Here is a 55724-nt window from a genome sequence, read left to right as displayed (position 1 = left end):
TGGAGCGCGGCTGGCTCGCGGGCGGCAACATGGCCCGCAACACCACGATCATCCGGTCCAACTACCTGTGGGACGAGAGCGCGGGCATCTACGAGCACGCGCTGAAGCTGTGGGAGGGCCTGGAGGAGGACCTCGGCTATCCGCTGCTGTTCAGCCAGCGCGGCGTGCTCAACCTCGCCCACAGCCTGCAGGACGTGCGCGACAGCGTGCGCCGGGTCAACGCCAACCGGCTCAACGGCGTGGACGCCGAGTGGCTGACGCCGGAGCAGGTCAAGGAGGTCTGCCCGATCGTCGACATCTCGCCCGACGTGCGCTACCCGGTGCTCGGCGGCACCTACCAGCCCCGGGCGGGCATCGCCAAGCACGACTACGTCGCGTGGGGCTTCGCCAAGGCGGCGGCCGACCTCGGGGTCGACATGATCGAGCACTGCGAGGTGACCGGTCTCGACGTACGCGACGGCCGGGTGACCGGCGTGCGGACCACCCGCGGCCCGATCGCCGCCAAGAAGGTCGCGCTCGCCGCCGCCGGGCACTCCTCGGTCGTCGCCGGCTACGCCGGGGTGTCGCTGCCGCTGCAGAGCCACCCGCTGCAGGCGCTGGTGTCGGAGCTGCTCGAACCGGTGCATCCGACCGTGGTCATGTCCAACGCGGTGCACGTCTACGTGAGCCAGGCGCACAAGGGCGAGCTGGTCATGGGCGCGGGCATCGACGCGGCCAACTCCTACCGCCAGCGCGGCGCGTTCCACATCATCGAGCGGCAGATGTCGGCGGCGCTGGAGCTGTTCCCGGTCTTCGCCCGGGCGCACGTGCTGCGGACCTGGGGCGGTGTGGTCGACGTGACCCCCGACGCCTCGCCCGTCGTCGGCCTGACCCCCGTCGAGGACCTGTACGTCAACTGCGGCTGGGGCACCGGAGGGTTCAAGGCCACCCCGGGCGTCGGCTGGTGCTACGCCCACACCGTGGCCACCGGCGAGCCCCACCCGCTCAACGCACCCTTCTCGCTCGACCGGTTCACGACCGGCAAGCTCGTCGACGAGCACGGCGCCGCCGCCGTCGCGCACTAACACCGGAGACAGACAGAATGCTGCTGATTCCCTGCCCGTGGTGCGGGCCGCGGGACGAGGCCGAGTTCCACTACGGGGGGCAGGCCCACGTCGCCTATCCGGAGGACCCGGCCGCCCTGTCCGACGAGGAGTGGGCCCGCTACCTGTTCTTCCGCGACAACCCCAAGGGCCTGTTCGCGGAGCGGTGGAGCCACACGGCCGGGTGCCGCCGCTGGTTCAACGCCGTACGCGACACCGCCACCAACGAGATCCACGCCGTCTACCGCGTGGGCGAGCCGCGGCCGGTGAGCGCATGAGCGAGCGAAGCGAGCAGACCAGCAGGGCCGGTCAGCCGTACCGTCGCGAGGGGGCGACGGGCACGACGTTGCGCTTCCGGTTCGACGGCCGCGACTACGAGGGCCTTGAGGGCGACACGCTGGCCTCGGCGCTGCTCGCCAACGGCGTGCGCGCGGTGGCGAGCAGCATCAAGCTCGGCCGTCCGCGCGGCGTCTACGCCGCGGGCTGCGAGGAGCCGAACGCGCTCGTCCAGATCGAGGAGCCCTTCCCCGAGCCGATGCTCACCGCCACGACCGTCGAGCTGTACGACGGCCTGGTCGCCTCCGGCCTGCCGGGACAGGGCAGGCTGGCCGACCGGCCCGACCCGGCGCGTTACGACGCGGTGCACGCCCACTGCGACGTGCTCGTGGTCGGCGCGGGACCGGCCGGCATCGCCGCCGCGAGCGTGGCGGCGCGGGCCGGTGCGCGGGTGATCCTCGCCGACGAGCGGCCCGAGCCGGGCGGCAGCCTCCTCGGCACGACCGAGACGCTCCACGGCGCGCCCGGCCGCGAGTGGGCGGCCGAGGAGGTCGCCGCGCTGGCCGCCCTGCCGGACGTACGCGTGCTGCGCCGCACCACGGTCGTCGGCCACTACGACGACAACTACGTCATCGCGGTGGAGCGCCGGACCAACCACCTGGGCGCGGCGGCCCCCGCCGACGTGGCGCGCGAGCGCGTCTGGCGCATCCGGGCCAGGCGTGTGGTGCTGGCCACCGGCGGCCACGAGCGGTTCGTCGCCTTCGCCGGGAACGACCTGCCCGGCGTGATGCTGGCCGGCGCGGCCCGCACCTACGCGAACCACTACCGCGTGCTTGCGGGGTCGCGGGCGGTCGTGTTCACCACCAACGACAGCGCGTACGCCGCGGCGCTCGACCTCGCCGACGCCGGTGTCGAGATCGCCGCGATCGCCGACGTACGGCAGGCTCCCGGCGAGACGTGGGCGGCCCGCTGCGCCGAGCGCGGCATCGAGCTGCTGACCGGCCACGTGGTCACCGCCGCCAAGGGTGAGGGCGAGGTCTCCTCGGTCCAGGTCGCCCCACGGGGTGACGGCGAGGCCCGCGAGATCGCCGCCGACCTGCTGCTCGTGTCCGGCGGCTGGACGCCGGTGGTGCACCTGTTCAGCCAGGCCGGGGGCACGCTGCGCTACGACGAGGAGCTGGGCGCGTTCACGCCCGGCGAGACCCGTCAGGCGGTGGAGGCCGCCGGGTTCGCCCGGGGGGTCCGCACGCTGCGGGAATGCCTGGAGGACGGCGCCGAGGCGGGCCGCCGCGCGCTGGCCGCCGCCGGCTTCGCCGTACCGGCCGAGATCGCTCTGCCGTCCGCGGAGGAGGAACCGGCCGCCGCGCCCGCCGAGCACCTGTGGCTTGTGGAAAGCGACGACTACGACGCCCACTTCGTGGACCTGCAGCGCGACGTCACCGTGGCGGAGGTGCTGCGCGCGACGGGCGCCGGGCTCACCTCGGTCGAGCACGTCAAGCGCTACACCACGGCGGGCACGGCCCACGACCAGGGCAAGACGTCCGGCCTGCTGACCAGCGGCGTCGTGGCGCACGCGCTCGGCGTGGACGTTTCCGAGCTGGGGACCACGACGTTCCGCGCGCCGTACACGCCGGTCTCGTTCGCCGCGCTGGCGGGCCGCGATCGGGGGCACCTGCACGACCCGGTGCGCGTCACCGCGATGCACGAGTGGCACGTCGCGCGCGGTGCGCTGTTCGAGAACGTCGGCCAGTGGAAGCGGCCCTGGTACTACCCGCAGGCGGGTGAGGACATGGAGTCCGCCGTGCTGCGCGAGTGCCGGGCGGCCCGCGAGGACGTGGCCGCGATGGACGCCTCCACGCTCGGCAAGATCGACGTGGTCGGCCCCGACGCCGCGGTGCTCCTCGACCGGCTCTACACGAACATGATGAGCACGCTCAAGGTCGGCTCCATCCGCTACGGCGTGATGTGCCGCCCCGACGGCATGGTCTTCGACGACGGCACCGTCATCCGCCTGGCCGACGACCGCTTCCTCGTCACCACGACCACCGGCAACGCGGCGGCGGTGCTCGACTGGATGGAGGAGTGGCTGCAGACCGAGTGGCCGGACCTTCGGGTGCACTGCACGTCGGTCACCGAGCAGTGGGCGACCGTGGCGCTCGTCGGGCCGCGCTCCCGCGAGGTGCTGGCGCGGCTCGCGCCCGGCCTGGCGGTGGACAACGACAGCTTCCCGTTCATGACCTGGCGGGACGCCGAGGTCGCCGGGATCGAGGCGCGCGTCTGCCGGATCAGCTTCTCCGGCGAGCTGGCCTACGAGATCAACGTCTCGTCCTGGTTCGGGCTCGCCCTGTGGGAGGCGGTCATGGCGTCCGGCGAGGTCACGCCGTACGGCACCGAGACCATGCACGTGCTGCGCGCCGAGAAGGGGTTCCCCATCGTCGGCCAGGACACCGACGGCACGGTCACCCCGCAGGACCTCGGCATGGAGTGGATCGTCTCGAAGAAGAAGGCCGACTTCGTCGGCAAGCGGTCCTTCGCCCGGGCGGACACCTCCCGGCCCGACCGCAAACACCTGGTCGGCCTGCTGCCCGAGGACCCCGGCGTGCTGCTGCCCGAGGGCGCCCACCTCGTGGCGACCTCGGCGCTGCCCGAGCCGCCGGTGCCGACGCTCGGCTTCGTCACCTCCAGCTACCGCAGCGCCGCGCTGGGCCGTACGTTCGCGCTCGCGCTGGTGAGCGGCGGGCGCGAGCGGATCGGCGAGCGGCTGTTCGCGCCGGTCGGGGCGGACCTGGTGCCCGTCACCGTGACCTCCCACGTTCTGTACGACCCGGAAGGAGCGCGCCGCGATGGCTGAGCCGACGGTTGTGCGCAGGAGTCCGGCCGCGGCGTTCGCGGCGAGGTTCGAGGCGGCGAGCGCGGGCGGCGGCCTGCGCCTGGCCGAGACGCCCTTCCTGACCCAGATCGATCTGCGGGTGGATCCCAAGAGCCCGGCGGCCGAGCGCATCGGCACCGCGATCGGCGTGCCGCTGCCGGTGGAGCCCGGCACGGTCGCGGGCGGCGGCGACCTCGAAGTGCTCTGGCTCGGGCCGGACGAGTGGGTGCTTCTCGCCCCGGACGGCGCCGCACCCGGCCTGGTGGCGCGTCTCACCGAGGCGGCAGGCGGCGAGCACGTCTCGGTCGTCGACGTGTCGGCCCAGCGCACCACCCTGGTGGTGGCCGGTGACCGGGCGCGGGACGTCCTGGCCCACGGCTGCACGCTGGACCTGCACCCCCGGGTCTTCGGCCCGGGCCGCTGCGCCCAGACCACGCTGGCCAGGGCCGGAGTCGTCCTGGTCGCCGGTGCGGACGGCTTCCGCCTGCTGGTCCGCTCGTCCTTCGCCGGATACGTCGCGGAATGGCTGCTCGACGCGTCGGTCGAATACGTCGGGCCCGCGGCCTGACACGGGCGCCGGAACGGCCCGGCCGCGGCGGTCATTGATCGCTGTAGCCGGGCCGCGGTCCTGCCGGTCAGGTGTGTGACATAGCATCGAGGGCGCTCATAAGGAGGGCAGTCCGCACCCCGGTGGGAGACCATGTTCCGCACGTTGATGAAGTCGAAGATCCACCGCGCGACCGTCACGCAGGCCGACCTGCACTACGTCGGCTCGGTGACGATCGACGCGGACCTGATGGCCGAGGCCGACCTCGTCGAGGGTGAGAAGGTCGACATCGTCGACATCGACAACGGCAACCGCCTGTCCACCTACGTCATCGAGGGCCCGGCGGGCTCGGGCGTCATCGGCATCAACGGCGCCGCCGCCCGGCTCATCTCCGTCGGCGACCTCGTGATCATCATCGCGTACGCGCTGGTCGCCGAGGACGAGGTCAAGGCGCTCAAGCCACGCGTCGTCTTCGTCGACAAGGACAACAAGCCGCTGCACGTCGGCTCCGACCCCGCCGCCGTCCCCGACGGCATGGGCCTCACCCCCGGCGACCTCACTCCACCCTCCACCACCTGACATGACCGCGCAGCCTGAGGACCCGTCCGCGATCTTCGAGGCGCTCCCGCCGTCCCACCGCGCCTGGTTCCGGGCGGAGTACGACGAGGCTTTGGACGCCGCACACGACTTGGCCCGCCTCAAGCAGGTGCAGGCGTTGTTGCGTCAGTGGCGGCTGCGCGCGATCGCTTACGCGCGCCCGGGTTACGAGGAGGCCGTCCAGGACGCGCTCCAGGACCGTACGGAGATGTTCACGCGCTACACCCCGCCCGAGTGGGAAGGCCGGGTGCGGAGGGCCGGGGTGCTCGCCGCACCCGAGCCGCCGGACCACGGTCTTCGTCGCTAGCGTCGCCGAGGTGCTCGACGGGCCCATAGAGCTGATCGCCCGCCGCTCCGCCGTCCCGCCGCGCTGGGGATACGTCAGGCGAGGCCGAGAAGCCGGGCGGCCGTTCCTCCGAGCACCCGGTCACGTAGCTCCCCGGGTGCGGTGACCCGCTCCACGGTCGCGCGGGCGAGGGCGGGGTCGCCGTACGGGGCGTCCGAGCCGAAGAGCGTGCGGTCGGGGATCTCCGCGATGGCCAGCCGTACGGCGAAGATCAGGTATGCCGTGGACAGCTCCAGGAACATGCTGGGCGTGTCCCGGACCAGCGCGATCGCGTCCATCCAATGGAGACCCCCGAGCTGGCTGATCACCAGGGGCACGGAGGGATAGGCGCGTGCCAGCTCCGCCAGCGTCCGCAGGTCGTCCGCCGTGGTCGGCGCGAAGCCGTGGACGACCACGGGCAGCCCGCCGTGGTCGGCCGCCCCGCGCAGCACGGGCTCGATCAGGCCGGCCTGCCCCGGCGGGGGCGTCAGCTCCCCGATCCCTCGCAGGCCACGCCCCGCCACCTCCCGGTCGATCCACTCGGCGACGTGCTCCGGCGGCAGATCCAGCGGCACGCTCAGGAAACCGATGAACCGGTCGGGGTGAGCGGCGAGCGCCGCGTCCAGCTCCCTGTAGGCGGCCTGGTATCGGCCGGGTCCGTTGGCGCGGCCCCCGATCGCCTCGTCGAGAGCGGCCATCTCCCCGCGCAGCGACTCCAGGTCGGTGGCCCGCTCCGGGTGCGTCCGCGTGGGGAACAGCACCGCGCGATCGACTCCGGCGTCGTCGAGCAGTGCGATGTGGTCCGCGACCGGGTCGTGGACATGGCTGTGCGCATCGATGATCACGTTGTCTCCTTAGAGCGGTCCGGAATGTGACCAGCGCGCTTCACTGTTGCGGTTGACACCGTTGGAAGGTCAAACCAGGAGGAGACGGACGCCATGCTGATCGGGGAGCTGGCACGCAGGACAGGGGTCAGCGAACGCCTTCTGCGCTATTACGAGCGCATCGGGCTGATCCGCTCGGAACGGCTCCCCAACGGCTACCGCGACTACGCCGACGCGACCGTCGAGACGGTGGGGCGGGTGCGGGCCCTGCTCGCCGCCGGCCTTCCCACGCGGGTCATCCGCCAGGTGCTCCCGTGCGCCGACGGCCGCACCGGTCTGCGCCCGTGTCCCGGCGTCCTCGACCTGCTGCGTGCCCAGCTCGACGTCCTCGACCGTCGTACGGCCGAGCTGGCCGACGCCCGCGACCTGCTGCGCCGCACGATCGCCGCCACCGAGAGCGCCGCCACCGAGAGCGCCGCCACCGAGAGCGCCGCCTCTCCCGCTCGATAGCTCGTGGGCCCGGTGCCAGGGTGTCAGAGGAGGGTCATCTGGCCGGAGCCGGCGAGGGGGTCGCGGTGCTTGCGCAGGTGCCGCCACTGAGGGAGGTCGTCGAGGTACGACCAGGAGAGCCGGTGGTGCGGGGTCGGCCCCGTCTCCGCCAGCGCCTGCTGGTGGACGGGGGAGGGGTAGCCCGCGTTGGCGGCGAAGCCGTACGCCGGGTGCTCCTCGCCGATCTCCGCCATCATGCGGTCGCGGTGCACCTTGGCCAGCACCGACGCGGCGGCCACCGACACCGAGCGCTGGTCGGCCTTGACCTCGCACCGCACCCGCCACGGCCGGCCGAGGAAGTCGTGCGCGCCGTCGAGGAGCACCACGTCGGGCCGCAGCGGCAGGGCCTCCAGCGCCCGGCACGCGGCCCGGCGCAGCGCCTCGGTCATGCCGGCCTCGTCGATCTCCTCGGGGCTCGACTCGCCGTACGCGTGACAGATGAGCCACTCCGGCAGGACCGCCGCGAACGCCTCCCGCTGGGCCGGGCCGAGCAGCTTGGAGTCGGTCAGCTTGATCGTGCGCTCCCCGCGTCCCGGTAGCTCGGGCGGCGGGCCGAAGGCGGTGACGGCCGCGCAGACCACCACCGGGCCCGCCCACGCGCCGCGGCCCACCTCGTCCACGCCCGCGATGTGGACCGCCCCCGCGGCACGCAGCTCGTCCTCGATCTCGTATCCGGCCACCCGCCTCGGGGACGCCACGGGCGTGGTGCGGGATTCGGAACCGGGCTCAAGCCCGGGCAAGGCGTCGGTCATCCCCGTATCATCCCAGGCACCCGCCGCCCCGTCGGCCGCTACGCGTGGTAAGACATGCGCACGCGGCCCGGCGCGTCCGCTGGACGGCCGGGCCGCTCGGGGTGGCTCAGGAGCAGGTGGTGCCGTTGAGGGTGAAGGCGGTGGGCGTGGGGTTCGATCCGGTGTAGGTGCCCTGGAAACCGATCTGGACGGACTCGCCGGGTTTGATGGTCTTGTTCCAGTCGAAGTTGGCGGCGGTGACGCTGTTTCCGGTCTGGGTCCAGGTGGCCGACCAGCCGGGCGGGCTGATCTTCTGGTTGCCGGCGAAGGTGAACGCCAGTGTCCAGCCGTTGATCGTGGTCGTGCCGGTGTTGTTGATCGTTATGTTCGTGGTGAACCCGGTGCCCCAGTCGTTGGCCGCGTACGTCACCTTGCACCGGATGCCGGACGAGGGAGACACCGAGGGGCTCGGCGAGGGGCTCGGCGAGGGGCTGAAGGTGGGCAGGCCCGACTGGGCGGTGGCGGTGAGCGTGTTGGAGGGTTCGCTGGTGTTGCCGGCGGCGTCTCTTGCCACCACGTAGAACGTGTAGCTGGTGCCGGCGACCAGCCCCTCCGCGATGTAGAGGGTACTGGTCGTCGAGCCGATCTTGACGAAGTCGGCGCCCTGCTTCATGTACACGTCATAGGCCGCGACCCCGGTGTCGTCGGTCGAGGCGGTCCAGCACATCGGCACCGCGTTCGTGAAGTCCGCTCCGCAGACCCACAGCCCGGTCGGCGCGCTCGGCGGCGTGGTGTCCGCCGACCCCGAAGCCGAAGGCGACGGCGACGGGCTGGGCGAGGAGGTTCCGTCGGGCGTCGCGACGGCGGTGTACGGCGCCGACGGGTTGCTCAGGTTGCCGGCGGCGTCGCGGGCGACGACCTGGAAGGTGTACGACTTGCCGCCTTCGAGGCCGACGACGATGTCGCGGGGAGTGGCGTTCTCGCCTTCGTAGGCGTAGCCGTGGTCGGTCCGCCGGAACAGGTCGTATTTCGGCGGGATGCGGCTGTCGTCGCTGACGGCGTTCCAGGTCAGGAAGATCCCGCCGGGGATGGGCATCCCGCTCGCGGCGGTCAGCCCGGTCGGGGTGCCGGGCGGGATGGTGTCCGTTCCGGTTCCGGGGCTCAGGCTGGGCGAGGGGGGCTCGACCATGGCACGCTGGCGGACCAGGTCGGAGGGTGCGCTGAGGTTGCCCGCGGCGTCCTTCGCCACCACGTAGAACAGGTAGTCGCGTCCGGGAGTGAGGTCGCCCACGATCGCGAGGACGCTGCCGTCGGGCCGGTCGGAGACCTGGGCCGGCACCTTACGGAAGGCGCCGTCGATCCAGGCGTACACGTCGTAGCCGGTGACCGCCACGTTGTCGGTCGAGCGGGTCCACGTCAGGCCGGCGGCGCCGTTGAGGTAGACGTTGTACGGCCCCAGCCCCTCCGGACGGGTCGGCGGGGTCCGGTCGATCGGCGTCGGGCTGGGCGGAGGACTGGTCGGCGGCGCGCCGCTGAGATAGTTCGCGGTCTGCGTCACCTCGTTGGACGGCGGGCCCGCGTTCCCCGCCGCGTCCCTGGCGATAACCCGGAACGTGTACGACTGCCCCAGGGTGAGGCCGCTGATGGGGAGACCCGTGCCGGTCGTGGTGCGAATGGTGGTGAAGGCGCCGTCCTGCTTCACCTGGATGTCGTAGCCGGTTACGCCGACGTCGTCGGTCGCGGCGCCCCAGCACAGCGAGACGCCGATGCCGAAATCGGCTCCGGGCGGGGCGGGCAGCGGGCAGTGATACAGCGTTCCTGGAGCGCTGGGCGGGGTGGTGTCCCCGGCCACTGCGGAGGCGGCCGCGAAGGCCGGCGGGAGGGTCGACGCGGCGAGGGCGAGGCCGGCCCCCAGGAGACCGGCTCCCAGGAGTCCGGCTCTTACGGCTCCGGCTTTGGGGAGTCCTCGGACGGACATGGAAGTGCACCTCTCTGTGAGAAGTGGTCCGGCGCACCGGGGTGCGCCGGACCACGGATCGGGGATCACGAGCAGGTGGTGCCGTTGAGGGTGAAGGCGGTGGGCGTGGGGTTCGATCCGGTGTATGTGCCCTGGAATCCGATCTCGACGGACTGGCCCGGGTTGATGGTCCTGTTCCAGTCGAGGTTGGTGGCGGTGACGTTCGCGCCGCTCTGCGTCCAGGTGGCCGACCAGCCGGGCGGGCTGATCTTCTGGTTGCCGGCGAAGGTGAACGCCAGTGTCCAGCCGTTGATCGTGGTCGTGCCGGTGTTGTTGATCGTTATGTTCGTGGTGAACCCGGTGCCCCAGTCGTTGGCCGCGTACGTCACCTTGCACCGGATGCCGGACGAGGGAGACACCGAGGGGCTCGGCGGGGCTGAAGGTGGGCAGGCCCGACTGGGCGGTGGCGGTGAGCGTGTTGGAGGGTTCGCTGGTGTTGCCGGCGGCGTCTCTTGCCACCACGTAGAACGTGTAGCTGGTGCCGGCGACCAGCCCCTCCGCGATGTAGAGGGTCCTGGTCGTCGAGCCGATCTTGACGAAGTCGGCGCCCTGCTTCATGTACACGTCATAGGCCGCGACCCCGGTGTCGTCGGTCGAGGCGGTCCAGCACATCGGCACCGCGTTCTGGAAGTCCGCTCCGCAGACCCACAGCCCGGTCGGCGCGCTCGGCGGCGTGGTGTCCGCCGACCCCGAAGCCGAAGGCGACGGCGACGGCGACGGCGAGGGGGACGGCGACGGCGTGCCGCCGGGCGGGGTGCCCCACACCAGCGTGTTCCCGTCGTACACCGGCACGTGCGACGCCGCCGACGCCGACCAGTCGTTGGACGGGTCCCAGGTCGCGCCGTTCGGCACCGAGATCCGCAGTTGCGTGCCGCGCTTGTAGAGCTGGGCGTCGCCGGGATAGATGGGCTTGCCCGTGCAGTCGACCTCGGCGTAGTAGGTGCGGTCCTGCGCGAGCGTCGGCCCGGTCACGGCACAGCCGTTGCTGTCCCCGCCGGTCACCTTCACCTGGGAGGCGGAGGTGGAGCCGTCGAGCGTGAAGTAGTAGCGCGCCTTGCCCGACTGGAGGACGCGCGGCGGCCAGTTCGACGTGTTGGTGATGGTGACGGTCATCGAGGTTCCGTCCACACCGGTGTAGACGTTGCCGGTCTCGGCGCGGATCTCGTCGTACTTCTCCTCCGGGGCGGGGAAGTTCGCCACCGGCGTCCCGCCGTACTCCTTGGCGAACCGCGCGAGCACGTTGGTGATGCCGGAGTTGTAGTCGATGGCCACCTCGTTGCGCACGTAGTCCGTACGGCTGTCGGTGTAGGCGTCGGTCTGGTCCGGGCCGCCGGCGAGTGCGCCGTACAGGACGTGCAGGTTCGGGCCGGTGGTGTCGCTCATGTAGCCGAGATACTGGCCGCTGGCCGCCCGGTGGTGGACGTGGGTCGGCGGGTTGGTCCCGAAACCGACCATGTAGCTGGAATGGTGGGGATTGTCCCCGAGGGCGTAGTCGACCTGCCGCTTGGCGAAGTCGTGATAGCGGGCGTAGAGCGGGTCGTCGGGCCCGAGGTGGTCGGCGTACACGAGGGCCACCCACGCGGTGTTCAACGCCATGCGCAGCGACGCCCAGTTGAAGATGTACGCCAGGCCGCCGGGGGTGACCGGCCCCTTCTTGCCCTTGTATCCGACCGTCCAGTAGTCGAGATAGCGCTGGACGTCGTCCTTGTACTGCTGGTCGCCCGTCAGGGTGGCCATCAGCGCGTAGACGCCGTATTCCTTGTCGTTCCAGCCGAGGCCGAAGGTGTAGGCGGGCACCGTGGTCCCGCCCGCGCCCTGGCCCACGTCTGGCTCGCTGCCCATCTTGGGATAGAACTCGCGGGCCTTGTCGAGATAGCTCCCGGTGCCGGTGGCCCGGTAGAGCCACACGGCCGCCCAGGCCAGCTCGTCCCAGTACATCTTGGTCGCGCCCGGGTGGTCGGCGCCGCCCTCCCAGGTCGAGTTGTAGTAGCCGGAGATGCCCGGCACGCAACTCGTGTACGCCGTGTCCTGGCCGTTGGAGCCCTTGGTCGTGTCGGCGAACGTGAACAGCTGCTTGGCGTGGGTGAGCAGCGTGTCGGCGTACGACGGGTCGGCCGGCCGGAAGGCCATCGAGGAGGCCGCCATGGCCGCAGCCGTCTCGGCGACGACGTCGGTGCCCTTGCACGTCGGCGTGATCTTGTAGACCGGCCGCGCCATGCCCTTGATGTCGATCACCTCGGGCGGGCCCCAGTAGGCGTGGTCCACACTGCCGTCGCCCACCTGGACGTACAGCGTCTCAGGTTCGGGATGGGCGGCGATCAGGTAGTCGGTGGCCCACTTGAGGTTGTTCAGCATGGGCGTGAGCTGGGTTCCGTAGCCGGTGCGGTTCTCGACCAGGCCCCAGGCCAGCATCGTGGTGGTGAACGCCATCGGGAAGCCGAACTTGACGTGGTCGCCCGCGTCGTACCAGCCGCCGGACAGGTCGACCCCGGCGGCCTTCCCGTCGTTCAGCGTGCGGTCGCCGCGCCACTCCACCCGGCTCCAGTCGGGCTTTCTGCCCGACTGCTGCGCCTCGTAGAAGTAGATCGACTTCTGCAGGGCCTCGGTGTAGTTGTACGTGCTCGCCGCTTGGGCGGGCGCCGGGCCCGGGACGAGCAGGGCGGCCAGAATAGCGGCCACCCCGCCCAGGGACAGGAGTCTCATGGATGGCCTCGTCTCAGGAGCAGGTGATGCCGTTGACGGTGAAGACGGCCGGGCTGACGTTGGATCCGGTGTAGGTGCCCTGGAAGCCGATCTGGATGGACTGCCCGGGGTTGATGGTCCTGTTCCAGTCGAGGTTGGCGGCGGTCACGTTCGCTCCGCTCTGGGTCCAGGTGGCCGACCAGCCCTGGGTGACCCGCTGGTTGCCGGGGAAGGTGAACCTCAGGGTCCAGCCGTCGAGCGGCGTCGTGCCGATGTTGGTGATCGTGACGGTCACGGTGAACCCGCCGCCCCAGTCGTTGGTCGTGTACGACACCCTGCACGCCCCCCCGGCCGAGGGAGACGGCGAGGGGGACGGCGACGGCGACGGGCTTGGCGAGGCGGACGGGCTGGGCGACGGCGACGGCGACGCGGAGGGGGACGCCGAGGGGGACGCGGAGGGGGACGCGGAGGGGGACGCCGACGGGGACGGAGACGGGGAGACCGACGGCGAGGCGGACGGCGACGGGCTGGGGGAGGGCTCGACGCCGGGCGCCGTGCCCCAGATGAGGCGGCCGTCGTTGCCGTACAGCGTCATGTGGTCCGCGCCTTTGGCCGACCAGTCGTTGGACGGGTCCCACGTCGCGCCGTCGGCCACGCTGATGCGGAGCTGCACCTCGCGGCGATACTCCGACTGGCCGCCGGGGAAGATGAGCGTGCCGGTGCAGTCGACCTCGGCGTAGTAGGTGCGTCCCTCAAGCAGGTGCGGCCCGGTGGGCTGCTTGCACTGGGTGTAGGACGTGCTCACCGTGACCTGGCTCGCCGTGGTCGAGCCGTCCAGGGTGAAGTAGTAGCGGAACTTCGCCTTGTCGAGCACGGTCGCCGGCCAGGCCGACTTGTTGATGACGAACGTCTTGGCCGCCGTCTCCCGGCTCGTGTGGGTGATGGTCGGCTCCAGGTAGAACTCCGGACCGTCGGGCGTCTCGGTGGGCAGCGTGGCCAGGGGCGTGCCGCCGTACTCGCCGTAGAGCACGGCGAGCGAGCTGGTGATGCCGGAGTTGAAGTCGAGCGCGACCTCGTTCTTCACGTAGTCGCCGCGGCTGTCGGTGTAGGCGTCGGCGCCGTCGGGGCCGCCGACCAGCGCGCCGTACAGGATGTGCCTGCTGACGGCGGGCTCGCCGTCGGGACCGGCGTTGGTCCAGGAGCCGTGCGCGCCGCGGTGGTGCGGGTTGCGCGGCGGGTTGGTCCCGAAGCCGATCATGTAGCTGGAGTGGCGCGGGTTGTCGCCCAGCGCGTAGTCGATCTGCCGCTTGCCGAAGTCGTGATAGCGGGAGTACAGCGGGTCGCCGGAGCCGAGGAAGTCGGCGTACTTCAGCGCGACGAAGGCCGTGTTGGCGGCCATGCGCAGCGAGGCCCAGTAGAAGATGTACGCCAGGCCGCCGGGCGTGATCGTGCCCTTCTTGCCCTTGTATCCGACCGTCCAGTAGTCGAGATAGCGCTGGACGTCGTCCTTGTACTTCTGCTCGCCGGTCAGCTCGGCCATCTGCTCGTAGACGGCGTACTGCTTGTCGTTCCAGCCGAAGCCGAAGTTGAAGACCGGCACCTGCTGCCCGTTGCTGCCCGGGTCCTCCTGGGTGCCCATCTTCGGGTAGAACTCACGCGCCCGGTCGAGGTAGCTCGTGGTGCCGGTGGCCCGGTAGAGCCAGACGGAGGCCCAGGCCAGCTCGTCCCAGTACATCTTCGTGGCGCCCTCGACCTGCCCGCCCTCGCCCGTGGAGTTGTAGAACCCCTGCGCGGCGCTGACGCAGTTCACGTACGCCGTGTCGCGGCCGTTCGTCCCCTTGGTCGTGTCGGCGAACGTGAACAACTGCTTGGCGTGGGTGAGCAGCGTGTCGGCGTACGAGGGGTCGGTGGGCCGGAAGACGATCGAGGAGGCGGCCATCGCGGCGGCGGTCTCGGCGGCGACGTCGGTGCCCGGGCACGACGCGGTGATCTTGTAGACCGGCCGCTTGTGGCCCTTGGCCTCGACGGTCTCGGGTGCGCCCCAGTAGGAGTGGTCCTCGCCGCCGTCGCCGACCTGGACGTACAGGACGTTCGGCTCGGGATGGGCGTTGATGAAGTAGTCGCCCGCCTGCCGGAGCGTGTTCAGCAGGTAGGGAAGCTGGCCCGAGCGCTCGTAGGCCGACCGGTAGTCCGCGCCGCCCCAGGCCAGCGTGGTGGTCATGGCCGCCATCGGGAAGCCGAACTTCACGTGGTCGCCCGCGTCGTAGAAGCCGCCGGACAGGTCCACCCCGGCGGACTTGCCGTCGTTGACGGTCGAGTCGGCCCGCCAGGTCACCCGGTTGGTGGAAGGGAGGTGCCCCGACTCCTGCGCCTCGTAGAACAGGAACGACTTCTGCAGCGCCTCACCGTAGTTGAAGGAGGCGGCGGCAACGGGGGTGGAAGTCGAGGTGACGGCCAGCAGGGCGCCGGCCAGTGCGGTCGCCGTGCTCGCGCTCAGCAGCCGTCGCGGTAGTCGCATCACGTGCCCCTCGGAAAAGGACGACGGGCCGGCCCCGCCGTGCGGGGCCGCCCCGGAGACGGGCGGGACGATCTCGGGAGAGCTCCCGCCCGGATGGTGCGTACGCGAAGTGGCGCGATCCAAGCACGCTCCGGTCACGGAGTGATATGTCCAGTTCAGGAGGGTCGCGGCAGGTCGCGGCGCTGAAAATTTCAGGCCCCGCGCCGCTTTTCGGCTCCGCCTCGCTCTCACCCGCCTCGCTCTCACCCGCCTCGCTTTCATTCGCGCTGTGCGTTCACAGCAGCAGCATGAGCACCCCCACGAGGAGGATCGCGGCGGCGACCAGGGTCACCACGAGCAACGCGGTGCTGCCGAACCGGCGGCGGATCAGTTTCGGGTCGTGTGCCATGGAGAGCGCCTTTCGCCTCGTCGGGTCAGTCTTCCGACGTGTGTGTCCGGAGTTCGCGGGCACGGTGCAGCAGCGCCGCCCGGCGGGCATGGGCGCGTACGGCCAGCACCAGAGCGGTCGCCACGAACAGGCCCCCGACCGACAGCACGGAGGCCAGGCCGGTGCCGCGCCGCACCGCCAGCGCGGCGAGTGCGGCGGTGGTGACCAGTGAGGCGGCCAGGGCGATCCACGCGGCGATCACCCGGTCGGTGGCGAACAGCGGCACCCGGCGCGTGAGCAGCCATCCGCCGTAGACCGCCCAGGCCAGGCATACGACGGTGAGAAGGGCGAACATCGCCTGCGTACGGCCGGGCAGCGGGCCGGGTTCGCCGCCCCACAGGACGGCCATGAAGACCGTGCCGGACAGCCCGGTCAGCAGCGCCGTCACCGCGCGGATGCGCCTGGCGGGGGACAACGCGGGTTCGAGTCGCTCGATCAGCTCCCGGGCCGACAGCCGCGGCTCCTCGGTCATGGCCGGTATCCCTTCTCCTCCAGGTGCGCGCGCAACAGGCGACGGGCGCGATTGAGCCGCGACTTGACCGTCCCGGCGGGGATCTCGCAGATCTGCGCGCAGTCCTCCACCGAGAGGTCCTGCAGGTAGAACAGGACGAGGATCTCCCGCTCCGGCATGGGCAGGCCCGACAGCAGGCTCACCAGCTCGGCGCGGTCCACCGCGGCGTCCACGGGGTCGTCGACGATCACGTCGCCGGCCGCCAGGGCCTCGTGCGCGTGCTCGTGTTCCCTGGCGTACTGGCCGCGCAGGCGGTCGGTGACCGACCGGCGCGCGATGGTGAACAGCCAGGGCGCGAACCGGGCGGGTTCCCGCAACCGGGGCAGGCCGCGGATCACGGCCAGCCAGATCTCCTGGGTCACGTCGTCGGCCCGCTCGGCGTCGAGCATGCGCCGCACGTAGGTCCACACGGGCATCCGCCAGCGGGCCACCAGCTCGGCCAGGGCCGCGCGCTCGCCCAGTTGGGCGCGCACCACCAGCAGCTCGTCGGTCATCTCGTCCTCCCGTCTTACTGCACAGTCGGACGAGAGGCCAGGCAGGTTCACGCCGTCGCGGCCGGACGCCTGCGTGACATCCGGCCGCGAGTGATCACGCACGCGGGTCGTGCCGGGACCCGGCGCGTCGAGTTCGCCCTACGGGCGGTGGCGCGAAGCGGCTACGCCTGGGCCTGCGCCGGTGCGGGGGCGTACGTCTCGGTCTCCTGGTGCCGCATCCGGTGGATCAGCGTGTCCAGCGCCCAGGCGCCGGGTCCGAAGATCACGATGAGGAAGAACGACCAGCAGAACATCGCCGCCGCCTCGCCGCCGTTCAGGATCGGGAACAGGCCCTGCGGCGCGTGGACGACGAAATACGCGTACGCCATCGAGCCGGAGCACAGCAGCGCGCTGACGCGGGTGAGCAGCCCGACGATGACGAGCGTCCCGAAGACCAGCTGGATCGCCGCCGCCCACCAGCCCGGCCACGTGCCGAACGCCAGGGCCTGACCGGTGCCGCGGTTGCCGCCCAGCACACCGAAGATCGTCGCCACGCCGTGGCAGACGAACAGCAGTCCCATCACGATGCGGAAAAGCGAGAGGACTGGTCCCCTGAACTGGTCCGTTTTCATCTGATCACCTTCTTGTCGTGTCGGCCGTACGGGCCGCGCCGCATGCGCGCGGACGTGATCCGGCCGGCCGACGGGAACGCGCCGGAAAACCGGGACCCGGCGAAAGGGAAAGGGGAAACTCCGGCCGCCGCCTATTCGCAGTCATGGCGAAGTAAATAGGCCGGTATTTCCTGCGTTCCGTGGCTCACATTGTCGGCGGATTGGACGTCCGGCAGCGCGAAGCCGCGCGGTTGTGCGAGCAAAGGACCCAGAACCGCTGGTAAAAAGGCCGAGATAAGCAGCGTCGTCGCTGACGGCTTCGGCGGTTCGCCCGTGGGCCACGTGGCCGCGCCACGCTTATTCAACGGCGAATACGCGCTGGCGGCGCAGTCCCAAGAATGCTGACCGGGATCTGACAAGTCAAGAGTTCAAGTAATCCTCTGTCAGGAAACGGCGACAGCATGTGGTCGAATCCGCGACGCCACCCCGGTCACCTGCCGGTTCTCCGGGCACGCGGACGGTCCGGCTGCGAGAGGCGGCATGAAACTTTCTCGCATCCGCCGGGAACCCGTCGGCGCTACCTCGTCCAGAGACACTCCTGCGCCGTGCGCACGAGTGCCATCAACCCGGCCGACAGCCGTTCGCCCCGCCACGCGAGCGCGTACGTCAGGCGCAGGTCGCCCGCGTCCAGAGGGACGAAGGCGACGTCGTCCCTGCGGACGGACGCCACGACCAGGGAGGGCGTGGGCAGCAGGCCGACGCCCGCCGCGACGAGGTCGAGCGCGGCGGCGAAGTCGTCGATCTCGTCGGCCACCACGTGCTGCCGGTGCGGTCCGATCCGGGCGGCGAGCCGCGCCCACATCCCGCCGGGCGGGCGTTCACGCGGCAGCAGGACGCGGTGGCGCGCGAGCCGTTCGGGCTGCAGGCGGGGCAGGCCGGCGAGCGGGTCCCCGGCCGGCACGGCCAGATGCCCGACGGGCACGTGGAAACGGGCGGCGGTGGTCAGCTCGCGCGGGAAGGGAGCGGCGATTATGGCCGCGGTCACCTCGCCGGCGGCGAGCGCGGCCAGGGCGGCGGCCCGGCCGGCCGGGCGCAGCTCCACCTCGGCCGGGGGATCATGGCGTGCCATCCGGCGGGCGATCCGCGCCGCGAGGCCGCCGGCCGGCGGGGGATAGGCCAGGCGGACGGCGGCGCCCTCCGGCGACGCGAGCCGCCTCGCCTCGGCCGAGAAGGCCGCAACCGACTCCAGCAGCGCCTCGGCGTACGGCAGCAGCGCCTTGCCGGCCGGTGACAGGCGGACCTCCCGGCTGGTCCGCTCGAACAGGCGGACCCCGAGCGCGCGTTCGAGACGGCCGACGGCCTGGCTCGCGGCGGGCTGGGAGACGCCCAGCTCGGCGGCGGCGCGGGAGAAGCTGAGATGCCGGGCGACGAGGGCGAAGCAGCCGATGTCGCGCAGCGGCGGGCCGGAGTCCACGCTCCAGTATGGGGAGATCAGGCGGTCTTGCGCAGACGCAGGTGGCAGCCCGTCTGACGGTAGAACGCCAGCTGGTCGTAGTAGATCCGCCCGCTGGCGAACAGGCCGTCGTCGTCGAGCGTGTAGGCGGCCGCCGCCTGGAGGATCACGCGGCGGCCGGTGCCCATGACCTCCGCGCCGCCCGGCAGTTGCAGCACCCCGGTGTGGGTGCCACTGAACGTCCACTCTGTGATGATGGTGTCGCCGAGGGCGGCCCGCGAGGTGGTCTCGTTGTGCGTGTCGGGGAACGCCGTGAAGAGCTGCTGGTAGTACCAGCCGATCTGCTCGTGCCCCTCCAGCACCCCCGCGGGCGTGACGAACACGGCCCCCGGGCTGTAGCAGCGAAGCACTCGCTCCTCGTCCTGGGAGCTGATCGCGTCGATGAGCGCGTCGAGCAGCGCGCTGATCTCGGTCATACGCCTCCCATTCCCGTCCTGGAACTCCTACCCGCGGGAACGGGTGGCGACGCAGGCCCACAGCGCACCGGGGCGGGGGCCGTACGCTGCCCTGACGCAACGGTTGCTCGGGGAAACACGGCCATCGGCACCATCAGGCCGTCCACCTGCGGGTGGACCTGGCCGCGGTGTACCTGTCCACAGGCCACCATCTGGAGGCCGCCGAGGAGGCGCTGCCGGGCCTGGACGACGACGCCGCGGACGGCTTCACCACCCTCGACGAGATCGACGCCGCCGAAGAGGCCGCCCGTCTGCACGCCGACATCAGGTCGGCGCTCGAAGGGAACTGAAGCGGCGGCACGAGCCCCGGACCGCGCCGGTCCGAGGCTCTGCCCCGTGCGCCTAGGGGGCGCCCTTGATGTGTCGGAGGAGGTCGTCCGGCAGGTCGCCGTCCAGCAGGTGGCGGAGGGTGACCTGCTCCAGCATCGATTCGAGGCTCCGCTGGAGGGCGACCCAGACGTCCCGCAGCGGTCGGGCGTCGCCGGTGTAGGCGAGGTCGCCGGGGGCGCCGCCCTGGACGGCCGCCAGCGGGCCCTCCACCGCCCGCATCACGTCGGCGACCGAGATCGACTCGGCGGGGCGCGCCAGCCAGTAGCCGCCCTCGCATCCGCGCTGGCTGTGGACGAGCCCTGCCTGGCGCAGCGAGCCGAGCAAGCCGTTGAGGAAGGTGAGCGGGATGTCCTGGGCCCTGGCGATCGTCTCGCACTTGGTCGGGGTGTCGCCCGTCCCCGCGAGGTGGATCGCGGCGCGGACGGCGTAGTCGGAACGGGCGGAGATATTCATGACGCTCGGACGCCACGCGCCCGACGCGGCGCGCTGGGGGCGCTGGGCGGGGGTGCTTCGCCCGCCCAGCGATTCGAGGAACAGGACGATGCGGGCCGCGACGCTGCGGTGGTCCTTGTCGTTCAGCACGTCGTGCGCGCCGCCCGGGGTGACCACCAGGGTCGCGGACGGGTGCCGCCGGACGAGCGCCTTCACGGGGCGGACGGGCGCGATCATGTCGGCCTCGCCGTGCAGCACCAGGGTCGGCAGCCGCGGGAGCCGCCACGCGGGCGGCGGCGGGTCGAGCGGTTCGTCCAGGGCGCCCCAGCGGAACCCCGGGTCGCGGGACAGCAGGGCGGTGTGCACCCCGCACGCGGTCCGGGCGGTGAGCTCGGCGTCCTGGTCGAGGGGCGGGCGGTCCGGCGGGCCGAGCGGGAGGCCCGCCAGGATGAGCCCGGCGATCGCGGCCGGGCGGTGCTCGGCGAGCCGCGCCGCCGCGAGGGCGCCGCTGTCGGAGCCAGCGAGGACGCGCGGGGCCGTGTCGTCCGGCCCGAACAGGGCGCTGAGGTCGGGCGGCCCCGCGTCCAGGGCGGGGGCGACGACGGTGTAGCCGTCGCCGCTCAGGCGCTTGCCGAGCCGGTCGTACAGCCGGGGGTGCTCGCCGCGGCCGTGCAGGAGGACGACGGTGCCCCGAGAGGGGCCGCCCGGCGCCCACCGCGCCGTTTCCGGCGCGGTGGCGCGCGGGGAGTCGTCGATGGTTCGTGACATGGTGCTCCTTGCGGATCTGGGCGGTCAGGACGCGGCGTGGGCGGGGACGTCCCGCCGGGCGGCGCCCCCGACGCGCGGCAGGACGAGCTCGCCCACGCGGTACGCCTCCTCCAGTGCCGGGTAGCCGTTGAGGATCAGGGTGTCGAGCCCGGCGTCGGCGTACTCCTCGATGCGCTCGGCAACCTGCGCGTGGCTGCCGAGCAGCGCCGTCCCGCCGCCGCCGCGCACGAGCCCGATCCCGGCCCACACGTTCGGGTGGACGAGTAGGTCCTCGACGGCGCCGTGCCTGCCGCCATGCAGGCCACGGACGCGCGCCTGGCCCACCGAGTCCATGGCCTTGAGGGCCCGCTGTGTCGCGGCGACCGCCTCCGGGGTCATGGTGGCGAGGTGGCGGGCGGCCTCCGCGTAGGCCTCCCGTTCCGTCTCCCGCGTGATGACGTGCATGAACACGCCGAACCTGAGAGTCCGGCCATATGCGGCGGCGCGCTCGCGCATCTCGTCCACGCGCGTGCGGATCGCTGGCGGCGGCTCCCCGTACATGAGGTACACGTCGGCGTGGCGTGCCGCGACGTCCTTCGCGACGTCGGAGGAGCCCGCGAAGTAGATCGGCGGGCGGAGGCCGAAGTCGGCGGGCTTCTCGACGGCGTTGCGGAAGTACGGGCCCTCGTGGACGAACGGCTCGCCGCGCCACAGCAGGTCGAGGACGGTGAGGAAGTCGTCAGTCCGCCGGTAGCGGTCGTCATGGTCGAGGAAGTCGCCGTACGCGCGCTGGTCGGCGGGGCTGCCGCCAGTGGTGATGTTCAGCCGGACGCGCCCGCGGGTGGCGCGCTGCAGCGTCCCGGTCATCTGCGCGGTGATTGCCGGCAGGGTCAGGCCGGCGCGGAACGCGACGATGAACTCCAGCGTGCGCGTCTCCTGGGCGACGCTCGCGGTGGTGACGAAGGTGTCCTCGCTGCTGAATCCCGTCGGTAGGAGGACGCCGGAGAAGCCGGCCTGCTCGGCCGCGCGGCCGAGCTGGACGAGGTAGTACGGGTCGGACTCGCGGACGCGCGCGTAGAGCCCTTCCTCGGCGGTCCGCCCGGAGCGGTCGGTGCTGACGATGTTGCGACCGTCCCCGTAGGTCGGCAGGAACCAGTGGAATTCCATCGGTCGCTCCTTTCAGGCGCGGGTGTCGGCGTGGTCGGGCCTGCCGGTGACGGCGGCCAGCGTGGGCGCGTTGTCCGGTTCGGCGCCCGGCCGAGGCTCGGCGCCGGTCCCGCCGGATAGGTCAACGCCGAGGCTCAGCAGGAGGCGGTACCGCAGCGCGGCGAACTCGGGGTCGCGTGGGTCGCGTGGGCGGGGGAGGCCGACGCGGATCTCGTCGGCGATCCGGCCGCCGTCGACCAGCAGCACCCGGTCGGCCAGCAGCAACGCCTCCTCGACGTCATGCGTGACCATCAGTGTGGTGATCTCGTGGCGCCGCCACAGCCCGGCGACCTGGCGCTGCATCTTCAGGCGCGTCAGGGCGTCCAGCGCGGCGAACGGCTCATCGAGCAGCAGCAGGTCGGGCGTGCGGACGAGGGCGCGGGCGAGCGCCACGAGCTGCGCGAACTGGACGAGTTGCTGGACCTTCAGCCCGAGCGGGCTGCGGGTGATGACCTCTCGGCGCAGCTCCTCCAGGAGGCCGGGGGCGGTGAAGCGGCCGTGCTCGGCGCTGAACGTCCACCGGTCCCGGACGGCGTCGGGGACGTGGCCGAACAACGTCAGATAGGTCTCCTCGTAGGCGCCGGTGTCGGGTCCAGTGGTCACCGGGAGCCGTCCTCGATCGCGATGGCGCCGCCGAGCGCCGTCGCGCCCAGCGTGACCTGCGCGGTCTCCTCTAGCGCGACCGCGAGCCTGCTCGCCCCGGCGGCGTCGGCGCCGGTCGCCAGCACGCCGTGGTTGGCCAGCAGGACGGCGCCGCTGCGCGGGTGCGCGGTGAACGTGTCGACGATGTTGGAGACAGCCCGGCCGCTGCCCCGGGCACCGTAGGGGGCGACGGGGACGTCCTCGGACTGCCCCGCGCGCAGCAGCGACTCGTACCGCGCCGGCAGCGCCCGTCCCGCGACGGCGTATGCGGTCGCGAACGGCGAGTGGGTGTGGATGACCGAGCCTGTGCCGGGCCGGGCCCGGTAGACCTCGGTGTGCATCCGGACGATCTCCTCATTCTCGGGGGCCAGCCACCCCGCGACGAGGTCTCCGTCCAGGGTGACCACGGCGAACTCCTCCGTCCCCAGGTCACGGAGCAGTCCGCGGGAGGTCAGCAGGATGTGGCCGGGGTCGCCCGGCAGGCGGACGCTCGCGTTCCCGTGCCCGCTCTTGGACATGACGTCGGAGGTGAAGAGGTTCCGCACCGCGCCGAGCAGTGCGTCCCGCGCCGCGGTGACGCCCGGGTCCGCGAGCGGGAGGGGATCGGTGGTCTGCAGTGCCTGTGACATCTGAAGCAATCTCCGGTGACTGTCAGCACGGACGTGGTGACGGATCGAGGGCAATGGACGGCAGCGGATCGACGATGATCGCAGCAGAAGACGGCCGTATCGGCGGTCAAGGGCGCTGTATTTCTATACTAAACCAGTAGAGAATATAGAGAGTCAAGGGTGCGGCGCCGCCCGCACCCGGGGCTCGGGGCATCAGAGGGCGTGATGCGGCGGGCGTCGTCGGACGGGACGAACGCGGCGGCGCAGCATCGGGTCGCGCACCGCCGCCAGCGCGGCGGCCAGGTCCTTGACGTCGCGCAGCGCGGCCACGCCCACCACGGACGCGGCCTCCTCGCATTCGGCGCGTCGCCGGCCGTACTCGCCGCCCGTCAGGGCTGCGAGGCGCGCGTGTCGACCACCAGGAGGCTCAGCCCGGCGGCGGTCGGGTCGAACGGCACCTGGGACGAGAGCCCGCCGCGGCAGTCGAGCATGAGCGCGTGCCTGGGCCGTGCACAGAGGGGGCCGGGTGCTGGTGGTCGAGGGCACGGTACGGGACACGGCCGCCCTAGCCGGTCTCGATCTCGGCATCAAGGCGCTCGGCGCCAACGCGCGCAGGAGCGCCAAGACCGGCCAGGGAGAGATCGACGTCCCCGTGAGCTTCGGCGACGTGACCTTCGTCCCGGGCGCGTGGCTCTACAGCGAGGACGGCATCGCTGGTCAGCGACCACCGCCTCGACGCCTGAGCTTCCCCGGGCGGCTATTCGCAACGCCACCCCGGACCTGCCTGTGCGTCGCCCCCTGTGCCTCCCGCGCCTGCAGTCCGACGCGACCTGTCTGCGCGGTGCCCGAGCCTGCCTGCGCGGTGCCTACCGTGCCTCCCGCCTCACTCCCGCAGCCGCCCGGGCCCTGTCCGCACGTCGGCCCACCTCTCCGTGCCCCCGCCTCACTCGCGCGGCCGCCTGCTCCCGATCCGGTGGTAGGTGAAGGCCCAGCGGTCGGTGCCTTCTTTGCGGCGAGTGTAGCGGTCGGGGTGCTGGTAGCGGTCGCGGTTGTGGAACTGGCAGGCCGGGCCGAGGAGCTTCAGGTCCGTCAGGCCGCCGGTGCTCCAGTTGTCGGCGTGGTCGATCTGGCACATGGTCGCCGGGAGGGGGCAGCCGTCGATCCAGCACGTGGCGTACCGGGCGAAGATGGCCCGGCGTTGGGCGGGGGTGGCCAGGCGGACCTTTCGGCCCAAGTCCAGCACCTGCCCGTCGGCGTTCATGACGATCCGCACCAACGTACTGGTGCGGGCGAGCCGGTGCACGCTGGAGACGGGCAGCACCTGCCCGGTCGCCAGCAACAACCCCGGCACCATCCCCAACGATGCCCCCAACGCTGGCCTCAGCGACGCCCCGGGCGGCATGCCTGCCGACGCTCCCGGAGCTGCACCCGGCGCCGCTCCTTGCGCCGCTTCTTGGGCCGTCCCCGGTGTCCCTCGCCCGGCTCCCGGTGCTGTTCCCGATGCCCTCCCGGGTGGTGTCTCCGGCTCCGGTCCCGGCCCGCCGGGCGCCGTTCCCGATGGCCCCGGTGCCCCCGGTGTCGGCGTCGCACGCGAGCAGCGCGCCTGGCCGTCGCACGGGCACGTGCCCTGGCCATGCCGGCAGTCCCCCGCAGGCCGAGGCCCGGCGTGGGTGTGGCGTGTGGAGGCGTCCTCAGGAGGAGGATCCGGCTGCGCCGCCTCCGAGGGTGCTATGTCGCAGTCGGCAGAGGCGGTGCTCGCGGTGTCGCGCGGCACGCACTCACCGGGCCGCCGCTCACCGGTCCCGCGCTTATCGATCCCGCAGCCGCGAGACTCCTCAACGGGAAGCCCGGCCGTGGCGTTGCCGGATCCAGGGGCAGGGGCAGGGGCAGGGGCAGGGGCGGTGGCGGGATTGGTGACAGGGTCGGCCTCGGCTTCGCGCACGTCACCGATGCCGGCGTCTGCGGTAGCGCAAGCGTCGTCGGCGGCTGCATCTTCATCGGCACCGGTGTCCGCAGCGCCGTCGGCAGCGGCATCGCTTCCTGCACCGGTATCCGCATCGGCAGCGTCAAGCTCGTCCAGGGCGTCGGAGTCGTCGGTGCCATCCGCAGTCTTGCTCAGGGTCTCGGCGCTTCCAGTGGCGTCGTGGGAGTAGTCGCTGGTGTCTTCGGCCTCGGCGGGCGCAGGGTCGCCGGTGTCATCGGTAATCTCCGCACCGGCATCTGCCCCGGCCTCGCTGTCAGCAGGGCCGTCGGCCTCGCCAGGAGCGGGGTCGCTCGCGTTGTCGGCGGCGGTGTCTTGGGTGGCCGGGTCGGCGGGGTATGGGTCGTCGGTGTTTTCGGGGTCTGCGGTGGTTTCGGGGTCGGTGGGGAGGGATTCGGCGCTGACCACGACGAGGAGCTCAGCGGCGATCTTCTGCTCCAGCAGGGCGATCAGCGCGTCGGCCTGGCGTACCGTCAGCGGGCGGTCATCCCCCTGTGCCCTCAGCTTGGCGTACGCCTGCAACAAGGCCATCAACCGGGCACCGGCCTCACGCGGCAGGTAGAACTCTCCTTCCACGCCGCCGCCCTTGCCCGGGCGGACCCGCAGGAACCGCCGCCCGTAATCGGCCCGCTCATCCCGCTCTTCCCCATCGGGGTCCAGCACCGCCCGCAGATGGCGGCCGGCCTTGGCGACCTCCGCCGCCCCCGCTTTGCCGGCCAGGTCCACCAGGATCGGCTCCGCCAGGGTGGCTTGCTCGTCGGTTAGTCCGGCCACAGCGGCGCAGATGGCTTCCACCACCCCCGCCGCCAGCTCACCCGTGGCGAACTTCTCCCGCACGACGGGGAGGCGGGGCAGTTCCGCGCCGAGGGTGAGCAGGCGGCCCGCACCGCCCACCGTCATCCCCCCACTGGTGCGCAACCAGCAGCGGGTGGAGGCATGGCCGTGCTGCCTGGCCTGACCTGCTCGGTGGACCCGGCCGACGCGGTCGGCCAGCGCGCTGGTGATCCGATCCCGGGCGAACAGCAGCTCCTCCGCCTCGGCCAGGCACACATCCACGTCATCGGGAAGCGGCGTCAGCGCCAGCTCTTGGGCCACCTCACGAACCGACCCCACCACCACCCACGACGACCGCACACGACCCCGACCGCGGCCACCCACACCGGAAGCACCCGCGTCAGCGGCATCACCACGGGCGCCATCCGCGCCAGAAGCATCCGCGCCAGAAGCATCCGCGTCAGCAGCGTCCGCGCCATCGGCAGCCCCACCATCGGCAGTCCCACGGGCGGCGTCCGCGCGAGCGCCGTCCGTGCCAGCGGCGTTCGCACCGATGGCAGCCCCACGCACGGCGTTCGCGTCGTCGCTGTCTGCGCTGTCGGTGTCGGTGCCTGGGACGTCCGTCCCTGGGGCGTCCGTGGTCTGGGTGCCGGGCGTGCCGGCGGGCTGCCGGGGCCCAAAGTTGATGATCGGGAAGGGCTCACGGGCGGACGAGCCGTCGGACGACCACAGCGGCGAATTGGCGATCAGACGGTCCCACCACTCGCCGTCATCATCGTTCGAACGGCGAAGGCGCTCAGGATCGATGTCGAACATATCCATCGCGCCTTCCTCACTTGATTCGAACTGATGTATGGATTCTCTCACACTCCGTGAATGAACAGCAACCGTCCGAAGCGAAGGGTTGGAGCCGCAGGTCAACCCGAAAACAGGGCGTGCCGGCCACCGAAGGGGCGGCCCAGAAAGGAAGCCAAGGAGCCGCTCAGAGAACGCGGAAAGCACTACCGCCAAGCGTCGAAGGCACTACCCAGCAAGCATCGAAAGCCCGGAAACCTGCGATGGCGCTACCAGAAAGTGGAACGCCGCCGCTCACAGAGTGGGGACGGCGCTGCCAGGAAGTGGTTCGGCGCTGCTCGGAAAGCGCCGAAGACCCAGAACGGCGAAGGCCCAGAACGGCGAAGGCCCAGAAAACGGTGACAGGGCTGCTCAGAAGGCGGCGACGGCGTGTTCGACCGCGCGCAGGGCGCGGTCGAGTTGAACGGCGCGGTCGGCGATCACGTCCGGTATGGGGCACCGGTGCGAACCCTGTCGATGCTGGTGAGGTACCAGCGCGAGAGGGCGCGCGCAGTGGACGGAGACGCAGTGGACGGAGACGCAGTGGACGGCGGCGCAGTGGACGGCGGCACGTTCGCCGGGGGAGGCGCAGCCCGTTGCGGGTGCTGGGCGGTGACGGTGGCGCCTCGGCGGGTCAGTCCTTGCGGGCCACCCCGCAGAGCGCGTCGACCTCGGGCGCCTCCCCGAACTGGCTGCGGTCTGGTCGCCACCGCGACACCGACACCACCCCCGGCTCCAGCAGGGTCAGGCCGTCGAAGAAGCGCGCGAACTGCTCGGGCGTACGCAGCCGGTAGGGGTCGCCGCCCTCGGCGCGGATGCGCTCCGCCTCGTCGGCCGCCTCGGGCAGGACGACCTTCGTGCCGTCCTCGAACACCAGGTGGCTGCCGGACGGCAGGGCGTCCATGAGCCGGCGCACGATCCCGTACGCCTCCTCGTCGTCGAGCACCTGGCCCATGATCCCCAGCAACATGAGGGCCACCGGCTCGCCGAAATCGAGCGTCTTCGACGCGGCGCTCAGGATCTCGTCCGGCCGGCGTACGTCGGCCTCGATGTAGTCGGTCGCGCCGGGCGGGCTGCTGATCAGCAGGGCGTTCGCGTGCACCAGCACGAGCGGGTCGTTGTCCACGTACACGACGCGGCACTCCGGGGCCACCCGCTGCGCCACCTGGTGGGTGTTGTCGGCGGTCGGCAGGCCGGTGCCGATGTCGAGGAACTGCCGGATGCCCACATCTCCGGCCAGGTGCCGTACGGCCCGGCCGAGGAAGCCCCGCGACTGGCGGGCGATGTCGACGATGCCGGGGTACGCCTGCCGGATCTGCTCGCCGAGCTCACGGTCGACGGTGAAGTGGTCCTTGCCGCCCAGGAAGTAGTTCCAGATGCGCGCCGAGTGCGGCACGCTGGTGTCGAGCTTGGGACGGTGCTCCTCGCCGGAGCCGTCCGCCGAGCCTTCGCTCATCCGGTCCTCCCGCCGTCACTGATCACTGCCCCACCTTAGAGATTTCCCGGCCTGCGGCATAGCGGTGCGAACCGCCCCTTGAGTCTCCAGCCGGTGGAGAGACCAGACTCGGCGTCATGGACGACGACGAGCTGTTCACCATCGGATGGCTCTCCCGCCGCACCGGGATGCCGGTGCGCACGATCCGATACTGGTCGGACGTCGGCGCACTGCCGCCTGTGGAGCGGAGCGAGGGAGGCTACCGGCTCTACGACGCCGGCGCCGTGGCCCGGCTCGAACTCATCAGGACCCTGCGGGATCTCGGGCTCGGCCTGGACGACGTACGGCGGGTGCTGGAGCGGAAGGTCACCCTGGCCGACGTCGCCGCCGTCCATGTGAACGCACTCGACGCGCAGATCCGCACCCTGCGGCTCCGGCGCGCGGTGCTCAGCACCGTCGCGAAGCGGCGGGCCGGAACAGAGGAGACGAAACTGTTGAACGAGCTGGCACGGCTGTCCGCCGAGGAGCGGCGGCGCATCATCGAGAACTTCGTGGACGAGGTCTTCGGCGGGCAGGACGCCGATCCGGAGCTCAGGAACCGGCTGGGGCACACCGAGATCGCCCTGCCCGACGACCCCACGCCGGAGCAGGTGGACGCCTGGGTGGAGCTCGCCGAGCTCGTGCGGGACCCGGGCTTCCGGCAGCGCATGCGCGACATGGTGGAGCACAACACGCGCAACCGCGCCGGGCAGGAGCCCGGGGCCTTCATGTGGTTCGCGAAGAAGGTCGCCTGGCAGGTGGGCGAGGCGCGGCAGAACGGGGTGAGCCCCGAATCACCCGAGGCCGTCGAGGTCGTCGACCGCCTGCTCGGCGACATGGACGCCGACGCCCGGGCGGCCGTCGCGCAGCGTCTTGAGGCCGGCCTGTTCGCCGAGGCCGACCGCTACCGGCACCTCATGGCCGTGATCAACGGCCGGGAGCCCAAGCCGTCCCACGCAGACGACTTCGCCTGGCTCCTCGCCGCCCTGCGCGCTCACCCGTAGCGCCGGTCATCAGTCATCAGTCACCGGCCATCGGTCATCGGGCGTCGGCGAGCGATGCGGGAGGGCCGATCCGGTCGAGCACGGCCTGCTGGAAGTGCGCGCAGCCGGTGATGTCGTCGTGGTCGCAGCCCAGCGCGCACTCGACCACCTCCAGGGCCGCCCGGGCCTGTTCGATGCGCCGCCCTGCTCGACGCGGGCTTCGAGGACGTCGCCGTCGAGGTCCGTACGGGTGTCTTCACGGACGGTTCGCTCCTGCCGATGGTCACCGGCGTGGCCGAGGGCGCGTACGCGGCGAGGGCGGTCACCCGGCGGCAGGCCGACGACTGGATCGCCGAGCAGACCGGCCGGGCGCGGCGGGGTCGGCTGTTCCTCGCTGTGCCCATGTTCCTGGCCGCTGCGCGGCGCCCATGAGCAGGCCCGTGAATGCTCGTCCCCGCCGGGGTTCCGGGCGGCACCCGCCCGGAACCCGTGCGGCGGGACCGGCCGGAATGTCGGTGGCCGGGGCTATGGTGCGTCCGTGACGATGTTCGATCTTTCATCGCCGAGAGCGGCGGGCGCCGTCCGCGCCGAGGACGGCGTCTGATGGTCACGGCCGACGACGTGCGGCGGGTCGCGCTGACACTGCCCCGCACCGAGGAAGCACTGGTGCGCGACTACGTGAAGTTCCGGGTCAGGGGCATCGTGTACGCCTCGATCTCCCCGGACGAGACCCTGATGGGCTTCGGGTTCCCCAAGGAGGAGCGGGCGGCGCTCGTGGCCTCCGAGCCGGAGAAGTTCCTCATGCCCGTTCCCTCGGACGAGCGCTACAACTGGGTCCGGGTCAGGATGGCGGCCATCGACGAGGCCGAGATGCGGGAGCTCGTCGTCGACGCCTGGCGCATGGTCGTGCCCAAACGCGTCGCCGCCGCCTACGACGCCACCTGACCCCGCCACCGGCCCGGCCCGGCCCGCCGAGTGGCGGTGCAAGGCGTCGGCAGGCGGCACGGCCGGAGCCTGATTTATAAGCGTGGTCGATGAATCCGGGCCGGCGGCCCGGGCCCTCGGGGCGGGGGAGCGCTGCACAGGGGTCAGACCCGGGCGCCGCCGTCGACGCGCAGGACGGCTCCGGTCACGAAGGATGCGCGGTCGCTCAGCAGCCAGGCGGCCGCCTCGGCGATCTCGGCAGGGTCGGCCCCGCGGCGCAGCGGTGTCACGGCCGTGAGTCGCTCCTGGAGACCCGGGGACTGCGCCTCCCAGGCGAGGATCATCTCGGTCAGCGTGTTGCCGGGAGCGATGGCGTTGACGCGGATGCCTTCGGGGCCGTAGGTGACGGCGGCCGACTCGGTGAGGCTGTTGACCGCCCGTTTCATCGCACCGTAGGCCGGCAGCTCCGGGTTGCCTCCCCAACTGCCGACGGACGAGTTGTTGACGATGGCGCCCGTGCCCGCGGTGCCCCGGATCACCTCCACCTCGGCGACCATGGCCAGCCAGACGCCCTTGAGGTTCACGGCGTAGACGCTGTCGAATTCGGCCTCGGGCATCCGGTCCAACGGGCCGGGCTGCTGGCCGATCGCCCCGTTGTTGAAGGCGACGTCGAGCCGGCCGTACAGGTCCGCGGCGCGGTTCACGGCGGCGCGCACGCTCGCCGCGTCGGCCAGGTCGCACACCACGTAGTCGGCGGTGCCGCCCGCCGCGCGGATCTCCTCGGTCACCGCCTTGAGCTGAGCCTCGGTCCGGGCCGCGAGCAGCACTTGTGCGCCCTCCCGGGCGAACAGCCGCGCCGCCGCGGCTCCGATGCCGCGTCCGGCGCCGCTGACGAAGGCGACCTTGCCGTCGAGCAGGCCGGAAGCGCCGGGTGTGGTGGGGGTGGTCGTGTCGATGTTCGGTGTGTTGTCCATGGCAGTGAGCCTGCGCCGGTGGGCGCGGGCCCATCCAGGCATCGGCGGTACCTGGCTCGGCCTGCGGCGTCGCGCGCACACTGGAGGCGTGGACCGACGAGAACTGGCCGACTTCCTGCGCAGCAGGCGCGAGCGGATCAGCCCTGCGGACGTGGGGCTGCCCGCCGGGCCCAGGCGTCGTACGCCGGGGTTGCGGCGTGAGGAGGCGGCGCAGCTCGCCTTCATTTCGACGGAGTACTACACGCGGCTGGAGCAGGCCCGCGGTCCGCGCCCGTCGCGTGAGGTGCTGGCCGGGCTGGCCCGGGCCCTGCGCCTGTCGGACGCCGAGCGCGCCCACCTCCACTACCTCGCCGGCGCCTCGCCCGCCCCGCCGCCGGGGCCCTCGCGGGAGGTCCGGCAGAGCATCCTCGACCTGCTGGCGAGGTTGCCGCAGGCCGCGGCGTTCGTGACGTCCGCCACGTTCGAGGTGCTCGCCTGGAACGAGCTGGCGGCGGCACTCATGGAGGACTTCTCGGCCCTGTCGCCGCGTGACCGCAACCTGGTGCGCCGCGTGTTCCTCGCCCCCCACCCCGAGAGACGGCCGTTGTACGGAATCAACATGGCCGACGCCGACGACTTCGCCCGGCACGCGGCCCGGCGGCTGCGCGCCGCCGCCGCCCGCTATCCCGACGCGCCCGAGGTGACCGGGCTGGTGGACGAGCTCCTCGCGAAGAGCCCGGAGTTCGCCCGGCTGTGGGCTTCCCACGACGTCACGGACCGGCCCACACTCTCCAAGACCTTCCACCACGCGATGGTCGGCCCGATCACCGTCAACTGCGACGTCCTCGACATCGCCGACCGCGATCAGCAGATGGTGATCTACACCGCCGTCCCCGGTTCACCGTCCGATCAGGCGCTGCGGCTGCTGTCGGTCATCGGCACGCAGCGCATGGACGCCCCCCGGTGACCGGCGGAGTGACCCGCCGAACTGATCCATAAGCGGGGTCAATAGATCCGCCACACCAGGACGGGACGAGGGGAGGATGCGGGGCGTCCCGTTCGACATCTGAGGAGTGGTGATGACGTCGTCCTTTCCCGCATCGACCGTGCTGGGCTATCCGCGGATCGGGCCGGATCGCGAGTTGAAGCGGGCGCTGGAGTCCTACTGGGAGGGGCGTTCCAGCCGTACGGACCTGGAGGAGACCGCGCGGCGGGTGCGGGAGGACACCTGGCGGCGGCTCGCCGCGCTCGGGCTGGAGGGCCTGCCGTCGAACACGTTCTCCTACTACGACCAGGTGCTCGACACGGCGGTGCTGCTGGGCGCGGTGCCGGGGCGTTACCGGCACGACGACGACCTGGCGACCTACTTCGCGATGGCCCGGGGCGCCGAGGGGATCGCCCCGCTGCGCATGACCAAGTGGTTCGACACCAACTATCACTACATCGTTCCCGAGATCGGCCCGGACACGGTCTTCTCGCTCGACGCCGCCAAGCCGCTGGGCGAGGTGCGCGAGGCCCGCGCGCTGGGGCTGGAGACCCGGCCCGTGCTGGTCGGGCCGGTGACGTTCCTGCTGCTGTCGCAGGCCGCCCCGGACAGCCCGGACGGCTTCGCCCCGCTCGACCGGCTGGACGACGTGGTCGAGGTGTACGCGCGTCTGCTGGCCGAGCTGGCCGCCGAGGGCGTCGGCTGGGTGCAACTGGACGAGCCCGCCCTGGTCGCCGACCGCACCACCGCCGAGCTGGCCGCGGTCGAGGCGGCGTACGACCGGCTGGGACGGCTGGAGCACCGGCCCGCGCTGCTGGTCGCCTCCTATTTCGGGGATCTCGGCGACGCGCTGCCCGTGCTGGCCGGAGCGCCGGTCGAGGCCGTCGCCCTCGACCTCGTCCGGGGCGCGGCCCAGGGCGTGGAGACGCTGGATGTGGAGGCGCTGCGCGGCAAGACGGTCGTCGCCGGCGTGGTCTCGGGACGCGACGTGTGGCGCACCGACCGGGACCGCGCGCTGGCCACGCTGCTCGCCGTACGGGAGCGTGCCGGGCGGGTCGCGGTGAGCACGTCGTGCTCGCTCCTCCACGTGCCCTACGACGTGGAGCGCGAGACCGGCCTCGACCTCGCGCTGCGGGAGCGGCTGGCGTTCGCGGAGCAGAAGGTCGCCGAGGTGGTCGACCTGGCGGCCCGGCTCGCGGCCACACCCGCGCGTGACCTGCCCGGACAGCCCGCCGCACCGGAGCGCCCACACGCGTTCCCGGCCCGTACGGAGCAGGGCCGCGCCCCCTACCCCGTACGGGCGGCGGTGCAGGCCGAGCACCTGAAGCTGCCGCTCCTGCCGGTCACCACGATCGGCTCCTTCCCCCAGACGGGTGAGCTGCGCCGCGCCCGGGCGGCCCTGGCGGCCGGGCAGATCGGCGAGGCGGCCTACGAGAGCATGGTCCGCGCGGAGATCGAGCAGGTCATCGCGCTGCAGGAGCGGCTGGGGCTGGACGTCCTCGTGCACGGCGAGCCCGAGCGCAACGACATGGTGCAGTATTTCGCCGAGCACCTCGACGGCTTCGCCGTCACCCGGCACGGCTGGGTCCAGTCGTACGGCTCGCGCTGCACCCGCCCGCCCATCCTGTACGGCGACGTGCGGCGGCCGGAGCCGATCACTGTGCGGTGGGCGCGGTATGCCCAGTCGCTGACGAGCAAGCCGGTCAAGGGCATGCTCACCGGCCCGGTGACGATCGTGGCCTGGTCGTTCGTCCGCGACGACCTGCCGCTGCGCGAGGTCGTGTTCCAGGTCGCCGACGCCGTGCGTGAGGAGGTGGGCGACCTGGAGGAGGCGGGCATCCGTGTCATCCAGGTCGACGAGCCCGCGCTGCGCGAGCTGGTGCCGCTGCGGCGCGCCGAGCAGGCCGCCTACCTGGAGTGGGCGGTCGCGGCCTACCGATGGGCCACCTCGGGAGCGAGCGAGCACACGCAGATCCACACGCATCTGTGCTATTCGGACGCCGACGAGATCCTCGCCGCGATCGACGCCCTTGACGCGGACGTCACGAGCATCGAGTCGGCGCGCTCGCGGGGACGGGTGCTCGGCGCGGTCGGCGCCTTCCCCCGGGGATTGGGGCCGGGCGTGTACGACATCCACTCGCCGCGCGTACCGGACGCCGACGAGGTGGAGCACCTGCTCGCGGAGGCGCTGCGGAGCGTGCCCGCCGAGCGGTTGTGGGTCAACCCCGACTGCGGGCTGAAGACCCGCACGTACGAGCAGGTCGAGGCGGCGCTCGCCAATGTGGTCGAGGCGGCGGCCCGCCTGCGCGAGCGCCTCTTCTGACCGCTTTCCTGGGGAACGGTTCAGCGGGGCCTGGCGGCACCCCGGGGGATCACCAGGCCGGACTCGTAGGCGAAGACGACGAGCTGGGCCCGGTCGCGCGCGCCGAGCTTGGTCATCGCCCTGCTCACGTGGGTCTTGGCGGTGAACGGGCTGATCACCATGTGAGCGGCGATCTCCTCGTTGGTGAGGCCGCGCGCGACCAGGGCGACGACCTCCCGTTCGCGGTTGGTGAGCTGCTCCAGGGCGGCAGTCGGCACGGCGTCCGGCGGGCGGGAGACGTACTCGCTGATGAGCGTCCGGGTGACCGCGGGCGACAGCAGGGCGTCGCCGCGCGCCGCGACCCTGATCGCCTGGACGAGCTCCGCCGGATCGGTGTCCTTGAGCAGGAAGCCGCTCGCGCCCGCCCGCAGCGCGTCGAACACGTAGCGGTCGAGCCCGTAGTTGGTCAGGATCACCACCCGGGTGGCGGCCAGGCGGGGATCGTCGGCGATGCGGCGGGTGGTCTCGATGCCGTCCATCACCGGCATCTGGATGTCCACGAGCGCGACGTCGGGCACGTGCCGTTCGGCCAGTGCCAGGCCCTGGCTGCCGTCGCCCGCCTCGCCGACCACCTCCACGTCGTCCTCGGCGTCGAGCAGCGCCTTGAATCCGGCCCGGATCAGCGCCTGGTCGTCCACCAGCAGCACCCTGATCACGCCGCTCCCTCCCGCACCGGGAGGGGCAGCTCGGCGTGCACGGTGAAGCCGCCGTCCGCGCCCGGACCGGTGTGGAGCCGCCCGCCGAGCGCGGACACCCGCTCGCGCATGCCGGTGAGCCCGACGCCCACATGAGAGGACTCGTTCGGTGTCGCGGTTCCTCTGCCGTCGTCCTCGACGCGTACGACGAGGGCGCCGGGCAGATAGCGGACCTGCACGGACGCCGAGGCGGGGCCCGCGTGCCGCGCCACGTTGGTGAGCGCCTCCTGCACGATGCGGTAGGCGGTCAGGTCGACCTCGGGCGGCAGGGCGCGGGGCGTGCCGCTGATCGACAGTGTGGCCGGCACGCCCGCCGACCGGGCCCGCTCGACCAGTTCGCCGATCCTGTCGGCCCGGGCCGCGCCGGGCGCGTCGTCGGGGCCGGGTTCGCGCAGCACCTCAAGCGTCGCGCGCAGCTCGCGCATGGCGTCCGCGCTCGCGTCCTGGATCGCCAGCAGCGCGGGCGGCACCTCGTCGCCCCGCTTGCGCGCCAGATGGACGGCCACCCCGGCCTGCACCTTGATGATCGAGATGCTGTGGGTGAGGGAGTCGTGCAGTTCCCTGGCGATGCGCAGCCGCTCCTCGCCGGCCCGGCGCAGCGCGACCTCCTCGCGGGTGCGCTCCGCCTCGACGGCCCGCTGCTCGGCCTGGCGCAGGTACGCCTGCCGCTGCCGGGAGACGACCCCCGCCACGTTGGCGGCGACGAACCAGCCGACGAGCAGGCCCACCCGGTCGACCACCTCGCGCGGGGTCCCGCCGCCGAGGTCCGACAGCTGCACCAGCAGGACACCGGTGAGATAGACGGCGCTGCCCGCGACCGCCCACACGCGACGGCCCGCGGCGGCCGCCGAGAACACCGTGATCAGGAGGGGGAACGCGGTCGCCGTCTCGGGCTGCACCCGCAGGGCGTAGACCAGCATGCAGGCCGCGGAGACGACGAGCGCCGTCACCGGCATCGCCCGCCGCACGGCCAGGGCGGCGGACCCGGCCACCAGGAGCAGGTAGCCCACCACCCCCAGTTGCGCGGGCCCGTTCGGCGAGCCGGGAAGCAGGGTGCCGCCCGCGAGCGCCACCGCTACGACCACCCCGAGCACGGCGTCCGACAGGTGGAACCGGGGGAGGGGGCGTCGCCCGGCCTCCGCCCCGTCGTCCGAGACGGCCGGTTCATCCGATCCCTCCGGTTCCTCCGGGAGGGCCGGCCCGTCCGACAGGACCGATCCCTTCGAGGCCGCCGGTTCATCTGCGCGGCCCGGGTTCTTCGGGAGAGCAGGGTCCTTCGGGAGAGCAGGCTCCGCGAGTGCCCGCGGCTCGGGCGGCGCGGGCATGTCCACGATCACCGGTGGCTGAGACTTCCGTGGGCTGGAGGAGGCCTGCCGTCCGCGATCGCCGTCCATGTCAGCAGAGTAGACCGAGGACGATTCGGCCCGCCTCCTCCCGGCGGACCGATCCCGCACTACTCCCCCCGGAGTACGGCCGCCGCCCCGCAGCCGCGCGGGGAGCGGCCGGAAACGCATTCCGCCGTACGACGACGTGGGCGACCGCGCTCGGCAGGATCGGCTCGCATGACAGCACCACCGATGAGGAGGCCGCGATGCCGACGCGCTACCGATATGTGACCCCGGTGCCCACGGAGGCGGCGGCCGGGCTGATCGCCCAGGTCTACGCGCAGATCACCCGTGATTTCGGCCTGGCCCGCATGCCGCTGTTCCTGACGTTGTCCCCGGCCCCCGAGGTGCTCGCCGCCACGTGGGCGATGCTGCGTGAGTCGCTGGTCGCCGGGCAGGCCCCGAGGGCGGCCAAGGAGGTCGTCGCAACCGGGGTCTCTCTCGCCAACAAGTGCCCGTTCTGCGTGGACGCGCACACCGTGCTCCTGCACGCGACCGGTGAGCACGAGCTGGCCGAGACCGTCGCGCGTGGGGAGAGGCCGTCCGATCCCGAACACGCCCGGCTGTTCGCCTGGGCGTTCGGCACGGCCACGTCCGGGAAGGCGCCGCCGTGTCCGGAGGATCACGCGGCCGAGCACATCGGCACGGCCCTCGCCTTCCATTTCATCAACCGGATGGTGTCGTCGTTGCTTACCGACGACCTTCTGCCGGCCGGCCTGCAACGCTCCCGGCTCGTACGCGGCCTGGGCGGCAGGGCCCTCGCAAAGACGGTGCGCCGCAGGCGGCCACAGGGTGAGGCGCTGCCCCTGCTGCACGGGCTGCCCTCGGGCCCGGCCCCGGCCTGGGCGGCGGGTGCCCCGGCCGGGGTGGCGTTCGCCGCGCTGCGGGCGGCGGCTGGGGAGGGCGGCCACCTGCTGGGCGACTCGGCCAGGGAGGCGGTCGTGGAGGCCGTCGCGGTCTGGGACGGCGGGCACCCGCCGCTGACCGGCTGGCCGTCCGGCCCGCTGGAGGACGTCGCGCCCGCACAGCGCCCGGCGGCCAAGCTCGCCCTGCTGGCGGCCCTCGCGCCTTATCGGGTGGCCGACGCGGACGTGGCCGCCTGGCGGGAGGCCGGGGGAGGACGGTCCGACGCCGACCTCGTGCGGCTGCTGGCGTTCGGGGCGATCACCGCCGTCCGCCGGATCGAGGCCGCTCTCGCGGTCCCCGCCTCCTGACACAGCGCCTCCGACCGCCGTTCCCGCCTCCTGAGGCCGCGAGCGTCCTGACGGCGCGCGCCCGCCCGCCGACATCGCACGCCGGCCGCCCACGAGGATTCCGCGCGGCCCTCCGTGTCCGGGGCGCGGTCGTCGGAGGTCAGACCTCCAGCTCGCCGGACCAGATGGTCACGGCGTGGCCGGCGAGCTCGACGCGGTCGCCGCGCAGGGTCGTGCGCACGGTTCCGCCGCGCCGCGACACCTGCTCGCCGACGAGCGCGTCCCGGCCGAGCCTGGCCGACCAGTGCGGCGCGAGCACGCAGTGGGCCGACCCGGTGACCGGGTCCTCGGGCACGCCCACCCGGGGGCCGAAGAACCGGGAGACGTAGTCGGCGGAGGTGCCCTCGCCGGACGCCGTCACGATGACGCCACGGGCCTCGACCTCGGCCAGCCGCGCCATGTCGGGCTCGGCGGCCCGGACCTCATCGGCCGAGCCGACCTCGACCAGCAGGTCGAACTCGCTGCGGCCGGTCCACACCGGCGTGACGCCGAGGGCCTCGACGAGGCCGTCCGGCGGCGGGCACTGCGCGGCCCGCTTCGCCGGGAAGTCCATCGCGATCAGCCCGCCGTCCGCCTGCTCGGTCGCGAGAATGCCGCTCTTCGTCTCGAACTCCAGCCGTCCGGACTCCCCGAGGGAGTAGAGGACGTGCGCGGTGGCCAGGGTGGCGTGCCCGCACAGCGCGACCTCGACCGCGGGGGTGAACCAGCGCAGCGAGCACGGCCCCTCACCCCGCCCGAGCACGAAGGCCGTCTCCGAATGGCGCATCTCGGCGGCCACCGCCTGCATCCACTCGTCCGGCACGGTCTCGTCGAGGAGGCAGACCGCGGCGGGATTGCCCCGGAACGGCCGGTCGGTGAAGGAGTCCACGGTGAAGATGCGCATGTCTGCGGATTCTACGGCCGCCCGTCTCGGCCACCGGGACGGCCGAGCGCGGCCAGGGTCTCCCGGGCGATCTGGAGCTCCTCGCGGGGCCGTACGACGAGGACCGGCACGCGGGCGCCCGGCGGACTGACGACAAGATCCCGGTCGGCGTCGGTCACGGCGGGCGGCTCCACGCCGAGCAGCGACAGCCTGGCGCACACCGCCTCGCGCACCTCCGGCTGGTCCCAGCCGATCTCGCCGGTGAACACGAGCGCGTCGAGCCGGTCGAGGGCGGCGGTGGCGGCGGCGATCTCCCGGCTCACCCGGTAGGCGAACACGTCGAGCGCCAGGGCGGCGGCCGCCTCCGGCGAGGCGACCAGGTCGCGGGTGTCGCCGGACAGGCCCCCGGAGAGCCCGAGCAGCCCGGAGCCGTGCTCCAGCCCGTCGCGCAGCTCGTCCAGCGTGAGGCGTGCGCCGGACAGCAGCCACAGGAGCATGCCGGGATCGACGCTGCCGGAACGCGTGCTCATGGGCACGCCCTCCAACGGAGTGAACCCCATCGAGGTGTCCACGCTCCGGCCGCCGCGCACGGCGCAGACCGAGCATCCGCCGCCGAGATGCGTGAGGACCAGGCTGACCTTCCCGGCCGGGCGTCCGAGCAGCTCGGCCGCCCGCCGGGCCGCCCACGCGTACGACAGCCCATGGAAGCCGTAGCGGCGCAGGCCCCAGCGCCGCCGCCACCCGGCGGGCAGGGCGTAGGTCGCGGCGACGGCCGGAAGCCCCGCGTGGAAGGCGGTGTCGGGGCACAGCACGTGTGGCACGGACGGCAGCACCCGCCGGGCCGCCTCGACCAGCGCGAGCGCGGGCGGCACGTGCAGCGGCGCGAGGTCCGCGTAACCGCGTGCGGCCTCTACCAGGTCGTCGTCGGCGACCATCGGAGCGCGTACGGCCTCGCCGCCGTGGACGATCCGGTGGCCGACGGCGGTCACCTCGGTGCCCGCCCCGGACAGGAAGTCCGACAGCGTACGCTCCGCCGTGGCGGGGTCCGGGCCGTGCTCGCTGTGCTCGGTGCGCAGCACGCGGCCGTCCCGCACCAGATGCAGTTGCAGGCTGCTGGAGCCCGCGTTCACGGTGAGCACGGTCGGTGTCATGGCCTCCGTCTTTCCGGCGGCCCGGCGGGCAAACCCCCGGCGGGCCGACGGAGAGGATGGCGCGGGCCGGGAGGATTACGGACGCACGGCGCAGAGCAGGCGGTTGTCGCCGCGCTGCCACAGCGTCCCGATCTCGGCGAAGCCCGCCGCCCGCAGGGCCTCGACATGGGTGGACAGATGGAGCGACTCCGAGCCGTGGTGTGCCGCGGTGGCCGGCCGGGGCGCCGCGACACCGGCGAGCTCGGGGTCGGCGGCGATCGCGTCCCACCACTGACGCCAGTCCTCGGGACGGCCGTCGGTGAAGCGCCGCCGCTCCTCGCTCTCGTGCACGGCCCGCTCCAGCCGCGCCAGCGTCGGCGAGGTGTCCTCGGAGCTGAAGTGGTCGCCGTTGAGGAACAGCCCGCCCGGCCGCAGCACGGTCGCGAGCTCGGCGTACACGGCTCGCAGATGGGGCTCGGCCAGCCAGTGCAACGCGGTCGTGCTCACCGCCGCGTCCGCCGGGCGGTCGAGGCCGAGCGCCTCACCCCATCCCGGCTCGCGCAGGTCCAGGTCGGCGAGGCGCAGGCCGTCACGGTCGCCGTACGCCGCCCGGGCGAGCGACAGCAGGAGAGGATCGGCGTCGACCGCGACGACCGTGGCGCGGGGAAGACGGTCGAGCAGGCGGGCCGAGAGCGAGCCGGGGCCGCAGCCGAGGTCGATCACCAGGGGGTCCGGACGGCCGGCGCCCGCCTCGACGGCGTCGATCAGCGCGGTGAAGCGCTCCTCCCGGTCGGGAAGGTAGCCCTCCTGCTGGCGGTCCCAACGGTCGATCCACCGGGTGGCCACGTCGGTTGTGATCATGCCGTCTCCTTGTAACTGGCGTGTATCATTTCGGCAGTTACAACGTAGAAGGCAAGGGCGTAACTGGTCAAGTGAACTTCAACAGTCACACTGATGCCGTGGTGGGCATCGCGGTCGGCCTCGTCAACGCGCTGACCGAGGGTGAGGCGCGGGGTCGGCCGTACGCGCTTCCGACGGGTGAGGCGCGGGCCGCCGCGGTCGGCGACGTGCTCGCGACCGGCGACAGGCGGGCGCCCGAGGTCTCCGAGGCGGAGGCGGACGCGCTCACGGAGATCGCGGGGCGGCTGCGTGGCGTGTTCGAGGCCGTGACGCGTGGCGACGTGGACGCGGCGGCGCTCGCCGTGAACGGACTGCTGGCCGAGACGGACGCCCGCCCGCACCTCGACCGGCACGACGGGGAGCCCTGGCACCTGCACTTCCACGGCGCGGGCGGCACCCTGGCCGGCAACTACGCGGCCGGTTGCGCGACCGGCCTGGCCGTGGTGCTCGGCAGCGAGCTGCACGACCGGCTCGGCGTGTGCACCGCGCCGCACTGCGACCGCGTGTATGTGGACACCTCCCGCAACGGCACCCGCCGCTTCTGCTCCACGGCCTGCCAGAACCGGGTCAAGACGGCCGCCTTCCGGGCGCGCGGCGCCTGACCGCTCCGCCGCCCTTTCCATCGCGCTGTCCGCCGCGCTGTACGCCGGGCTGGAGCGGGCGGAACGCGAGGTCCGATCGCCGCCGGACCTCCCGGCGGCGCCACCGCCATGCTCGATCCCATGAACGAGATGAACGACATGAACGGCAAGGCGGCCCTGGTCACCGGGGGTGGCAGGGGGATCGGCGCGGCGGTCGCACTCAGGCTGGCCGAGCGCGGCGCGGACGTGGCGCTGACCTACGAGCGAGACGAGGACAGCGCTGCCGCCGTGGCCGAGAAGGTGAAGGGGATGGGCAGGCGGACACTGGTCATCCGCGCCGACAACGGCGACGCGGCGGCGGTCACCGCGGCCGTGGACGAGGCCGCCGCGGAGTTCGGCCGGCTCGACGTCCTCGTGAACAACGCGGCGGTCTTCCACGTCGCGCCCATCGAGGACCTCGGACCGGAGGAGGTCGACCGTACGCTCGCAGCCAACGTGCGCGGGCCGTTCCTGGCCGCGCGGGCGGCGGCGGGGCACATGTCCGAGGGCGGCCGGATCATCACCATCGGCAGCAACGTGGCCGAGCGGGCCGTCTTCCCGGGCTTCGCCCTCTACGCGATGAGCAAGACGGCCATGACCGGAATGACCAAGGGGCTCGCCCGCGACCTCGGGCCGCGCGGCATCACGGTCAACCTCGTCAACCCCGGCCCGACCGACACCGCCTCGAACCCGGCGGACAGCCCCATGGCGGACACGATCCGGGGCCTGACGGTCCTCGGCCGCTACGCGGAGCCGGGCGACATCGCCGAGACCGTGGCCCATTTGGCGGGCGACGGCGGGCGCCACATCACCGGAGCGACGATCAACGTGGACGGCGGCTGGGCCGTCTGACCCCAGTCCGGGCCCTAGCGGCCCGGCCACGTGATCGGGCCGCGGGCAGCGGGCCGCGACTCGCATGATGGTCCTCACGTGTGAAGGTCTGCGCGCGGCATGCCTGCACGTACACCCCCGATCTCGATGAGGTCTGGCTGACCGAAAAACGCGCCGACGGCTCGGCCCGCCTCGGCGCGCTTGCCGACTTCGCCGGAGAGCGCGTGCGCAAGTCGCAGAACCTGGAGAACGCCTACCTCCACGGCAGGTTCGGTGCTCTCCCGCACGTGGATCAGACCCCCCTCCTGCGTGCGCTCGGGTTGATCGGCTGATGGCTCCCAACGGACGACGAAGAGAGGCGGAAGGCCGCTGAAGAGGACCGCCGGGAATCGCCCCGAGCTTCGCACGATCATGGTCTTCTGTGAGGGCCGGAGCTCGGAACCCGACTACATCAACGGCCTGAAGCGACTGCCGCACGTAGCAGGCAACACCGCGCTGAACATACAGATTCATCCCGGACAAGGCGTGCCGGTCACGCTGGTCAGGAAGGCCGTGGAATGCGCGAGCGATCCGGAGATCGATGAGTGCCGCTGCGGATGAATGCCGCCCGCTACGCGGAGCGCCTTGACGCGCGTCACGCCGAAAATGGCACGGTCTTTCCGCACGACAACCCATCGTCGGGCATGTACAAGTTTCTGCGGAATCTCGAAGGCGAACAGGTGCGCTCTCGCGGTGCGGGCGGATGAGATTTCAGGCGTCGGGGGCTTCGACGTCGGCGACGACGCAGGAGATGTTGTCGGGGCCGCCGCCCTCGTTGGCCAGCTCGATGAGCCGGGTGACCGTCTCCTGCGGATCGGCCACGGTGGTGAGCACGTGGTGCAGCGCCTCGGGTTCGAGCACGGAGGTGAGCCCGTCGGAGCACAGCAGGTAGCGGTCGCCCGGGTAGGCCTCGCGCAGCGACAGGTCGGGCTCGGCCAGGCCGCTGGTCTCCAGCGCCCGCAGCAGCAGGGAGCGGCGCGGATGGCGGGCGGCCTGGTCGGGGCTCATGCGCCCGTCGTCCACCAGCGACTGCACCAGCGTGTGGTCGCGCGTGATCTGGTAGAGCGCGCCGTCGCGCAGCATGTACGCCCGTGAGTCGCCCACGTGGGCCAGGGCGAACTTCCCGTGGCCGTCCCACAGCATCGCGGTGATCGTGGTGCCCATCCGCTCAAGCGCCGGGTCCTGCGCGGCGAGGTCGCCCAGGTGCTGCCCCGCCTCCCGTACGGCGTCCGCGAGGGCGGCGGCGACGTCGGCGGGAGCCGGACCGTCCTCCAGCTTGGCCAGTGTGGAGATGACGGCCGCGCTGGCGACCTCGCCGTGTCCGTGTCCGCCCATCCCGTCGGCGATGGCGAGCAGGCGCTCGCCGGCGTGCACCGAATCTTCGTTGTTGGCACGCGAGCGCCCGACGTCCGACCCCGCGGCGTACCGAATACGGTTGTGCGTCATGGTTTTGAGTAAACCATTGGTTGAGTCACTTCACAAGCACAGTGCTAGGCTCCTGTTCATGAGCCACGACGCCCAGGCGGACACCACGGCGGACACGACCGCGCGCCCGGCCGCCGCGAGCCCGCTCGAGGCCGCCGTCGAGGCGGCGGTCGAAGCGACCGTGAACGCGGGCGACATCGCCCGGCTCGCCGACGTCGGCAGGGCCGCGGTCAGCAACTGGCGCCGCCGCTACGAGGACTTCCCCCAGCCGGTCGGAGGTACCGCCTCCAGCCCGCTTTTCTCGCTTCCCGAGGTGGAGGCGTGGCTGCGCAGGAACGGCAAGTCGTTCGAGGTGTCGCAGGGCGACCGTGTCTGGCAGCGGCTGCGCGCGTCGGCCGACGACCTGCGCCTGGGCGAGGTGCTGGGGGAGGTCGGGGCGTTCCTGCTCTACACGCTCCGCGACCCCGACGGCTGGAAGCTGCTGTCCGCCGCCCCCGACCTCGCCGTACGGCTCCCGCGTGCGGTGGCGGAGGCGACCGCCGACCTGCCCCCGCGACCCGGGGACGTGTCGCAGGTCGAGCCCGGCCTGCTCCGGCTCGTCGCCGGGATGGCCGAGCGGAGCGGTGCGGCCGGCGCGTTCGAGTTCCTCTGCGAGCGGTACGCCGAGGCGCACAGCCGCAGGCTGGCGCTGACCCGTCCCGACGTGGCCGCACTGATGACCCGGCTGGCCTGCCCTGGGGCGCGCACGGTGCTCGACCCCGCGTGCGGCATGGGCACGCTCCTGCTGGCGGCCGGAGCCAACGGAGCCAACGAGACCGCCGGGGCCATCGGGGCAGCCGGGGCAGCCGGGGCCACGGCGGCGCAGGGCGACGTGCGGCTGCTCGGCCAGGACGCCAACGAGACGGTCGCGCTGCTCGCGGCACTGCGGCTGCTGCTGCGCGGGCGGGACGCCCGGGTCGTCCCGGGAGACGCGCTGCGGCACGACGCGTTCCCGCCCGACCCGCCGCAGGACGTGCTCGCGGACGCGGTCGTGTGCGACCCCCCGTTCAACGAGCGGGCGTGGGGCCACGAAGACCTCGTCGGCGATCCGCGCTGGCAGTACGGCATGCCCCCGCGCGGCGAGTCGGAGCTGGCCTGGGTGCAGCACTGCCTCGCCCACGTGCGGCCCGGCGGGCTGGTGGCCATCCTGATGCCGGGCGCCGCGGCGAGCCGCCGCCCGGGACGCCGCATCCGGGCGAACCTCCTACGGACGGGCGCGCTGCGCGCGGTCCTCACACTGATGCCCGGCGGCCCCGACCTGTGGCTGCTGCGCCGCCCCGAGCCCGGGGAACGCCAGCCCGGCGCGATCCTCGTGGCCGACGCGGGAGACGACCCGGCGTCCGTCGAAGCGGCCTGGCGGGCCCACCTCGCGCAGACCGAGCTGCCGCCCGGCTGCCGCACGGTCAGGATCATCGACATCCTCGACGACGAGGTGGACGTGAGCCCCGCGCGGCACCTGTCGCCCCGGGTCGACACACGGGGCTTTCCCGCGGCCGGCGCGCGCTTCCGGGAGGCGGTCGCGGCGCTGGCCGACGACATGCCCGACCTGGAGGTGCTCACCGGCGGCGCCGCGGGCTGGGACGCGTCGTGGGCGACGGTGGCCGAGATGGCCAGATCCGGGCTGGTCACCATCAGGCACTCGACGATGCGGGCGCTGCCCGCCGACGTTCCCGATGTTCCCGGTCGCGGGGCGGCCGAGGAGGGAGCACCCGAGGGCGGAGTGCCGGTGCTGACGGCCGACGACATCGCGGCAGGGACGGCGCCGTCGCGGCGGATTCCGCGCGCTTCCGGCCTGCTCGCCGTACGGCAGGGCGACGTCGTCGCGTCGGCCGTCACCGCCCGGGTGGTCGTGGGGGAGGGGGCGGTCCTCGGCCCCCATCTCAGCCTTTTCCGCGTCGATCCCGGCAAGGTGGATCCCGAGTTCCTCGCAGGGTTCCTGCGCTACGCCGCGGGCGGCGGCCGGCCCCACCTCGGCAGCAGCCGGGTGGAGGCCCGCCGGGCCCGCGTGCCCCAGCTTCCCCTGGCCGTCCAGCGGACGTACGGCACGGCCTTCCGGCGGCTGCTCGCGCTGGAGGACGGGCTGCGCGAGGTGGCCGCGGCGGGCGAGGCGTTCACGCGGCTCGGCGTCGAGGGCCTGATCGACGGACGCCTCCGTCCCCGTGGGTGACGCGGCGGCCGGCTCCCCCGGGGAGAGAGTCCTGTTCACCCCGTCACCGAGCCCGAGCATCACGGACGGATCCGGTAGCTTTTTCCCCGAAAGGCCGACGGGAGGGGCGCATGGTCATCGGCGACCGGTATGAGCTGGACGACCTCCCTCTGGGGCAGGGCGGCATGGGCGCCGTATACGGCGGGCATGACCGGCGGCTCGACCGCAAGGTGGCGGTGAAGTTCCTGCGGCTGCCCGACGGCCCCGACGAGGAGTTGCAGCGCCGGTTCATCCGCGAGGCGCGGATCCTCGCGAAGCTCGATCACCCGGGCGCGCCCGTGCTCTACGACTTCGGCACCTACGAGCAGCGGCTCTTCCAGGTCATGCAGTTCATCGAGGGTGTGACGGTCGCCGACCTGCTGAGCGAGCACGGCCCGCTGCCGGTGCCGTGGGCCGCGGCCATCGCCGCGCAGGCGTGCGCTGTGCTGACCGCCGCGCACGAGCTGTCGATTTGCCACCGGGACCTCAAGCCGACCAATCTCATGCTCTGCCCGGACGGCAGCGTGAAGCTGCTCGACTTCGGGCTCGCCATGTTGCGTGAGACGGACGTCGCGGGGCGGACGGCGCAGTTCACCCGGATCGGGCAGATCCTCGGCACCCCGGCGTACATGTCGCCCGAGCAGATCCAGCGGGGCGTCGCCGGGCCGAAGAGCGACCTGTACTCCCTCGGGTGCGTGCTGCACGAGATGCTGACCGGCGACCAGTTGTTCACCGGGCCCACGGAATATGCCGTGTTCGACAAGCAGGTGAAGGAGCAGCCGCCCCGGGTGCCGGGGGTCCCCGCCGAGCTCGACGGTCTCATCGCCGAGCTGCTGGAGAAGGACCCGGACAAACGGCCGCCCGACGCGCACACGCTGTTCGAGCGGCTGCAGCCGTTCGCGGTCGACCTGCCCCCGCTGCCCGGCTTCCTCAACCCGTCGTCGGTCCCCAGCCCCGGGCGCATGTACGCCCAGATGGTCGGCCGCGTCCGCTGAGGTCCGTTCAAGGTCGGCCGGGAGCGCTCAGCCGCGCCAGGCGGCGAGGACCTCCTCGACCCGGGGGCGGATCCGCTCGCGGGCCGTCATCCTCGGCACTCCGGCCATCAGCAGCTCGTCGTAGTCGGTGTCCAGGTGGCGCACGCTCGCGATCACGGCGAGCGTGATGGCGTTCTCGTCCAGCGCCCGGGCGGCGGCGGTGCGGCCCACCCGCCCGCTCCCGCGTACGGCGGCGTGCGCGGCGATGGCCTCGGCCCGTTCGGCCGGGCAGCGGGGGAACAGGCGGCGGATCCGCTCCGCCATCCGGGTCTGGAACTCGGCGTCCTCATCGGCCCGGCGCTCACGGTCGCGCTCGCGGCGGCGCAGCCGCGCCTCCTCGTCGGCAAGGCACTGCTCCTCGGCCCGCGTCAGCGCGTCCTCCTCGACCAGCACGCCGAGCCGTTCGTATCGCTTGCGCCGCCGGTTGAAGCGGACCACCACCGCCGACAACCCGCTCTCCTTCTTGGCGCGGCGGCTCAGCGCCGCGTTCCCCGCCGGGAGGAAGCACAAGTGGTCCATGTCGGCGCAGGTCAGGCAGTGCGGCTGATCATCCTCCATGATCAGGTAAGGCCCGGTGTCCCCGCACCCGGCGCACGTCCACGCGTCCAGCGGCGCCACGGCCACGAGGTCGGGGGCCTTGCTCTGCCGGTCGGTGATCTGCCGCCGCCGTGCCTCGCTCAGCTCCGGAGACAGCCAGTGGACGCGGAAGGCGCGCTCCAGGTCGTCGTCGCCCGCCGCCGTGAAGCGCAGCGGCCGCCGGTCGCGGGTGCCCGCCGTGTATGTCGCCTCGCTCTCCAGCAGGTTCCTCGACAGGGCCCACGCGCGCAGATGCGACAGCGCCTCCGCCATCCGGCCGGCGTCCACGGCGGCCAGCTCTTCCAGGTTGCCGGTGCGGCCCTGCCGCCAGGTCTCCACGTGGCGGTCGTGCAGCCACCGCAGGCCGGTGAGCACGTCGATCGGGGTCACGTACTTGCGGGTGGCCAGGGCGATCTCCGCCGCCTGGGCGACCCGTCCGCCGAGCTTGCTGCGCATTCCTCCAAGACTGCCCTATGCCGGGGTGCGCGTACGCCGGTTCACGGCGGCCAGCAGCCCCACGGCCGCCAGGCTGGAGATGGTGGCCGACCCGCCGTACGACACGAACGGCAGGGGCAGCCCCGCGACCGGCAGCAGGCCCATGGTCATCCCGATGTTCTCGAACGTCTGGAACGCCAGCCAGCACACCACACCGCCGGCTACCGCCGTCCCGAACGGCGTGGGGCTCTTGGCCGCGATCCACAGGCCGCGCCACAGCAGGGCGAGCATCAGCAGGATCACGCAGGCCGCGCCGACGAAGCCGAGCTCCTCGCCCGCGACCGTGAAGATGAAGTCGGTGTGCTGCTCGGGCACGAAGTGGCCCGCCGTCTGCTCGCCGTGGAACAGGCCCTTGCCGAGCAGGCCCCCCGAACCGATCGCGATCCTGGCCTGGGTGGCGTTGTAGCCCATGCCCATCGGGTCGGCGTCCGGGTCGGCCAGCACCATCAGGCGCTGGAGCTGGTAGGGCCGGATCAGGTCGAGTCGCCACACCAGGAGAACACCGGCGGCCCCGGCGGCGGCGAACGCCGCGAACCACCTCTTGGGCGCGCCGGACACCACGATCGTCCCGGTGGTCAGCACGAGGAAGACGAGCGCGGTGCCATAGTCGGGCTGCAGCGCGATCAGCCCGACCGGCAGCGCGGCCAGGCCGAGGGCGAGCAGCACGGCCCCGGCGCCCGGCCTGCGCTCGCCGTCGCGCGGCTCGCCCAGCGCCGTCGCCAGAGCCAGCACCGTGGCCGCCTTGGCGAACTCGGACGGCTGGAACTGCAGCCCGTCGCCGAGCACGATCCAGGCGTGCGAGCCGTTGACCGTACGGCCCAGTGGGGTCAGCACGGCGATCAGCCCGGCCAGCCCGAGCAGGTACAGCACCGGGACGTAGGCCCGCAGCATCCGCAGGTCGATCCGCGAGACGGCCCACAGGAGCGCGAATCCGATGCCCACGCTGAGCGCCTGCCGCTGCAGGAGCGTCGAGCCGGGGTCGTTGCGGGTGGCCGACCACACGAGCAGCAGCCCGATCGCCGACAACGCGGCCGCGGGCAGCACCAGGCCCCAGGCGGGGAAGACCGCGAGTCGCGCCCACGACCTGCGCCTGGTCGCCCGGCGCGACGGCAGCCGTACGGACAAGGGACCGAGTGTCGTCACCGCGCGCCACCCGCCTTGGAGAACGCGACCGGCGACAGGGAGGCGGCCCGCGTCCCCTTGCCGCTTTCCTTGGTGTGCTTCTTCGTGTCGTGCTTCTTCTCGCCGTCGTGGGTGAGGGCGGCGATGCCCTCCCAGATCTCCCTGGCGGCGGGGGCCGCGGTGGTCCCGCCCGTGCCGCCCTGCGAGACGACGACCACGACCACATATTTGGGCTTCTTCACCGGGCCGAAGGAGGCGAACCACGAGGTGTCCTGCCTGCCGTACGCCTCGGCGGTGCCGGTCTTCCCAGCCACGGGCAGCCGCTTGAAGGAGTAGCCCTTGAAGGCGCCCGCGGCCGTACCGGTGCGCGGCACCTCGGCGAGCGCGTCGCGGATGAACCGCAGCGTTTTGCGCGAGGCGTCGATCTTTCCCACGACGGGCGGGGTGATCGTGCGGACCACGGTGCCGTCGGGGCCCACGAGCTGCTTGCCGATCCTGGGGCTGAAGACCGTGCCGCCGTTGGCGAGCGCGGCGTATCCCCGGGCGAGCTGGAGCGGCGTCACCAGCACGTCGCCCTGGCCGATCGAGAAGTTGGCGGCGTCGCCCGCCCACCACACCCCGCCGGAGCGGCAGTTGTCCGTGGCGAGCGCCTTGAGGTAGGCCGCCCGCTTGCGGTCGGACATCTCCGGATAGCCGGTCTTGGCGCGGCGGCAGGAGTCCGCCTTGGTCCGCTCCCAGTTGGCCTTCTTCCAGGCGCGGTCGGGCACCCGTCCCGACGCCTCGTGCGGCAGATCGATGCCGGTGGGCGTGCCGAACCCGAACTCCCTCGCCATCTTCTGCATCGGGTCCTTGGGGTGTTCGACCGGCTTGAGGCCGCCGTCGCGCCGCCACATCCGGTCGGCGAACCGGTAGAAGATCGTGTCGCATGACACCACCAGCGCCCGGTGCATGTCCATCCGGCCGAGTGCGGCGCTTTCGAAGTTGTGGAACACCCGGCCGCCGATCGTGTAGCCGCCCGGGCAGTCGTAGGAGCCTCGCAGCGGGTAGCCCGCCTTCGCCGCCGCGGCCGTCGAGGTCACCTTCCAGGTGGAGCCCGGCGGCCACTGCCCCTGCACGGCCGCGCTGACCAGCGGCAGGCCCTCGTAGTCGCGCTGCGAGATGCCACCGGTCCACACGCTCGGGTCGTAGGTGGGATAGTCGGCGATCGCCGTCACCCGCCCGGTCTTCGCCTCCAGCACCACCGCCGCGCCGCTGTCGGCGGGCTCGCCCCGCTTGCGCGCGGCGGTCACCGCCCGGGTCAGCGCCCGCTCGGCCACCTCCTGGATGCGCGCGTCGATGCTGGTCACCAGCGTGTCTCCGGCCACGGCGGCCTCCTCGCGGATCAGGCCGGTGACCGTGCCCGTGCTGTCCACCGCCACCTGCCTGATCCCGGTGCGCCCGGCCAGCTCGCGGTCATACTGCGCTTCGAGGCCGTCGCGGCCGATCAGCTCCGGGCCTCCCTCGGGGTCGTCGGGGGAGGGCGGCTGCAGATAGCCGAGCACGTGCGCCGCGGCCGAGCCGAGGGGATAGGTCCTGACCGGCCGCAACGCCGTGCTGACGCCGGGGAACTCGTCCTGCCGCTCCGCGATCCACAGCGCCGTGCGCACGCTCACGTCGTCCGCGACCACGATCGGCTGGTACGGCGAGCCGGGCCAGCACGGCCGGGGCACGTCCGCGGCGCACAGCCGGGCACGGTCGGCGATCTCCTGGTAGGGGCGGCCCAGGGCCCGGGCGAGCCGGGTCAGCACGTCCTTCCCGCCGTCGGGCTGGTGGATGAGGGCCATGTAGTCCACCGACACCTGCGGTTTGGTCTCGTTGGCCACCAGCGGCCGGCCGCGTACGTCGAGGATCCGCCCCCGCACCGGCGGCAGGACGACCGAGCGGACCCGCGTCTCCGTGGCCGCTCTGGCGTACGACGGGCCGGTGACGATCTGCAGATACCACAGGCGGCCGAGCAGGGTCAGCATGAGCGCGGTCACCACGACGAACACGAGCGTGAGGCGGCCCCGGTGGACGGTCCTACGCAAGCCGCCTCCCCCGGCCGTACCGATCGCGTGAGGAGTCTCTGGGCACCCGCCCGAACGACCGGCGACGGGGCAGCAGGGCGAGGGCCGCCGCCACGAACGCGGCCAGTCCGGCGGTCCAGGCGACGGCGCCGGGCGCGAGGGCCGTGCCCCACGGCGTGCCGTCGAGCAGGGCCGCGAGCACGCCACCGGCGAGCGTCGTGCCCAGGGCCACGGCGGCGGCGACGGCGGCGCGCCGCCCGGCCGAGCCGTCCGCGGTGATCCGCGCGCACACCCACCCGGCCAGGCACATGACCAGGGCGAGCCGTCCGATGGTGTGGTCGGCGGGCGGCGCGACGTCGGCGGCCAGGCCCGCGGCGAACCCCAGGAACGCTCCCGCTCCCGGGCGCAGCAGCGGCGCGAGCGCGACGACGGCGACCAGCACGACGTCGGGCCCGCCGCCGGGCAGTGACAGACCGTTGACCACGGCGACCTGGAGCACCGGCGCGACGAGGACGACGAGCACGCACGCGACGACCGCCTTCATCACGCCCCCTTCTTCGCGGCGTCTGCGCCCCGGCCGACCGGCGCGTCCACGGCCGCGGCGTCCGGCAGCGGCCCCAGCACCACGGTGACGAGGTCGAGCGCGGTGAAGCGGACGAAGGGCCGCACGAGCGCCGTCCTGGTCAGCGCGTCCGGCGCGGGCTCGACCGTGACCACCGTGCCGATCGGCACGTCCGGCACGTACGGCCGCATGTCGCGCGAGCCCAGCGTCACCACCCGGTCGCCGGGCTTCACCTCGGCGGAGGCGTTGAGCAGGCTCAGCCGCAGCAGCCCGTGCTCGGGGACGCCGGTCACCAGGCCCACCTCACGCGAGCCCTCCAATCGGGCCCCGATCGAGGCGCCCGAGGCCGTGGCGAGCTGCACCGTCGCCGTGCCGGGGCCGGAGCGCAGGATCCGGCCGACCAGCCCGTCGCCGTCGAACACGGTCATGTCGCGGGTCACGCCGGCCTCCGAGCCGGTGTCGACGGTGACCGTGCCGTCCCGGCCGAAGCCGATGACGTGGGCCGGCACGACCTGGTAGCCGTCCGCCTGGGCGGGGGACGGGGTCGTGCGCCGGGCGGCGAGCAGGTCGGCGCGCAGCCGGGCGTTCTCGCGTTCGAGCTCCGCCAGGCGGTGCTCGCCCGACGCCCAGCGGACGCCCGCGGACGCCGCGTCCTCCAGCCCGCCGAACACGGCCGACCCGAACGCCCGCAGCGGTTCGAGCGGGGTGACGGTGTCGGCGGCGATCAGGGCGGCGGAGACGAGCGCGAGCAACACGGGCGCCCGGCGACCGGAGGAGCGACCGGAGGATCTCATCGACGCGTTTCGGGGAGGAACACGTCCTGCATCTCGTCGAAACGCTCGACGCACCGGCCCGCGCCCAGCACCACCGACTGGAGCGGCTGGTCGACGAGGTTGATCGGCATGCCGATGGCCTTTTCGAGCCGCTCGTCCAGCCCGTCGAGCAGCGCGCCGCCGCCGGTCAGCACGATGCCGTTGTCGATGAGGTCGCCCGCCAGCTCGGCCGGGCACTGGTCGAGCGTGCTCTGCACGGCGTCGATGATCGTCTGCACCTGGTCCTCGATCGCCTCCCTGACCTGCGCGCGGTTGATCGTCGCGGTCTTCGGCAGGCCGGTCACCAGGTCGCGGCCCCGGATCGGCATCGGTGTGGTCTCGTCGCCGCCCGGCCGCGCGCTGCCCAGTTTGATCTTGACGTGCTCGGCCGTACGCTCGCCGAGCATCAGGGAGTGTTCCTTCTTGACGTAGTTGACGATCGCCTCGTCGAGCTCGTCGCCGCCGACCCGCACGGACTTCGACACGACCACCCCGCCGAGCGAGACGATCGCGACCTCCGTCGTGCCGCCGCCGATGTCCACGACCATGTTGCCGGTCGTGTCGCCCACGTTGAGCCCCGCGCCGATCGCCGCGGCCATCGGCTCCTCGATGATGTGGACGCGGCGGGCGCCCGCCTCGTACGCCGCCTCCCTGACCGCCCGCTGCTCGACGCTCGTGGTGCCGCTCGGCACGGCCACGACGACCCGGGGCTTGGCCAGGTAGCGGTTCTTGTGCGCCACCTGGATGAAGTGCCGCAGCATGCGCTCGGCCGCGTCGAGGTCGGCGATCACGCCGTCCTTGAGCGGGCGCAGCGTGGCGATGTGGGGCGGGGTCCGCCCGATCATCTCCTTCGCCGCCGTCCCGACCGCCACGATCCTGTCCGTGTGCAGGTTGACCGCCACCACCGACGGCTCGTCGAGGACCACGCCCTTCTTGCGTACGTACACGAGCGTGTTGGCCGTGCCGAGATCGACCGCCATGTCCCGGCCGAGCAATCCCCACGGGAAACCCATCGCCGACCAGCTTTCAGAAAGGAGGGAGAGCACGCGTGATCGCTGCCCGGCGGCCCTGCCTCTAAACAGAACGGTCCCTCCCGTACGAACCGGACGGCTAGGCGACGCTGAGATAGAGGTCTCTCGCCAGCTTCGTCACCCGCTGGGCCGACTGCGTGAAGGACGCCCCCGAGGGCTGCAGGGTGAGCACCACCATGATCAGCCGGTCGCCGATCACGCCAGTAGTGTGGAGCACCGGACGGCCGAAATCAACCGGGTTGCCGCTTATTGTGATCGCCCCGATACGGTACGACGTCGCCTTCGCGCGGGTGCACTTGACGGGAGGAACCGCGCCGAATCCGGACCAGCCCTGCTTGATCGCCCAGGGCCGGGGGACGGCGCGGGGGATGCCGAAGAACTGGTCGAAGCCGTCGCGGGCGCACTGCGACGCCTTGCGCAGGTTGCCGAGGACGAAGTCGCGGACGCGGGGCTCGGCCCGCCGCAGCAGATACCGGTAGACGAGCGCGATGTCGGCCGCGCTGATGGCCGTGTAGCCCCAGAAGCCGGGTTTCGCGGCGGGCGGCGGGGCGGTTTCGGTCAGGCCGATCCTGCGCGCCATCCGCCGTACGATCTCGCCCTGGCCGCCGCGCCGCCACAGGGCGGTCGCCGCATCGTCGTCGCTGCCGCGGAGCATGGGCGTCAGCAGCGCCATGTCCCGGGCCGGGATCTTCCCCTTGTGCCGTTCCAGATAGTCGGTGGCGATGAGGATCTTCACCACCGACGCCGACCGGAACCGGTGGTGCGCCTGCTTCTGGGCGACCGTCTTGCCCGTGGTCACGTCGACCACGGCGTATCCCGCCGTCACCCCGGCCGGCACCTGTACGGGCTTCACCGGCGACCGCACCGGACGGCCCGCCGACGCGTCCCTGGTCGCTCCAGCGCCGCGCCCGGCGGAACCGGCCGGATCCGGCGAGGTGGCCGGGGACCGCGCGCCCTGCACGGCCGGGATCGTCGTTCCGGCCGCCGTCGCGGCGCCGTCCGAGGATCGCGTGGCCGCCGCGCGCGCCGAGCGCGTGGCGTTGCCCTCCGCCGCGCAGCCGGTCAGGAACGCCGGGAGCACGGCGGCGACGGCCAGGACGGCGGCGGTTCTCGATCGCTTCATCCGGCCATGCCTACCAGATCGGCTCCCGGCCGCGGGGGGAAATATGCGGCAAGCGCCGGTTGTCCGGAGCGGGGTCAGCGGCCGTCGAGGAGGGGCTGCTTCGGATCCCAGCGGGTGCCGTCGGCGGCGTCCCTGCGCCGCCGGGCGATCGCCGACAGCGCTTCAAGCACGACCCGGTTGCCCAGGTAGGCCGTGATGTCCGCGTGGTCGTACGGCGGGGCCACCTCGACGATCTCCAGGCCGACGACGGGCAGCTCATAACAGGTCCGGCGTACGGCGTCGAGGAGCTGGCGGGCCGACAGGCCGCCCGGCTCGGGCGTGCCGGTGCCCGGCGCGTGGCCGGGGTCGCAGACGTCCACGTCGACCGACAGGTAGACCCCGTCGCAGTCGTCGAGCGCGATCGCGTACGCCTCGGTGAGGCACTCGTCGAGGCCCCTGGCGACGATCTCGGTCATCTCGTACGACCGCATGCGCTGCCCGGCCATCCAGTCGAGGATCTCCGGCCCCGGCCAGTAGCCGCGCAGGCCGATCTGCAGGAAGCGGTCGCCCCGGATGGCCCCCGACTCGATGAGCCGCCGCATCGGCTGCCCGTGGCCGTGCAGGTGGCCGAACTCGATGTCGCCGGTGTCGGCGTGGGCGTCGAAGTGGAGCATGGAGATCCGGCCGAAGCCGTGGTGGCGGGCGACGCCGGTCGCGTCGGGCAGGGCGATCGTGTGGTCGCCGCCGAGGACGACGGGGATCGCCCCGGAGGCCGCGATCCTGGCGACCGCGTCCTCGATCGCGCGCAGGCTGCCCTCGATGTCCCCGGCGTAGGTCTCCACGTCTCCTGCGTCCAGCACCCGCAGGTCCTTGAGGGCGTCCACCCGCAGCGCCAGGCTCGGGCGGGAGCCGTCGTGGGGGAGATAGCAGGTCTGCCGGATGGCGTTCGGGCCGAAGCGTGCGCCCGGCCGGTGGGAGGTGCCGCCGTCGAACGGCGCGCCCAGGATGACGACGTCGGCGTCCGCGTAGCCGGCCGGATCGTCGAGGTCGCACCGCTCGACGCCGAGGAACGTGATGTCGGGGCCGAACATCTGGCCGTAGCGGGACACGCTGACTCCTGGGATCAAACCGGCCTTATCGGACACCACATGCTATTGGCCGACAGAGCTGACGGGCCGCATCTCGGTGAGGAACGGATCGAGCAGGCCCGGGGTGGCCGCGGCGGCCAGGCGCAGCGCCTCGGCGAGCTCCACGTCGAGCACGTGGTAGCCCTGCCTGCCCGCCGCCGTGGTCGCCGTCAGCGTCGCCAGGCCGGCCCTGCGCTGGAAGAACGACCGCT

At 72.6% G+C, this 55724-nt stretch carries 53 protein-coding genes and 2 pseudogenes (2 of these 55 cut by a window edge); 21 read left to right on the top strand and 34 right to left on the bottom strand.

The window, feature by feature from the left end; translation table 11 throughout:
- From HCK04_RS12200 to HCK04_RS12175, 6 genes are all read left to right on the top strand, one after another.
- A protein-coding gene (locus HCK04_RS12200) for a sarcosine oxidase subunit beta family protein (RefSeq protein WP_142647269.1) crosses the window boundary here: on the top strand, positions 1–1064 show its 3' portion. It extends 184 nt beyond the left edge of the window; 1064 of the gene's 1248 nt are visible here — the last part of the coding sequence; its start codon lies off the left edge, out of view; its stop codon occupies positions 1062–1064.
- 17 nt (positions 1065–1081) lie between these two features.
- Entirely contained in the window at positions 1082–1360 is a 279-nt protein-coding gene (locus HCK04_RS12195; protein WP_142647268.1) for a sarcosine oxidase subunit delta, read from the top strand.
- Complete coding sequence (locus HCK04_RS12190; RefSeq protein WP_142647267.1) at positions 1357–4209, top strand: 2Fe-2S iron-sulfur cluster-binding protein; 2853 nt, start codon at positions 1357–1359, stop codon at positions 4207–4209. The genes HCK04_RS12195 and HCK04_RS12190 overlap by 4 nt, the downstream gene beginning before the upstream one ends.
- The gene (locus HCK04_RS12185) at positions 4202–4795 is read left to right on the top strand and encodes a sarcosine oxidase subunit gamma family protein (protein WP_142647266.1); all 594 of its coding nucleotides are present in this window, start codon (positions 4202–4204) and stop codon (positions 4793–4795) included. Before HCK04_RS12190 ends, HCK04_RS12185 begins: the two co-directional genes overlap by 8 nt.
- Positions 4796–4927: 132 nt before the next feature.
- Positions 4928–5353, top strand: a complete 426-nt coding sequence (gene panD, locus HCK04_RS12180; RefSeq protein ID WP_142647265.1) for an aspartate 1-decarboxylase — start codon at positions 4928–4930, stop codon at positions 5351–5353.
- Between the two features lies 1 nt (position 5354).
- The gene (locus HCK04_RS12175) at positions 5355–5678 is read left to right on the top strand and encodes a DUF6247 family protein (protein WP_142647264.1); all 324 of its coding nucleotides are present in this window, start codon (positions 5355–5357) and stop codon (positions 5676–5678) included.
- A 74-nt stretch (positions 5679–5752) separates the two neighbouring features.
- On the opposite strand, the gene HCK04_RS12170 is transcribed toward HCK04_RS12175, so the two are convergent.
- Positions 5753–6541: an amidohydrolase family protein gene (locus HCK04_RS12170; RefSeq protein ID WP_142647263.1), complete on the bottom strand. Its 789-nt coding sequence runs from the start codon at positions 6539–6541 to the stop codon at positions 5753–5755.
- Positions 6542–6634: 93 nt separating this feature from the next.
- Between HCK04_RS12170 and HCK04_RS12165 the strand changes: the two genes are divergently transcribed.
- Entirely contained in the window at positions 6635–7030 is a 396-nt protein-coding gene (locus HCK04_RS12165; protein ID WP_142647262.1) for a MerR family transcriptional regulator, read from the top strand.
- Between the two features lie 23 nt (positions 7031–7053).
- On the opposite strand, the gene HCK04_RS12160 is transcribed toward HCK04_RS12165, so the two are convergent.
- The 10 genes and pseudogenes from HCK04_RS12160 to HCK04_RS12120 all read right to left on the bottom strand — a co-directional run bounded on the left by HCK04_RS12160 (position 7054) and on the right by HCK04_RS12120 (position 18968).
- Positions 7054–7821 (bottom strand): ribonuclease HII, encoded by a 768-nt coding sequence (locus tag HCK04_RS12160; protein ID WP_142647261.1) that lies wholly within the window; start codon positions 7819–7821, stop codon positions 7054–7056.
- 106 nt (positions 7822–7927) lie between these two features.
- The gene (locus HCK04_RS44150) at positions 7928–9958 is read right to left on the bottom strand and encodes a cellulose binding domain-containing protein (RefSeq protein ID WP_346776133.1); all 2031 of its coding nucleotides are present in this window, start codon (positions 9956–9958) and stop codon (positions 7928–7930) included.
- Positions 9844–10146, bottom strand: a complete 303-nt coding sequence (locus tag HCK04_RS42220) for a cellulose-binding domain-containing protein (protein ID WP_260617218.1) — start codon at positions 10144–10146, stop codon at positions 9844–9846. Before HCK04_RS42220 ends, HCK04_RS44150 begins: the two co-directional genes overlap by 115 nt.
- A 658-nt stretch (positions 10147–10804) precedes the next feature.
- Positions 10805–12520 (bottom strand): annotated as a pseudogene (locus HCK04_RS42215) (glycoside hydrolase family 9 protein); the annotation flags it as partial.
- Positions 12521–12533: 13 nt separating this feature from the next.
- Positions 12534–15017 carry a glycoside hydrolase family 9 protein gene (locus tag HCK04_RS12145; RefSeq protein ID WP_147945095.1) on the bottom strand — a complete coding sequence of 828 codons (2484 nt, stop codon included), beginning with the start codon at positions 15015–15017 and terminating at the stop codon, positions 12534–12536.
- Positions 15018–15430: 413 nt separating this feature from the next.
- Complete coding sequence (locus tag HCK04_RS12140) at positions 15431–15916, bottom strand: hypothetical protein (protein WP_142647258.1); 486 nt, start codon at positions 15914–15916, stop codon at positions 15431–15433.
- Positions 15913–16449 (bottom strand): sigma-70 family RNA polymerase sigma factor, encoded by a 537-nt coding sequence (locus HCK04_RS12135; protein ID WP_142647257.1) that lies wholly within the window; start codon positions 16447–16449, stop codon positions 15913–15915. Before HCK04_RS12135 ends, HCK04_RS12140 begins: the two co-directional genes overlap by 4 nt.
- Positions 16450–16610: 161 nt before the next feature.
- Positions 16611–17060 (bottom strand): DoxX family protein, encoded by a 450-nt coding sequence (locus HCK04_RS12130; protein WP_142647256.1) that lies wholly within the window; start codon positions 17058–17060, stop codon positions 16611–16613.
- A gap of 556 nt (positions 17061–17616) precedes the next feature.
- Positions 17617–18513 (bottom strand): LysR family transcriptional regulator, encoded by an 897-nt coding sequence (locus HCK04_RS12125; RefSeq protein ID WP_168065859.1) that lies wholly within the window; start codon positions 18511–18513, stop codon positions 17617–17619.
- 17 nt (positions 18514–18530) lie between these two features.
- On the bottom strand, positions 18531–18968 hold the full coding sequence (locus HCK04_RS12120) for a nuclear transport factor 2 family protein (protein WP_142647255.1): 438 nt from the start codon (positions 18966–18968) through the stop codon (positions 18531–18533).
- 167 nt (positions 18969–19135) lie between these two features.
- Between HCK04_RS12120 and HCK04_RS12115 the strand changes: the two genes are divergently transcribed.
- On the top strand, positions 19136–19297 hold the full coding sequence (locus tag HCK04_RS12115; RefSeq protein ID WP_168065857.1) for a hypothetical protein: 162 nt from the start codon (positions 19136–19138) through the stop codon (positions 19295–19297).
- 52 nt (positions 19298–19349) lie between these two features.
- Here HCK04_RS12115 and HCK04_RS12110 read toward each other — a convergent pair whose 3' ends face one another.
- The 5 genes from HCK04_RS12110 to HCK04_RS43535 all read right to left on the bottom strand — a co-directional run bounded on the left by HCK04_RS12110 (position 19350) and on the right by HCK04_RS43535 (position 23311).
- The gene (locus HCK04_RS12110) at positions 19350–20537 is read right to left on the bottom strand and encodes an Rrf2 family transcriptional regulator (RefSeq protein WP_142647254.1); all 1188 of its coding nucleotides are present in this window, start codon (positions 20535–20537) and stop codon (positions 19350–19352) included.
- A 24-nt stretch (positions 20538–20561) separates the two neighbouring features.
- Positions 20562–21683 carry an LLM class flavin-dependent oxidoreductase gene (locus tag HCK04_RS12105; protein WP_142647253.1) on the bottom strand — a complete coding sequence of 374 codons (1122 nt, stop codon included), beginning with the start codon at positions 21681–21683 and terminating at the stop codon, positions 20562–20564.
- A 12-nt stretch (positions 21684–21695) separates the two neighbouring features.
- A complete protein-coding gene (locus tag HCK04_RS41015) occupies positions 21696–22325 on the bottom strand; it encodes an ABC transporter ATP-binding protein (protein WP_205830121.1) in 630 nt (209 codons plus the stop codon).
- On the bottom strand, positions 22322–22993 hold the full coding sequence (locus HCK04_RS12095) for a class II aldolase/adducin family protein (RefSeq protein ID WP_142647252.1): 672 nt from the start codon (positions 22991–22993) through the stop codon (positions 22322–22324). The genes HCK04_RS41015 and HCK04_RS12095 overlap by 4 nt, the downstream gene beginning before the upstream one ends.
- A 192-nt stretch (positions 22994–23185) precedes the next feature.
- A complete protein-coding gene (locus tag HCK04_RS43535; protein WP_260617214.1) occupies positions 23186–23311 on the bottom strand; it encodes a hypothetical protein in 126 nt (41 codons plus the stop codon).
- A gap of 169 nt (positions 23312–23480) precedes the next feature.
- Here HCK04_RS43535 and HCK04_RS12090 point away from each other — a divergent pair.
- Positions 23481–23684 (top strand): annotated as a pseudogene (locus HCK04_RS12090) (S-adenosylmethionine--2-demethylmenaquinone methyltransferase); the annotation flags it as partial.
- Positions 23685–23915: 231 nt separating this feature from the next.
- Here HCK04_RS12090 and HCK04_RS12085 read toward each other — a convergent pair.
- The gene (locus HCK04_RS12085) at positions 23916–26549 is read right to left on the bottom strand and encodes an HNH endonuclease signature motif containing protein (RefSeq protein WP_142647251.1); all 2634 of its coding nucleotides are present in this window, start codon (positions 26547–26549) and stop codon (positions 23916–23918) included.
- Between the two features lie 646 nt (positions 26550–27195).
- Positions 27196–28017 (bottom strand): SAM-dependent methyltransferase, encoded by an 822-nt coding sequence (locus HCK04_RS12080; protein WP_142647250.1) that lies wholly within the window; start codon positions 28015–28017, stop codon positions 27196–27198.
- A gap of 116 nt (positions 28018–28133) precedes the next feature.
- On the opposite strand from HCK04_RS12080, the gene HCK04_RS12075 reads away from it, so the two are divergent.
- The 3 genes from HCK04_RS12075 (at position 28134) to HCK04_RS12065 (ending at position 29963) form a co-directional block, all read left to right on the top strand.
- On the top strand, positions 28134–29039 hold the full coding sequence (locus tag HCK04_RS12075; RefSeq protein ID WP_142647249.1) for a MerR family transcriptional regulator: 906 nt from the start codon (positions 28134–28136) through the stop codon (positions 29037–29039).
- Positions 29040–29297: 258 nt separating this feature from the next.
- Positions 29298–29450, top strand: coding sequence for a hypothetical protein (locus HCK04_RS12070; protein WP_168065855.1), 153 nt, complete (start codon positions 29298–29300; stop codon positions 29448–29450).
- 171 nt (positions 29451–29621) lie between these two features.
- A complete protein-coding gene (locus HCK04_RS12065; RefSeq protein WP_168065853.1) occupies positions 29622–29963 on the top strand; it encodes an MmcQ/YjbR family DNA-binding protein in 342 nt (113 codons plus the stop codon).
- 143 nt (positions 29964–30106) lie between these two features.
- On the opposite strand, the gene HCK04_RS12060 is transcribed toward HCK04_RS12065, so the two are convergent.
- A complete protein-coding gene (locus HCK04_RS12060) occupies positions 30107–30916 on the bottom strand; it encodes a glucose 1-dehydrogenase (RefSeq protein WP_142647248.1) in 810 nt (269 codons plus the stop codon).
- An 88-nt stretch (positions 30917–31004) separates the two neighbouring features.
- Here HCK04_RS12060 and HCK04_RS12055 point away from each other — a divergent pair, with 88 nt between their 5' ends.
- Together HCK04_RS12055 and metE are read left to right on the top strand one after the other, a co-directional pair.
- Positions 31005–31862, top strand: a complete 858-nt coding sequence (locus HCK04_RS12055; RefSeq protein WP_142647247.1) for a helix-turn-helix transcriptional regulator — start codon at positions 31005–31007, stop codon at positions 31860–31862.
- Between the two features lie 112 nt (positions 31863–31974).
- Complete coding sequence (gene metE, locus HCK04_RS12050; protein WP_142647246.1) at positions 31975–34203, top strand: 5-methyltetrahydropteroyltriglutamate--homocysteine S-methyltransferase; 2229 nt, start codon at positions 31975–31977, stop codon at positions 34201–34203.
- A gap of 20 nt (positions 34204–34223) precedes the next feature.
- On the opposite strand, the gene HCK04_RS12045 is transcribed toward metE, so the two are convergent.
- Positions 34224–34898 carry a response regulator transcription factor gene (locus HCK04_RS12045; RefSeq protein ID WP_142647245.1) on the bottom strand — a complete coding sequence of 225 codons (675 nt, stop codon included), beginning with the start codon at positions 34896–34898 and terminating at the stop codon, positions 34224–34226.
- Positions 34895–36331 (bottom strand): sensor histidine kinase, encoded by a 1437-nt coding sequence (locus tag HCK04_RS12040; RefSeq protein ID WP_240971311.1) that lies wholly within the window; start codon positions 36329–36331, stop codon positions 34895–34897. Before HCK04_RS12040 ends, HCK04_RS12045 begins: the two co-directional genes overlap by 4 nt.
- A 197-nt stretch (positions 36332–36528) precedes the next feature.
- Here HCK04_RS12040 and HCK04_RS12035 point away from each other — a divergent pair, with 197 nt between their 5' ends.
- Positions 36529–37536: a carboxymuconolactone decarboxylase family protein gene (locus tag HCK04_RS12035; protein WP_142647244.1), complete on the top strand. Its 1008-nt coding sequence runs from the start codon at positions 36529–36531 to the stop codon at positions 37534–37536.
- 139 nt (positions 37537–37675) lie between these two features.
- On the opposite strand, the gene HCK04_RS12030 is transcribed toward HCK04_RS12035, so the two are convergent.
- From HCK04_RS12030 to HCK04_RS12020, 3 genes are all read right to left on the bottom strand, one after another.
- Positions 37676–38458: a PhzF family phenazine biosynthesis protein gene (locus tag HCK04_RS12030; RefSeq protein ID WP_142647243.1), complete on the bottom strand. Its 783-nt coding sequence runs from the start codon at positions 38456–38458 to the stop codon at positions 37676–37678.
- Positions 38459–38469: 11 nt separating this feature from the next.
- Positions 38470–39588, bottom strand: coding sequence for an acetate/propionate family kinase (locus tag HCK04_RS12025; RefSeq protein ID WP_142647242.1), 1119 nt, complete (start codon positions 39586–39588; stop codon positions 38470–38472).
- A gap of 75 nt (positions 39589–39663) precedes the next feature.
- On the bottom strand, positions 39664–40428 hold the full coding sequence (locus HCK04_RS12020) for a class I SAM-dependent methyltransferase (protein ID WP_142647241.1): 765 nt from the start codon (positions 40426–40428) through the stop codon (positions 39664–39666).
- A 98-nt stretch (positions 40429–40526) separates the two neighbouring features.
- On the opposite strand from HCK04_RS12020, the gene HCK04_RS12015 reads away from it, so the two are divergent.
- The 4 genes from HCK04_RS12015 (at position 40527) to HCK04_RS41010 (ending at position 42664) form a co-directional block, all read left to right on the top strand.
- Positions 40527–41069, top strand: a complete 543-nt coding sequence (locus HCK04_RS12015; RefSeq protein ID WP_312845733.1) for a CGNR zinc finger domain-containing protein — start codon at positions 40527–40529, stop codon at positions 41067–41069.
- A 120-nt stretch (positions 41070–41189) separates the two neighbouring features.
- Positions 41190–41939, top strand: a complete 750-nt coding sequence (locus HCK04_RS12010; protein ID WP_142647239.1) for an SDR family oxidoreductase — start codon at positions 41190–41192, stop codon at positions 41937–41939.
- 80 nt (positions 41940–42019) lie between these two features.
- A complete protein-coding gene (locus HCK04_RS12005; RefSeq protein WP_205830119.1) occupies positions 42020–42250 on the top strand; it encodes a hypothetical protein in 231 nt (76 codons plus the stop codon).
- Positions 42251–42502: 252 nt separating this feature from the next.
- Positions 42503–42664: a hypothetical protein gene (locus HCK04_RS41010; RefSeq protein WP_205830118.1), complete on the top strand. Its 162-nt coding sequence runs from the start codon at positions 42503–42505 to the stop codon at positions 42662–42664.
- A 4-nt stretch (positions 42665–42668) separates the two neighbouring features.
- On the opposite strand, the gene HCK04_RS11995 is transcribed toward HCK04_RS41010, so the two are convergent.
- Positions 42669–43403 (bottom strand): protein phosphatase 2C domain-containing protein, encoded by a 735-nt coding sequence (locus tag HCK04_RS11995; RefSeq protein WP_142647238.1) that lies wholly within the window; start codon positions 43401–43403, stop codon positions 42669–42671.
- A gap of 58 nt (positions 43404–43461) precedes the next feature.
- Between HCK04_RS11995 and HCK04_RS11990 the strand changes: the two genes are divergently transcribed.
- Together HCK04_RS11990 and HCK04_RS11985 are read left to right on the top strand one after the other, a co-directional pair.
- Positions 43462–45588, top strand: a complete 2127-nt coding sequence (locus HCK04_RS11990; protein WP_142647237.1) for an N-6 DNA methylase — start codon at positions 43462–43464, stop codon at positions 45586–45588.
- A gap of 110 nt (positions 45589–45698) precedes the next feature.
- Positions 45699–46601 (top strand): serine/threonine-protein kinase, encoded by a 903-nt coding sequence (locus tag HCK04_RS11985; protein ID WP_142647236.1) that lies wholly within the window; start codon positions 45699–45701, stop codon positions 46599–46601.
- Between the two features lie 27 nt (positions 46602–46628).
- Here the strand turns inward: HCK04_RS11985 and HCK04_RS11980 are convergent, their stop codons facing one another.
- The 9 genes from HCK04_RS11980 to HCK04_RS11940 all read right to left on the bottom strand — a co-directional run.
- The gene (locus HCK04_RS11980; protein WP_142647235.1) at positions 46629–47672 is read right to left on the bottom strand and encodes a DUF2293 domain-containing protein; all 1044 of its coding nucleotides are present in this window, start codon (positions 47670–47672) and stop codon (positions 46629–46631) included.
- Positions 47673–47687: 15 nt separating this feature from the next.
- The gene (gene rodA / locus HCK04_RS11975) at positions 47688–48854 is read right to left on the bottom strand and encodes a rod shape-determining protein RodA (RefSeq protein ID WP_142647234.1); all 1167 of its coding nucleotides are present in this window, start codon (positions 48852–48854) and stop codon (positions 47688–47690) included.
- The gene (gene mrdA / locus HCK04_RS11970) at positions 48851–50899 is read right to left on the bottom strand and encodes a penicillin-binding protein 2 (protein WP_205830117.1); all 2049 of its coding nucleotides are present in this window, start codon (positions 50897–50899) and stop codon (positions 48851–48853) included. The genes rodA and mrdA overlap by 4 nt, the downstream gene beginning before the upstream one ends.
- Positions 50892–51422 carry a rod shape-determining protein MreD gene (gene mreD / locus HCK04_RS11965; protein ID WP_142647233.1) on the bottom strand — a complete coding sequence of 177 codons (531 nt, stop codon included), beginning with the start codon at positions 51420–51422 and terminating at the stop codon, positions 50892–50894. Before mreD ends, mrdA begins: the two co-directional genes overlap by 8 nt.
- Positions 51422–52195, bottom strand: coding sequence for a rod shape-determining protein MreC (gene mreC / locus HCK04_RS11960; RefSeq protein ID WP_142647232.1), 774 nt, complete (start codon positions 52193–52195; stop codon positions 51422–51424). Before mreC ends, mreD begins: the two co-directional genes overlap by 1 nt.
- Positions 52196–52230: 35 nt before the next feature.
- Positions 52231–53265, bottom strand: coding sequence for a rod shape-determining protein (locus HCK04_RS11955; protein ID WP_168065851.1), 1035 nt, complete (start codon positions 53263–53265; stop codon positions 52231–52233).
- A gap of 97 nt (positions 53266–53362) precedes the next feature.
- Positions 53363–54406: a hypothetical protein gene (locus HCK04_RS11950; protein ID WP_205830116.1), complete on the bottom strand. Its 1044-nt coding sequence runs from the start codon at positions 54404–54406 to the stop codon at positions 53363–53365.
- Between the two features lie 74 nt (positions 54407–54480).
- The gene (speB, locus tag HCK04_RS11945) at positions 54481–55494 is read right to left on the bottom strand and encodes an agmatinase (RefSeq protein WP_142647231.1); all 1014 of its coding nucleotides are present in this window, start codon (positions 55492–55494) and stop codon (positions 54481–54483) included.
- Positions 55495–55536: 42 nt separating this feature from the next.
- Positions 55537–55724, bottom strand: partial view of a PH domain-containing protein gene (locus tag HCK04_RS11940; RefSeq protein ID WP_205830115.1) — the 3' portion only. The gene runs 1390 nt beyond the window's last position; 188 of the gene's 1578 nt are visible here — the last part of the coding sequence; the start codon falls outside the window, past its right edge — the gene reads right to left on this strand; the stop codon is at positions 55537–55539.

Source organism: Microbispora sp. CL1-1 (genome assembly GCF_012034195.1).
Taxonomy (GTDB): Bacteria; Actinomycetota; Actinomycetes; order Streptosporangiales; family Streptosporangiaceae; genus Microbispora.
This window is presented reverse-complemented; position numbering and strand designations above follow the sequence as displayed.

Bases quoted from the DNA above. Each gene is read 5' to 3' on its own strand.
- HCK04_RS12025 (WP_142647242.1), bottom strand. From the start codon at position 39,588: ATGACACCGACCGTGCTCACCGTGAACGCGGGCTCCAGCAGCCTGCAA.
- HCK04_RS12165 (WP_142647262.1), top strand. From the start codon at position 6,635: ATGCTGATCGGGGAGCTGGCACGCAGGACAGGGGTCAGCGAACGCCTT.
- HCK04_RS12035 (WP_142647244.1), top strand. From the start codon at position 36,529: ATGCCGACGCGCTACCGATATGTGACCCCGGTGCCCACGGAGGCGGCG.
- HCK04_RS12070 (WP_168065855.1), top strand. From the start codon at position 29,298: ATGGTCACCGGCGTGGCCGAGGGCGCGTACGCGGCGAGGGCGGTCACC.
- HCK04_RS12195 (WP_142647268.1), top strand. From the start codon at position 1,082: ATGCTGCTGATTCCCTGCCCGTGGTGCGGGCCGCGGGACGAGGCCGAG.
- HCK04_RS11985 (WP_142647236.1), top strand. From the start codon at position 45,699: ATGGTCATCGGCGACCGGTATGAGCTGGACGACCTCCCTCTGGGGCAG.
- HCK04_RS11980 (WP_142647235.1), bottom strand. From the start codon at position 47,672: ATGCGCAGCAAGCTCGGCGGACGGGTCGCCCAGGCGGCGGAGATCGCC.
- metE (WP_142647246.1), top strand. From the start codon at position 31,975: ATGACGTCGTCCTTTCCCGCATCGACCGTGCTGGGCTATCCGCGGATC.
- HCK04_RS12120 (WP_142647255.1), bottom strand. From the start codon at position 18,968: ATGACCGAGATCAGCGCGCTGCTCGACGCGCTCATCGACGCGATCAGC.
- HCK04_RS12075 (WP_142647249.1), top strand. From the start codon at position 28,134: ATGGACGACGACGAGCTGTTCACCATCGGATGGCTCTCCCGCCGCACC.
- HCK04_RS12020 (WP_142647241.1), bottom strand. From the start codon at position 40,428: ATGATCACAACCGACGTGGCCACCCGGTGGATCGACCGTTGGGACCGC.
- HCK04_RS12040 (WP_240971311.1), bottom strand. From the start codon at position 36,331: ATGGACGGCGATCGCGGACGGCAGGCCTCCTCCAGCCCACGGAAGTCT.
- HCK04_RS12030 (WP_142647243.1), bottom strand. From the start codon at position 38,458: ATGCGCATCTTCACCGTGGACTCCTTCACCGACCGGCCGTTCCGGGGC.
- HCK04_RS11950 (WP_205830116.1), bottom strand. From the start codon at position 54,406: ATGAAGCGATCGAGAACCGCCGCCGTCCTGGCCGTCGCCGCCGTGCTC.
- HCK04_RS12095 (WP_142647252.1), bottom strand. From the start codon at position 22,993: ATGTCACAGGCACTGCAGACCACCGATCCCCTCCCGCTCGCGGACCCG.
- HCK04_RS12135 (WP_142647257.1), bottom strand. From the start codon at position 16,449: ATGACCGACGAGCTGCTGGTGGTGCGCGCCCAACTGGGCGAGCGCGCG.
- panD (WP_142647265.1), top strand. From the start codon at position 4,928: ATGTTCCGCACGTTGATGAAGTCGAAGATCCACCGCGCGACCGTCACG.
- HCK04_RS12065 (WP_168065853.1), top strand. From the start codon at position 29,622: ATGGTCACGGCCGACGACGTGCGGCGGGTCGCGCTGACACTGCCCCGC.
- HCK04_RS12085 (WP_142647251.1), bottom strand. From the start codon at position 26,549: ATGGATATGTTCGACATCGATCCTGAGCGCCTTCGCCGTTCGAACGAT.
- HCK04_RS12130 (WP_142647256.1), bottom strand. From the start codon at position 17,060: ATGAAAACGGACCAGTTCAGGGGACCAGTCCTCTCGCTTTTCCGCATC.
- HCK04_RS12110 (WP_142647254.1), bottom strand. From the start codon at position 20,537: ATGTCACGAACCATCGACGACTCCCCGCGCGCCACCGCGCCGGAAACG.
- HCK04_RS12010 (WP_142647239.1), top strand. From the start codon at position 41,190: ATGAACGAGATGAACGACATGAACGGCAAGGCGGCCCTGGTCACCGGG.
- HCK04_RS12080 (WP_142647250.1), bottom strand. From the start codon at position 28,017: ATGAGCGAAGGCTCGGCGGACGGCTCCGGCGAGGAGCACCGTCCCAAG.
- mreD (WP_142647233.1), bottom strand. From the start codon at position 51,422: ATGAAGGCGGTCGTCGCGTGCGTGCTCGTCGTCCTCGTCGCGCCGGTG.
- HCK04_RS12185 (WP_142647266.1), top strand. From the start codon at position 4,202: ATGGCTGAGCCGACGGTTGTGCGCAGGAGTCCGGCCGCGGCGTTCGCG.
- HCK04_RS12060 (WP_142647248.1), bottom strand. From the start codon at position 30,916: ATGGACAACACACCGAACATCGACACGACCACCCCCACCACACCCGGC.
- HCK04_RS11995 (WP_142647238.1), bottom strand. From the start codon at position 43,403: ATGACGCACAACCGTATTCGGTACGCCGCGGGGTCGGACGTCGGGCGC.
- HCK04_RS12105 (WP_142647253.1), bottom strand. From the start codon at position 21,683: ATGGAATTCCACTGGTTCCTGCCGACCTACGGGGACGGTCGCAACATC.
- HCK04_RS11955 (WP_168065851.1), bottom strand. From the start codon at position 53,265: ATGGGTTTCCCGTGGGGATTGCTCGGCCGGGACATGGCGGTCGATCTC.
- HCK04_RS12190 (WP_142647267.1), top strand. From the start codon at position 1,357: ATGAGCGAGCGAAGCGAGCAGACCAGCAGGGCCGGTCAGCCGTACCGT.
- HCK04_RS12160 (WP_142647261.1), bottom strand. From the start codon at position 7,821: ATGACCGACGCCTTGCCCGGGCTTGAGCCCGGTTCCGAATCCCGCACC.
- HCK04_RS12175 (WP_142647264.1), top strand. From the start codon at position 5,355: ATGACCGCGCAGCCTGAGGACCCGTCCGCGATCTTCGAGGCGCTCCCG.
- HCK04_RS12140 (WP_142647258.1), bottom strand. From the start codon at position 15,916: ATGACCGAGGAGCCGCGGCTGTCGGCCCGGGAGCTGATCGAGCGACTC.
- HCK04_RS11990 (WP_142647237.1), top strand. From the start codon at position 43,462: ATGAGCCACGACGCCCAGGCGGACACCACGGCGGACACGACCGCGCGC.
- HCK04_RS12145 (WP_147945095.1), bottom strand. From the start codon at position 15,017: ATGCGACTACCGCGACGGCTGCTGAGCGCGAGCACGGCGACCGCACTG.